General features: G+C 39.4%; 38 protein-coding genes and 1 pseudogene. 21 read left to right on the top strand and 18 right to left on the bottom strand.

Annotated features, from left to right (window positions below):
- From Q4D72_RS02310 to Q4D72_RS02390, 17 genes and pseudogenes are all read left to right on the top strand, one after another.
- Positions 1–620, top strand: a pseudogene (locus Q4D72_RS02310) (SusC/RagA family TonB-linked outer membrane protein); the annotation flags it as partial.
- 541 nt (positions 621–1161) lie between these two features.
- Positions 1162–1542 carry an endonuclease domain-containing protein gene (locus tag Q4D72_RS02315; RefSeq protein ID WP_303075804.1) on the top strand — a complete coding sequence of 127 codons (381 nt, stop codon included), beginning with the start codon at positions 1162–1164 and terminating at the stop codon, positions 1540–1542.
- 300 nt (positions 1543–1842) lie between these two features.
- Positions 1843–2889, top strand: coding sequence for an LLM class flavin-dependent oxidoreductase (locus Q4D72_RS02320; RefSeq protein ID WP_303075805.1), 1047 nt, complete (start codon positions 1843–1845; stop codon positions 2887–2889).
- A gap of 601 nt (positions 2890–3490) precedes the next feature.
- Positions 3491–4999: a RagB/SusD family nutrient uptake outer membrane protein gene (locus tag Q4D72_RS02325; RefSeq protein WP_303075806.1), complete on the top strand. Its 1509-nt coding sequence runs from the start codon at positions 3491–3493 to the stop codon at positions 4997–4999.
- 107 nt (positions 5000–5106) lie between these two features.
- Entirely contained in the window at positions 5107–6222 is a 1116-nt protein-coding gene (locus Q4D72_RS02330) for a putative zinc-binding metallopeptidase (protein ID WP_303075807.1), read from the top strand.
- 8 nt (positions 6223–6230) lie between these two features.
- The gene (locus tag Q4D72_RS02335; protein ID WP_303075808.1) at positions 6231–7277 is read left to right on the top strand and encodes a DUF4302 domain-containing protein; all 1047 of its coding nucleotides are present in this window, start codon (positions 6231–6233) and stop codon (positions 7275–7277) included.
- Between the two features lie 45 nt (positions 7278–7322).
- Positions 7323–7916, top strand: coding sequence for a hypothetical protein (locus Q4D72_RS02340; RefSeq protein ID WP_303075809.1), 594 nt, complete (start codon positions 7323–7325; stop codon positions 7914–7916).
- Between the two features lie 47 nt (positions 7917–7963).
- On the top strand, positions 7964–9142 hold the full coding sequence (locus Q4D72_RS02345; RefSeq protein WP_303075810.1) for a DUF4856 domain-containing protein: 1179 nt from the start codon (positions 7964–7966) through the stop codon (positions 9140–9142).
- 21 nt (positions 9143–9163) lie between these two features.
- A complete protein-coding gene (locus Q4D72_RS02350; protein ID WP_303075811.1) occupies positions 9164–10219 on the top strand; it encodes a fibronectin type III domain-containing protein in 1056 nt (351 codons plus the stop codon).
- Positions 10220–10232: 13 nt separating this feature from the next.
- Entirely contained in the window at positions 10233–11147 is a 915-nt protein-coding gene (locus Q4D72_RS02355; protein ID WP_303075812.1) for a hypothetical protein, read from the top strand.
- Between the two features lie 368 nt (positions 11148–11515).
- Complete coding sequence (locus tag Q4D72_RS02360; protein WP_303075813.1) at positions 11516–12307, top strand: hypothetical protein; 792 nt, start codon at positions 11516–11518, stop codon at positions 12305–12307.
- A 20-nt stretch (positions 12308–12327) separates the two neighbouring features.
- Positions 12328–13119, top strand: coding sequence for a hypothetical protein (locus Q4D72_RS02365; protein WP_303075814.1), 792 nt, complete (start codon positions 12328–12330; stop codon positions 13117–13119).
- Positions 13120–13134: 15 nt separating this feature from the next.
- The gene (locus Q4D72_RS02370; protein ID WP_303075815.1) at positions 13135–14256 is read left to right on the top strand and encodes a thiol-activated cytolysin family protein; all 1122 of its coding nucleotides are present in this window, start codon (positions 13135–13137) and stop codon (positions 14254–14256) included.
- A gap of 23 nt (positions 14257–14279) precedes the next feature.
- A complete protein-coding gene (locus Q4D72_RS02375) occupies positions 14280–15416 on the top strand; it encodes a thiol-activated cytolysin family protein (RefSeq protein WP_303075816.1) in 1137 nt (378 codons plus the stop codon).
- Between the two features lie 237 nt (positions 15417–15653).
- A complete protein-coding gene (locus tag Q4D72_RS02380; protein WP_303075817.1) occupies positions 15654–17219 on the top strand; it encodes a pilus assembly protein N-terminal domain-containing protein in 1566 nt (521 codons plus the stop codon).
- Positions 17220–17426: 207 nt separating this feature from the next.
- The gene (locus Q4D72_RS02385; RefSeq protein WP_303075818.1) at positions 17427–18728 is read left to right on the top strand and encodes a pilus assembly protein N-terminal domain-containing protein; all 1302 of its coding nucleotides are present in this window, start codon (positions 17427–17429) and stop codon (positions 18726–18728) included.
- Between the two features lie 123 nt (positions 18729–18851).
- Positions 18852–19814 (top strand): Gfo/Idh/MocA family protein, encoded by a 963-nt coding sequence (locus Q4D72_RS02390; RefSeq protein WP_303075819.1) that lies wholly within the window; start codon positions 18852–18854, stop codon positions 19812–19814.
- A gap of 131 nt (positions 19815–19945) precedes the next feature.
- Here Q4D72_RS02390 and Q4D72_RS02395 read toward each other — a convergent pair whose 3' ends face one another.
- The 13 genes from Q4D72_RS02395 to nrfH form a co-directional block, all read right to left on the bottom strand.
- Positions 19946–20920, bottom strand: a complete 975-nt coding sequence (locus Q4D72_RS02395) for a deoxyhypusine synthase family protein (RefSeq protein WP_303075820.1) — start codon at positions 20918–20920, stop codon at positions 19946–19948.
- A 132-nt stretch (positions 20921–21052) separates the two neighbouring features.
- Positions 21053–21574, bottom strand: coding sequence for an isopentenyl-diphosphate Delta-isomerase (gene idi / locus Q4D72_RS02400; RefSeq protein ID WP_303075821.1), 522 nt, complete (start codon positions 21572–21574; stop codon positions 21053–21055).
- A 348-nt stretch (positions 21575–21922) separates the two neighbouring features.
- A complete protein-coding gene (locus tag Q4D72_RS02405) occupies positions 21923–22447 on the bottom strand; it encodes a DUF192 domain-containing protein (protein WP_303075822.1) in 525 nt (174 codons plus the stop codon).
- A 4-nt stretch (positions 22448–22451) separates the two neighbouring features.
- Entirely contained in the window at positions 22452–23378 is a 927-nt protein-coding gene (gene lgt / locus Q4D72_RS02410; protein WP_303075823.1) for a prolipoprotein diacylglyceryl transferase, read from the bottom strand.
- A 24-nt stretch (positions 23379–23402) separates the two neighbouring features.
- Positions 23403–24905, bottom strand: coding sequence for a glutamate--tRNA ligase (gene gltX / locus Q4D72_RS02415; protein WP_303075824.1), 1503 nt, complete (start codon positions 24903–24905; stop codon positions 23403–23405).
- 63 nt (positions 24906–24968) lie between these two features.
- Entirely contained in the window at positions 24969–25631 is a 663-nt protein-coding gene (locus tag Q4D72_RS02420) for an aspartate kinase (RefSeq protein WP_303075825.1), read from the bottom strand.
- Between the two features lie 196 nt (positions 25632–25827).
- Positions 25828–27225 carry a class II fumarate hydratase gene (fumC, locus tag Q4D72_RS02425; protein WP_303075826.1) on the bottom strand — a complete coding sequence of 466 codons (1398 nt, stop codon included), beginning with the start codon at positions 27223–27225 and terminating at the stop codon, positions 25828–25830.
- 95 nt (positions 27226–27320) lie between these two features.
- A complete protein-coding gene (locus tag Q4D72_RS02430; RefSeq protein ID WP_303075827.1) occupies positions 27321–28463 on the bottom strand; it encodes an acyl-CoA dehydrogenase family protein in 1143 nt (380 codons plus the stop codon).
- A gap of 87 nt (positions 28464–28550) precedes the next feature.
- On the bottom strand, positions 28551–29444 hold the full coding sequence (locus Q4D72_RS02435; protein ID WP_303075828.1) for a helix-hairpin-helix domain-containing protein: 894 nt from the start codon (positions 29442–29444) through the stop codon (positions 28551–28553).
- Positions 29445–29558: 114 nt separating this feature from the next.
- The gene (gene ccsA / locus Q4D72_RS02440) at positions 29559–30353 is read right to left on the bottom strand and encodes a cytochrome c biogenesis protein CcsA (RefSeq protein ID WP_303075829.1); all 795 of its coding nucleotides are present in this window, start codon (positions 30351–30353) and stop codon (positions 29559–29561) included.
- Between the two features lie 4 nt (positions 30354–30357).
- A complete protein-coding gene (locus Q4D72_RS02445; RefSeq protein WP_303075830.1) occupies positions 30358–31587 on the bottom strand; it encodes a cytochrome c biogenesis protein ResB in 1230 nt (409 codons plus the stop codon).
- Between the two features lie 134 nt (positions 31588–31721).
- On the bottom strand, positions 31722–33188 hold the full coding sequence (nrfA, locus tag Q4D72_RS02450; protein ID WP_303075831.1) for an ammonia-forming cytochrome c nitrite reductase: 1467 nt from the start codon (positions 33186–33188) through the stop codon (positions 31722–31724).
- A gap of 59 nt (positions 33189–33247) precedes the next feature.
- Positions 33248–33853: a cytochrome c nitrite reductase small subunit gene (nrfH, locus tag Q4D72_RS02455; protein ID WP_303075832.1), complete on the bottom strand. Its 606-nt coding sequence runs from the start codon at positions 33851–33853 to the stop codon at positions 33248–33250.
- 349 nt (positions 33854–34202) lie between these two features.
- Here nrfH and Q4D72_RS02460 point away from each other — a divergent pair, with 349 nt between their 5' ends.
- The 4 genes from Q4D72_RS02460 (at position 34203) to hemW (ending at position 37898) form a co-directional block, all read left to right on the top strand.
- Positions 34203–35474: an alginate export family protein gene (locus Q4D72_RS02460; RefSeq protein WP_303075892.1), complete on the top strand. Its 1272-nt coding sequence runs from the start codon at positions 34203–34205 to the stop codon at positions 35472–35474.
- A gap of 184 nt (positions 35475–35658) precedes the next feature.
- On the top strand, positions 35659–36192 hold the full coding sequence (locus tag Q4D72_RS02465) for a hypothetical protein (protein WP_303075833.1): 534 nt from the start codon (positions 35659–35661) through the stop codon (positions 36190–36192).
- A 2-nt stretch (positions 36193–36194) separates the two neighbouring features.
- Entirely contained in the window at positions 36195–36740 is a 546-nt protein-coding gene (gene ruvC / locus Q4D72_RS02470; protein WP_303075834.1) for a crossover junction endodeoxyribonuclease RuvC, read from the top strand.
- Between the two features lie 12 nt (positions 36741–36752).
- A complete protein-coding gene (gene hemW, locus Q4D72_RS02475; protein WP_303075835.1) occupies positions 36753–37898 on the top strand; it encodes a radical SAM family heme chaperone HemW in 1146 nt (381 codons plus the stop codon).
- 148 nt (positions 37899–38046) lie between these two features.
- On the opposite strand, the gene Q4D72_RS02480 is transcribed toward hemW, so the two are convergent.
- The 5 genes from Q4D72_RS02480 to Q4D72_RS02500 form a co-directional block, all read right to left on the bottom strand.
- Positions 38047–38424: a RidA family protein gene (locus Q4D72_RS02480; protein WP_303075836.1), complete on the bottom strand. Its 378-nt coding sequence runs from the start codon at positions 38422–38424 to the stop codon at positions 38047–38049.
- A gap of 48 nt (positions 38425–38472) precedes the next feature.
- A complete protein-coding gene (locus Q4D72_RS02485; protein ID WP_303075837.1) occupies positions 38473–40149 on the bottom strand; it encodes a M23 family metallopeptidase in 1677 nt (558 codons plus the stop codon).
- A 111-nt stretch (positions 40150–40260) separates the two neighbouring features.
- The gene (locus Q4D72_RS02490) at positions 40261–40917 is read right to left on the bottom strand and encodes a hypothetical protein (protein WP_303075838.1); all 657 of its coding nucleotides are present in this window, start codon (positions 40915–40917) and stop codon (positions 40261–40263) included.
- Positions 40918–41191: 274 nt separating this feature from the next.
- Positions 41192–42760, bottom strand: coding sequence for a sulfatase-like hydrolase/transferase (locus Q4D72_RS02495; RefSeq protein WP_303075839.1), 1569 nt, complete (start codon positions 42758–42760; stop codon positions 41192–41194).
- Positions 42761–42924: 164 nt separating this feature from the next.
- Positions 42925–43614 (bottom strand): cell division ATP-binding protein FtsE, encoded by a 690-nt coding sequence (locus Q4D72_RS02500; protein ID WP_303075840.1) that lies wholly within the window; start codon positions 43612–43614, stop codon positions 42925–42927.
- Positions 43615–43832 lie beyond the last annotated feature (218 nt).

A 43832-nucleotide genomic window follows, 5' to 3' on the forward strand; every position in this document is an offset into this window, starting at 1 on the left:
ATCCGCTCAATAACCGCGCATACGGAAACATCGCAGGGGCGGACTTCCTTGATGCACAATACTCCAAATCGTATTTGATTTACCACGGGTCGATTGAACCGAATACCAATGCGGGGCTGTCGAATACCTTTCAGTATAAGAATTGGGAGTTTTCATTTTTCATCACGGCACAAGCAGGCAACAAAATTCGGCTCAACCCGTCATTTGACCCCGCTTTTGCCGACCTGAATGTTTTTTCAACCGAATATTACAACCGATGGTTGCAACCCGGTGATGAGTGGCATACCGAAGTACCCGTTTTGCCCTCGCAAGATTTGATTCGCCTTATTGGTCAGGAGAACATCGAAAGGGCTTACAACACCTATAATTACTCACAAAACCGTGTGGCAGACGGGAGTTTTATCCGTATGAAAAACATATCGTTGGCATATACCCTTTCGCAACAAATTGCCAAGAAATTCGGAATGAAAACCATCAATTTACGGGGGCAACTTACCAATCCGTTTTTGATTTATTCCGATAGTCGTCTTAAAGGACAAGACCCCGAGTATTACCGCTCGGGCGGGGTATCATTGCCAACGCCGAAACAGTTTACATTAACGGTAAATGCTGGTTTTTAACTAAAAAAACACGACGAACAAGCATTTTTACAAACAAAAAAAGTAAAAAAACATTTGTCTCAAGCTTTTGGGCATTTGTCAAAAAAGAGAAAATTTGTATTTCCAAGCTTTGTCAAAGTTTAAAAAATTTGACAAAGCCAAAAAGAATATCGTTTACAAAACTAAAAAACCAAAAAGCATAGATTTTAAGCCTTCGGGCAAATGCCCGAAACAATAAAACACACGTTTTGAGGGTTCGGGCATTTACACAAGTGGACATCCCCCTTGCCCCCTTCAAAGGGGGAATGAGTAAAGGATATTTTCCTAATTAAAAAATGACGAAAGTAAAAATACATTACGAATATCCTCCCGTTCCCTTCAAAGGGGGAATCAGTAAAGGATATTTTCCTATCTTACGGAAAAGATAAATAGAATACAATCAATAATGAAAAAAGACTAAACCTTAAAGTAAACTCTCACCAAATCCCCCTTTGAAGGGGGCAGGGGGATGTAAAAAAACAAAATACACCAAACCTAAAAAAGAAAAATAAATATTAAAAATATGAGAAACAAAATAATCCCATATAACCCCAAACTAAAAGATTTTGCAAGATATTTGCGAAAAAACAGCACACTCAGTGAAGTATTATTATGGAAACAAATAAAAAATAAGGCTCTCGGAGTTGAATTTCATCGGCAGGTACCTATCCTTGAATATATAGTAGACTTTTATTGTCACGAACTAATGTTAGCTATCGAAATAGATGGAAATATTCACGACTTTCAGTATCTGGAAGATGCTAAACGACAAGGAGAAATCGAAAAATATGGCATTACGTTTATTCGCTTTTCAAATCAAGAAGTAAAATACAATATGCTTAGTGTTATTTTGTCACTTGAAGAAAAAATCGAAGAATTAAAAATTGAACAGGAAAATTTATAATAACATCCCCCTTGCCCCCTTCAAAGGGGGAATCAGTAAAGGATATATTTCTATTTTACGGAAAAGATAAATAGAATACAATTAATAATGAAAAAAGACTAAACCTTAAAGTAAGCACTCACCAAATCCCCCTTTGAAGGGGGCAGGGGGATGTAAAAAAACAAAATACAACAACCCAATAAATAAATACAACGGCTGTGTGACCCACACTCCCCCTTTGAAGGGGGCAGGGGGATGTAAAAAACAAAACACAGCAACCCAACAAAAAAACAATTGAAATCATAATTAATTACATATTAAATGAAAAGAAAACTTGAATTAGGAATCACCACTTTTGGTGAAACCACACCGCTTGAAAGCACCGGCAAAGCCATTTCGCACGCCGAACGCATTCAGAATTTAGTAGAAGAAATAGAATTGGCTGACCGCGTGGGGCTGGACATCTACGCCATCGGGGAACACCATCGGGCAGACTTTGCCGTATCCGTACCCGAAATGGTTTTGGCTGCCGGCGCCGTGAATACCAAAAACATACGGCTGTCGAGTGCCGTTACCGTGCTGTCATCGTCCGACCCCATTCGCATTTACCAAAACTTCGCCACACTTGACGCACTCTCAAACGGACGTGCCGAAATTATGGTCGGAAAAGGCTCATTTATTGAATCGTTTCCGTTGTTCGGATATAGTTTGGACGATTATTACGGACTTTTCCACGAAAAACTGGATATGCTTTTGGAGATTCGTTCCAATGAATTACTCACTTGGGAAGGTCGCCTCACGCATTCGGTTGATGGTAAAGGGGTTTACCCGCGTGCCGTGCAAGAAACACTTCCTGTTTGGGTTGCCACCGGCGGAAGCCCCGAAACAGCAGTACGCACTGCCAAAATGGGACTGCCCATAGCCTTTGCCATTATCGGCGGTGAGCCACGCGCCTTTAAACCACTCATTGAACGATACCGCCAAATCGGAAAACAATGGGGGCATACCGACGAGCAACTCAAAGTAGCTTCCCACTCGTGGGGATTTATTGCCGAAGATAACCAAAAAGCCATTGACCAGTACTTCTACCCCACCAAACAGTTAGTCGATGCCATCTCAAAAGACCGCGCACACTGGCAACCGCTCACCAAAGAGCAATATATGGGGTCGGTAAGTGAATACGGAGCTATGTTTGTAGGCGACCCCGAGGTGGTAGCCGGCAAAATCATCAAAACGGTAGAAAACTTACAGTTAGACCGTTTTATGCTTCACATTCCGATTGGTTCACTCCCGCACGCCGATGTGTTAAAAGCCATTGAGCTGTTCGGAAAAGAAGTCGCTCCAAAAGTACGGGCTTATTTTGAATAATATGTAGCGTCTCTACCTCCGCCAAAGTTTTCGAACCTTAATCGGGGTAAAGAAATATAATTTACAACCCTAATCTCCTTTGAAAAAAGTAAAGGAATGTAAAAAACAAACAATATTGGATAAAAAACAACCGTTCCAAGCCTTTGTAAGAACTTAAAAAAGGAGAAAAGAAGCGTTTTCAAGCTTTGTTAAAGTTCTAAAACTTTGACAAAGCTAAAAAGAAGACCATTTACACCCCTAATCCCCTTTTGAAAGGGGCGGGGGAATGTAAAAAACAAACAATTTAAATAAAAAACATACGTTTTGAGCTTTCAATTGTTTAGTTAAAACAAGAAAACACGTGTTTTGGACCTTCGGGCAACTAGCAAAAAGGAGAAAACAAGCGTTTTGAACCTTCGGGCAAATAGCAAAAGGCTCAAAACACGTGTTCCGAAGACTCGGGCAACTAGCAAAAAGGAGAAAACAAGCGTTTTCAAGCTTTGTCAAAGTTTAAAAACTTTGACAAAGCTAAAAAGAACATCATTTACAACTCTAATCCCCCTTTGAAGGGGACAGGGGGATGTAAAAACAACCATAAATCGACATAAATAACCATATTGTAATGAAATCAATCATAAAAATAACCTTATTAAGTGCATTTTTGGCATCGTGTCAGGGATTTTTAGAGAAAGAACCTGACTCGTCGTTAAATGTTGCCATCGATTCGGAAGAAAAAATAGCGGAACTACTCACCGGCGCATATCCGCAAGCCAGTTATTTTCCGTTTTTGGAAGCACGTACCGACAATGTTGCCGAACGCAGTGGCGGGGAACACTCCCGCCTGAACGAAGTGATGTTCTTCTGGGAAGATTATGACCAAGAAGATTTAGACACCCCCCTAAACTACTGGAATGCGTGCTATGCGGGTATCGCACAAGCCAACAAAGCGTTGGAATTGCTTGCCGCCTATCCCAAAACCAACCGCATCAAAGCGCTGTACGGCGAAGCCTTTTTGCTCAGAGCCTATCTCCACTTTATGTTGGTCAATATCTGGGCAGAACCCTACGGCACCGAGCGCTCCCGACAAAGCCCCGGCATTCCGTATCTGACCAAACCCGAAAAACACGCCTTGGTGGATTATGAAAGAAGCACCGTAGCCGAGGTTTACAACAAAATTGAAACCGATTTAAAGCTCGGCATTTCGTTGGTGGACGATAATTATTACAAAAAACCAAAATTCCACTTCAATAAAAAGGCTGCCTATGCGTTTGCTTCACGCTTCTATTTGATGAGGGGCGAATGGGATTTGGTTATCGAGTACGCCAACTATGTATTGGGTGCTGACCCCAAGCAAACGCTTCGCAAATGGAATGCCTACGAGCGGGAGCTTTCGTTTAACCGCCGTTCCCTCTTTGCCAAATACACCGATACCAACGAAGCGGCTAACCTACTGCTCACCACCACCGAATCGCGTTGGGCGCGCAATCTCCCCCGCGAGAAGTATGGCGTTACGCGCAATTCCGTTCGTGAAATTTTTGACCGGCGAGGCGTTGATGGTTGTGGCGACCCGGGAAGAAACTTGGTTTTTGCTCCGTTTTATTTGTTTTTAGATTCGGAAAACGGTATCCGAGACGGAAGGTATATCGCCAAGTTTGACGAACTTTCGCTTTTGGGTTCCACCGGTACGCGTCCGCGCGATTTATATGTAACCAATGTGCTTTTCACCGCTGATGAGGTGCTCCTCAACCGAATGGAAGCCTATGCAATGCTTAGCGAATACGACAAATCACTTGACGACCTTTTTGATTACCTGCGGGGCAAGTTCGGCATCAATCTTTCGTGTCCGCGCGATACCTTCACATCGATAAGCAACAGTTATTACGACATTTACACGCCATTTTACGGGCTTACCATCAAGCAATTGGCTTTGATTAAAATCTTTTCGGACTTGCGCCAGAAGGAATTCTTGCACGAAGGGCTGCGCTGGTTTGACATTCGTCGGTTTTATATTCCGGTTTCACGCGATTCGCGCAGCAGCAATTATTTGCCCCTTCGGAAGGAAGACCCGCGCAAGCTGTTGCAAATCCCTGCCGAAGCCATCAACCGCGGATTGGAAGCAAACCCGAGATAGAAAAACAATGAGCAATTGGTTTTAACTTTGTCAAAATTTTAGAACTTTGACAAAGTCTGGAAAAACCTAAAAAACACGAAAATCACAGTTGATAAAATTAAAATACGATGAAAAAAATCTATTTTTTAATCTTACTAAGTCTGCTTTTGGGCTGTTCAAAAGAAAAACTCGCTGACCGCAGCGTGGTGGACGATAACACCATTACGCAGACCCTTACCGAGTTGGATACATACATCGAACAAGCCTTTGTCAAGCCCTACGGCATTTCGGTTGAATACCGCTGGGACAAAACCAAAGCCCCAAACGGCGAGCATCTTTTTCCGCCCCAAACGGATAAGGTAAAAGACGTTTTGGAAACCATCAAATACCTTTGGCTTGAAACCTATACGCTCCCCAATATGGGCGGAAACGATTTTTTCAAAGGCAAAGCACCCGTGAAAATCTATATGTACGGCGGGGCAAACCTCGATGCCAACGGTGTGGAACGCATCAGCAATGCCGAAGCGCCCGCAATTGAAATGCACCTTTACAACGTAAACGCCTTTCAAAAGAAAGACTTTGCCGATGTTTTCATCTTGATGCGAAGTGTTCACCATCAGTTTGCCAAACGCCTATTGGAACTGTATCCGTATGAGCGCGATGCGTTTTCACGTATCAGCCAACAAAAGTATGTTTACAGCACGCAAAACATCATCAAACGCAGGGACATCGAATCGAATTATATCCGAAAAATATCGGATTGCAGAGGCAGCAACCTTGATGAGTTTATTTACATTATCGCCTCCGATGCTGATTTTGCCAATGTGAAACGCGGGTATTTCAGCACCGGACGAATCATTCCCGCCATACGGGTTGACAAACGTTTTTGCGACATTCGTGGCGACGATACGGTCATTACCGAAGGCTATCGCGCCCATCAAAACGGCTTTTTAACCTTGCACGCTTCGTTGTCTCCGGAAGATGACTTTGCCGAAATCATTAGCGCCACGCTAACCCACACCAAAAGTGAAATTGACCAAGCCCTGACCATCGCCAAAACGCCCGACCGCGACCCGAACCCCGAAGTACAAGAACGAAACAACCAAGAAGCCCAAGCAGCGTTCAATGCCATCAGCCGAAAAAAAGATATGGTGTATGATTATTTCAAAAAAGAAATCGGCATTAACCTTGACCGTATGCAAATAATTAGTATACAACGCATTAAATCCTTAAACAATAAATAAAATTACGTATGAAAAAAGGCTACATCACTGCATTTATTTGCGCAATTATATGCTTTTCGTGTCAATCCGAGGCGAATAACTTTGAGCAATCGCCCTCGCAGCGCAATGCAGCTCATATTTCGGCACTTCGGCACGAACTTACCCAAGCCCCCAACGGCTGGAAGATGATTTATTTCTCAAAAACAGATTCGCTTTTATTTTCTAACAAAGATGAAGTAATTGAAAGTCTGGGTGATTTCAGGAGTTTGTACGGTTATGGCGGACATTACTTTCTGGTGAAATTTAACGAAGACGGAAGGTTGCAAATGCTTTCGGATTACGATGAAAATTCGGTAAAAGAGCCGAAAGAAAGTCTGTTTGAAGTGAAGCAGAACTCCTTCACGCAACTCAGTTTCACAACCTACAACTACTTGCACCGATTGGTAAACGACAAATTTGAAGGCGCTTCGGATTTTTTGTACGTCGGAAAGGATTTTCGGCAGAATTTGCTGTTCAGAACCTCAAAAAGTTTAGAACCCGCCCGTGAGTACATCGTTTTGGAAAAACTACCCTCAACCGAGGCGTGGCAGGGCAATGCCGAAACCAAAAGCCATATTGAAAAGGCCTACGATAACCGTCTTTTTTTCGATGAGATGAAAAATCCGCAAATCCGCATCCGACAAAGCGGAAAAACCTTTTTTGAAAGCGATGTGAAAATCAAAACCGATTCGCGCTTGCCTTCGTACATTCATTTTTTGAACAATATTAAGGTGAAACGCTTTTACCTGTTCCGATTTAATAAAAAACCCGATTTGGTTTATCCCAATATTCCCAAAGAAAGTACCGGACTGGGGTCGGGGTACGTCGGCACCGAAGACGGAATATCGTTCCGAGCCGGACTTCGTTACAACGCCAACATTATTTTCTATGATTTCAAGCGTGAAGGTGATACTTTTGTGTGCGAACTGGTGAAGGTGTATGACCCCATTGGCAAAAGATATATGTACGAAAGCAAACACCTATTCCCAAATGGTGAACCTACTTTCTTTATCGCCGAAATTTTCGACAAAAAGTAAAACACAACTTTAAATCATCAAAATGACTTATTAAAAAACAAGATAATGAAACGAAAATATAGTATAATCGCACTTGCCATAATCGCTTTTTCGTGCAACCAAAAGGACAATGACCCCGCCGAAGAAGATTACGGCGCCCTTTTCCCGTGGAAGGGCATCGAAAAACCCGAAAGCGGCTACGAAGACCTGAACATCAGGCAGTGCGACCCCAATTTAGCGCTAAACAATTATCAATACATAGGCGTGGAACTTGAAAATAAACGCATTTACAAGGTAACGCTCAAATGCAGTTTCACCGAAGCGCCGAGCCTTTTCGGAGGAACTTCATCGTATGAGGTTCGCTTCATCGGGGCGGATAAAAAACTCAAAGTGATAAGCTCTGCCAACAATCCCGAAGCGTTTCATCGGCTTGTGAGTGGCCAGGAGTACACCACCTCGTTTGAGGTTGTTTCAGGCTTCCCAATTTATTTATCGGTAAACGGGCGCGGAAACCGATTTTCAAACGTAAAAGCCAACCTTGAAGCCGTTTCAACCGACGGACTGTTCAGTATCCCAATTTTAAGCACCGAGCAATATCAAAATGACGAAGGCGTGGTGCAATTGCGCAACCCGTATTGTGAGTACGTGATTTTGCCTTAATCAAAATTTTATCGGATTTTCAAAATACTTAAAAAAATAAATTGACAATGAAGAAAATATACATACTAATGCTTGCGAGTTTGGTCATTGCCTGTAACAAAGGCGAAGGTGAAACAGTGGAATCGGCATTTATTGACCCCACCACCCTACCGCAGCTTTTCAAATACAGCTTTTCACGCAACGGAACCAGTAGCGTTGATGTGCTGGAATGCAGCTTGTTGGAAGAACCTATCAATGCACTCTACACCAGTTACTTAAAAAGTGCTTCCATAACCAATCAAGTAGCATACGATTTGGCGCTGTCTTACTATAAAAACGGGCTGTATCACATCAAACCCGAAGCAGAAGTGGCGCGTTCACCGTTGCATAACGGCAATCGTGAGCAAATTTTGCAAGATATTTTGCAGATAATTAACACATCGGCAAAAATAGGAGGCTATGGTTCTTCATCTGGACAGAATTTACGCCGCAGGGAAGCCGCACCGGGACAAACAGGATATTTGGGTTTCAGCATTGGCGACCCCAACCGCTCCTTTGCCGACGAAAAAGGCGTTGTCATAGCCGAAGTTTTTGACGGAATGCTCAAAGGTGCCGTTTATTTGGACAAAATTCTCAATTATCACCTAAACGAGCATTTACTTGACAATGAATCGCTTCGCACCAATCACGAAAACGTGGTGTTGCCATTGGGGCATAATTATACCGAGCTTGAACACCATTGGGATTTGGCTTACGGGTATTATGCCTTCTGGAAAAACCTCGCCCGCCCCGAAATTCCGATACTCAAAAACAGCGAACGCACCATTTTCAATGCCTTTGTTCAAGGGCGAATTGAACTGGGACGTTACCGATATGATGCGATGAAACAACAAATCCGAATCATACGGGAAGAACTCTCAAAAGTAGCGGCAGCAAGAGCTATGAACTACCTGATTGGCAGTAATACGATTGCCAATCTCAAAGAAGGCAACGGAAGCGATGCCTTTGTGTTTATTTCAAAAGGAATCGGATTGGTGTATGCCCTACAATTTACCCGAAAACCCGACGGAACGCACTATATGACCTACGATGAATGCCAAAACCTGCTCAATCAATTTCAGTCGGGCAACGGATTGTGGCTGCAACAACAACTCCTTGCCGACGAAACCACTGCCGGCTCACTGCTGAACATTGCCGGCGCTATCGGAAAAGCATTCGGCATTTCAATAAACGATTTAAAACGATAACACTAAAAAACTTATTTTCAGATGAAATACAGATACATTACCGCATTTTTAATCGCCTTTGTTCACAGCCTTACGGCACAGACCAATCTGGTGGAAAACGGCGATTTTGAACAAGTGGAAAGCAACCGATTTACAGCTTGGAATTTTGACCGATTTTTAAACGTGGAAATTGCAACCGATGACGTAAAATCAGGGCGTTATGCCGCCAAAGTATATGCCACGGGAGCTTCGTTCAGAACCTCAAAAGCGGGTGATTTTGCCACCATTCAGGTGCAGGAAGGCGCTCGTTACACCTTTTCATATTGGAGCAAATCCGAAGGCAGAAACAATTCGTGCGATGCCTTCATCACTTGGTATGACCAAAACAACCGCTTGCTTTCGGTCAGAACCAACCTTGAACGCTCCGAAAAAAACAACACTTGGCAACCAGCAACCTACGAAATTACTGCCCCAACAGGTGCTTTTAAGGCGAGCATCGGTTTTTTTATTCCGGTGGCTTCATCAGGGGCGCTTCTTTTCGATGATATTTCTTTTGTTTTGAAAGATTTAGGAGATGCCGGAAACTTAACTCCGCCTTATGACATTCAATCAGATGCCTTTCAACGGGAAATTGAACTCTCGTGGGGCAAAAGCGCAAATGCCACCGCTTGGGACATTGTAATTAACGATAAAGACCCCATACGCACCGAAAAAAACAGTTTGGTGATTGAAAACCTGCAACCGCAAACCGCCTACGAAGTGAAAGTGCGTGCCGTGAAAGGAAATTTAACCTCACAATACAGCCCCGCCAAACGCATCACAACCACGTCGATGGCATACCAAACAGAGGACATTGAGCGCATTCCGCATTTACGAACCATCAACCGAAACGGCAATTGCCCGCAAACTATTTCTCTTTATTACAACGATTTGATACCCGAAAATACTCAAATCGTGTATTTTATTGACGGAAAAACCGTAAATCCGGACAAAAACACGCTCACTTTCCCCAAAAAAGGTAAACAAACACTCAAAATATATATCAAAGAGACCGAATCAAGGGAATGGGAATTACAATACAAACTAAATATTCAATAAAATTAGAAAAATAATGAAAAAATATATCATAGTAAGCAGTTTTTTGGCTTTTTTTGCTTGTGATAAAGAAAATAAAACCTATCCCGATATCAAAATAGGCAAAGAAACCACATCGCTTTCCGAAGTTTCAATCCATAGGCTGACCGAACGCAAAATTGTTCTTTCGGGCGGAAATGAAAAATTTGCCGTAAATATCGAAAATTCAAAAATTGCTCAAGCCAGTATCCATCAAGACACGCTAAAAATCAAAGGTTTGCTGGAAGGACAAACCTTCGCCACCATCATTTCACACGATAAAAAAGCCCGATTGGATATCAATATTATCCCTCCTGAACTGAGTTTGAGTCAAGATTCGGTTCGGTTGTATCCGAAGGACGAAAGCAAATTTATCAGTATCAATGGCGGTGGCGACCAAGTAACCATCACCGAAGACAACCCCGAAGGTTGTGTTATCGTTAAATGGAACGGAAGCAATAACATACTGGAAATAAAAGCATTATATGAAGGAGAAGCTACGGTTCGGTTTTCTTCACCCCAATGGCAAGGCGAAAAAATACTGAATATCAGCGTACAACCCGAAGGCGTGGTGGAAGAACTGGGCATTTACACCACCCGAAACCGCAGTTACTATCACGAACTGAACCCGAAAATGGTTGTCAAACGCAAAAATGTGGGCTATTTACTCTCGCAAAGTGCCTCACCCCGAGGATATTCCGAGGGGCTGTTCGGTAAAAAAATCGTAGCTCGTATCAGTCCGACCATCAACCCGAAACAAGGCGAATATGTTGATTTAACTTTTGCTTTCTCACCTTTTGAATCCTCGTTTGCGGGCATTGGGCAAGGCACACACACACTGTATGTTGAAAAAATAACGGAAGAAGCAATTTTTCTGCGTGGTAAGGGATTTAAAGTTGTTTTGCCGCGTTAAAAATTGATTTTTGCCTCACCGACTTGTTTTTTTGAAATAGCCAAACTTTCTGTCAGAGAAGTTTGGCTATTTCATTTTTTATAATTCAGTCCATAATTTTTAACTAAACTTTTACGATTCTTCTTATAAAAACCATATTATGTAATACATAAAACAAATAAAATGATAATATAACAAACTTAATTCTATAAAAAGAACAATTAAAAAAAATTGAAACGTTAATATTTCCTATAAAACATTATTTAAGCTATCGAAATGTTTCATTTATCAGTATAATTTTATTTTTTCAAAAAAAGTTTTAAAATAATTTGCATACTTCATTTTTTTTTTTTTTACTTTGCAGTGAAATATCCTAAGCACTATTAGTTATGAAAAAAAATTTAAAACACACTTCGGTAATGGGGCTTGTTGTGATGGTCATTGCAGCAGTAGTTTCGTGTAGTAAAAAAGATGACGCCCCTGATAGATTCAGCGCTGTAATAAGCCAAAATTTTACAGACCCGCTGAAAAATGAACGCAACATACAGGTAGAAGATTATATTCCCTACACTATCGTTATTGATGACAGTCAAAAAGAAGAAAATGTAGAATACCGATTGATTTCAGTACGTGAAGACCAGCCCTATCATCAAACTATTTGGAAAGATTTTGGGTTGCACCTCTCATCTGATGATAAAACGCCTCCTGACGTAACCAAAAAATACATATCGTTTTACAAACAGGGTGAGCATACTTTTTACATACGTCCTTACGTACCCGGAACTTTTAAGCATACATATTATTTGCAAAAATTAGTAAACGGTAAAGAGGCAGGTGAAAAAGTCAAATTAAACACCATATTTAATGCGGTGAAAATTGAAATTGGGAAACAATTCTATCGCTTATCAGGGGAAAGATTTTATTTCAAGATTAATGATGGAGATGAAGATACAGACACCTATTTTGACTTGCCGACAGAGAGTAGCCAATGGTATGAACTACACACTAATACGAACAAAAAATATGAGGGCGAGTTCAAACCGGTATTTCGCAATTATTTTTTGTATGTTAGTGAAAATCCAACCTTAGGAGGAATTATAAAACACCTCAAAATCAGACAACAATTACAAGGTGGCTCTGAATATATCATTGAATATTATAACATTAAAGTCGATTTATAATTTAAAGAATCTGACTGATTATGAAACAACTAACACAACTTTTAAAATTTTACTTGCTGATTGCTATGTTTATTTCGTGTAACAAGCAGGTTGATGAAACGAATTTCTCAATAACAATGCGAGAAAACTTCACAGACGTAACCAAAAACAAATCAAACATACAAGTTAATGATTATGTTCCGTATGAAGTAATCATTTCAGATACAGAAGATAACAACGAAATAGAATATCGGTTAGTCCCCGTTCGCAAAGGAAATAATTTTCATCAAATATTATGGAAGGATTATGGCTTGTATTTGAGCGATACGGATTCCATTACAAAAAACAAGCCTAACTACGTGTCTTTTTCAGGCAAAGGAAAACACAACTTGTACATACGTCCGTTAGTGGCTGGTACTTTTAAACATGTCTACGAACTGCAAAAATGGAAAAACGAACAACAAATAGGCAATTCCATAAAAATAAATGAGAATTTTAATGCCATAAAAATTAGTGCCTACTATGATGACAGTTTTTTCTCTTTTGCCAGAGGTTGGTTTTTAAAAGTTGATGATGGTCAAGAAGAAACAGACAAATATCTTACAGAACAAAGTGCAACATATAAATACACTCTCAATATCATAACAAAAGATAAAATTAGAATGATACGGGAGGGCTTCCCTGATTTTTTCGGAAACATTCGCTTTTTAGCTCCGAATGATTTATTTGACAACGATAAACCAGAGCACATACAAAAAGTGAAAGTTACAAAAAAAGTGAAAGATATGCCTAAATTCGAAATTGTTTATTACGACATAAAAATAGAAAAATAATAAAAAAACAATCCAATGAAAACAAAAATTTTTAACCCCATAGTGGTGTTGCTGTGCCTATGTGCAATGGCAATAGTGGCTTGCAGCAAGCCCACCAATGATGACCTCGGTGAAAAACTTGCCGAACTCAAACCCATAACGTTTCCCGATAACAGTGGTGAAGTGGTTAGCGCAAAAGTGATACGTGATTTAGGAAACGGAAAAAAGGAAATTTTAAAAGAGGTAAAAAAATCACTTCCTATTGACCCGGTGGAACTGATTGACATTTCAGGGTTAGATGTTATCTACCCCGGTAGTATTTTAAGAGGTGATTCATTTTTGGAAGGAAATCTTGACCCTGTGGCAATAGCGAATCCCAAAGAAATGACCATCTCCATTTCATTGCGTGGCAAAGGTTTTTCAGTTACAAAAACCGCATTGCCTTCTGTGGGCAACGTTCGCAAACAAATGAACGATTTGATAACAGACGATAAAATCAATCACGAAGCAACCCCTACTTATCTAAAATATTATTCAAACAGTGTTACAACATCGGCAAGTTTTAACAGAACAATGCGCACGCACGCAAAGGCAAGCACCCTGTTTGGATTAGCTAAAAGTAGTTTTAACCTTGAGGACTCATACTTATCATCAAACAGTTCACAGTATGTATTGATTAAGGTTCGTCAGTTTTTTTACAACGTGGCGGTTGACCCGAAACCTTATGACCAATGGGGTGATATGAACAGTAGTAATTTAGGCAGTTACGAACCTGTGTACATAAGCAGTGTGGATTATGGTCGTGTGGTTCACTTGCTCATCAAAACAAAACAAAGTGCGGAAGAAGTTCACCGAAAAGTGGAAGGTGCCTTGAAAGCCGGCTTTTTGGTACGGGCGAGTGGTGGTTCAACCGCCAATGAAGATTATGCCCGAAGTTTTAATTCACAAGAAATGAGTGTAATGACCCTTGGCGGTCCTTTAAAATGGGGGAAATCTATTCGTGATTTAGACTCATTCTTAGATTTTTTACACGTGCCTTCTACCAAAGAACTGATAGAGTCTGCCGTACCAATAGGCTATAAAGTACGAACACTCAAAGACAATAAAGAAGTGCAAGTCAGAACATTTTACACTGACAAAATATCCGTGCGAGAATAAGTAAACTTTAAACTTTTTAACATATGAAAAATTTAATTCTAAAATCAGCATTGGTAGCAAGTTTAATCTTGGCTGTGACATCTTGTAGTAAAGACGACGGAGGTTCTACCAACCTCACCGATCCGGTAGCCATTCAGTTGGCAGCTCTGAAAAAAGTAGAGTTTCCCCAAGAAGCTTCAAAAATTGTTCCTACAACAGGCTCTTGGAAAACGGTTGGTAATTACGAACTTATAACCGAGCGCAAACAAGTGTTAATGAACCCTATGCAGTTGGTTGATGAAACAAATCGTGATATCATTTATCCGGGTAGCGTGTTGCGAGGCAGTTCGTTTTTAGAAGGAAAATATGACCCTTTGATAATTTCAAACCCAAAAGAAATTACATTTTCCACCTCATTACAAGGAAAAGGACTTGACGTAAAAAAACAAGCCTTCCCTACGGTGAGCGACGTTCGCCAGAAAATCAATGACCTTATCAAAGATAACAATGAAAAAATTGATTACAAAAACGCACCCACTTACCTAAAATATGCTTCCGAGAGTGTAGGTTCTATCAGCAGTTTTAACAAAACATTTCACTTACACGTAGGGGTTGATGTATTGGCAAAATTGGTCGAAGTTCAATTTAACTACGACCCGAGTGAATTTCGCATCAACGGAAAAAGCTATGTGTTACTCAAACTATATCAACCGCTGTACAATATAACCGTTGACCCAAAAGAAGCCAGCCAGTGGGGTGAACTTAAAGATGTAGGCGATACCGAACCTGTGTATGTAAGCAGTGTTGAGTACGGCAGAGCAGCCTATTTACTTGTTGAAACAGAACGCAGTGCCTCAGAAGTGGTTGATTATTTTAATGCCTCGGTTAGTGTAGATGTCGTGAAAGTTGTGGATGTTGATATAGATGGCTCACGCAGAAAAGTTGTTAAAGACTGGTTCACAAAAGGAAAAATTTCTGTTGTTGCCCTTGGGGGACCTATTGGGCACTCAAACAAAATTGATAACTATGATTCCTTTATTTCTTTCTTAAAAGACCCTAACCCTGAAAGTTTAATCAATTCAGCTGCCGCAATCAGTTATAAAGTGCGTACCCTCAAAGACAATAAAGAGGTGGAGGTAAGAGGTCTTGTCTTCGATGAATATTTTAAAGAAAAAAAATAGCATATCAAAAAGCGGTTACAATTATCTAATAATAAATTATGATTAAGCGAATCATTTCTGAAATTCAGAAACGATTCGCTTTTTTAACTTCATAAAATAACTAAAAATCAAATAATTAACACCATTTTAATTATTTTTAAGCCTAATTCCTTTAAAAAAATCAGTTGTTTTTATGTTTATTCAGTCTAAATAACTATATTTGCACTTCATTTTACTAACATATAAATATATTCAACAATGAAAAATTTTAAATTTATGTATGGCGTGTTAGCCTTGTTTTTGATAGCCGTAGGTTGCGGAAAAGACAACGAAACACCCACAGAAGTAATCAATGAGCTTAAAACCGAAGCTACTGAACTGATTATCACCGAAAAAGAAAGCAAATCAGTTAAAATCACTTCCGGAAACGGAGCGTACAAAGTTGCATCGTCTGATGACAAAGTGGCAACCGCTACCGTAAAAGACAATACCGTTTCCGTTGAAGCCAAAAAAGCAGGAACTGCCAAAATTACCCTAAGCGACTCCAAGAATAAATCGCTCACAATCAACGTAATGGTAGATGCCTTAATCGCTTTGGAAGACCTGCAACAGCCCGTAACCCTAAAAATCGGAGCCGAAAAAACCATCTCAATTAAATCAGGAACAGGTACTTATAAAGTTGTGACTGATAACGACAACATTTCAGTTTCGAACGAAAATAATACCCTGAAAATCGTTGCCAAAAAAGCAGGAAATTCAAAAATCACGATTACCGACACCAAAACGAATAAAACCTTGGTGGTTGATGTGGTTGTGGAGCATCTTGATTTGGCAATCGCCGAAACTGCTGTAACAATGGCACTTAACACTTCAACTGAAATCGCTATAACCGCAGGTTCAGGGACTTACGATATTGCTGTTAATAACGACAACGTAACGGCAACAATAAATGAAAACAAAGTAATAATTATCCAAAGTAACAAAGGTGGAAATTCACAAATCACTGTTACTGATAGCATTACAAAAAAGACCGCTATCATTAACGTAACCGTATCACAACCCGATTTAGGGGTTTCTGTCAGTGAACTTGTCATTACCAAAAACACAAGCAAAACAGTTACAATAACCTCAGGTTCAAATCAATACGAAGTTACTTCTTCCAATGAAAGCATTGCAACTGTTACTCGTGAAAATCAAACCATTACCATTAATGGCATCAAAGAAGGAACAACCACCATCACTGTTAAAGACACGCAAAGCAATCAAACAAAACAAATTACGGTGAAAATTGTGGAAAAACTTGAATTACAAAGAACTTCATTGAGAAATCTTTATGTTAAAGATGAAGCGGGTATTCGAATAAATTCAGGAATGCCCACTCCTGAACTTTGCGTATCTGAGAATACGGAAATCGCTGTTTTTGAACGTATTGGAAAGATGGGTGACGATAACTATATATTTTTTAGAGGTAAAAAACAAGGAACGACAATCGTTAGGGTTTCCGATGGTACAACAACAATTAACGTCAATATAACCGTACTACCGGTGGTCAATATGACTATAAATGAAAATGAATTAACTACACTTATTGATGAAATCCAAACCATAACGATAACAGGAAGCGGTAAATACACGTTTGCGGTAGCGAATCCGGAAATTGCACAAATCGGAGATATTGAAAATACTGGTGGCAATAGTCTTTATACATATGTTGATATTAAAGGACTTAAAGCGGGAGAAACAACAATTACCATCACTCAAAATTCAACCAACATTAGCAAAACAATCAAAATTATCGTAGAAGAGGAAGAAGGTGATGAATAAATCGTTGCGTCTATATGATAATAATATAATACTAAAAAACGCTCTATTTGAATAGAGCGTTTTATTTTTTTGTGGATTATTTCAGCAAAAAACTAATTTTCAGCATAATACAATTTTACTTAAAAAAATTATAAAAACAACTACATTTATTCAGTCTAAATAACTATATTTGCACTTCATTTTACTAACATATAAATATATTCAACAATGAAAAATTTTAAATTTATGTATGGCGTGTTAGCCTTGTTTTTGATAGCCGTAGGTTGCGGAAAAGACAACGAAACACCCACAGAAGTAATCAATGAGCTTAAAACCGAAGCTACTGAACTGATTATCACCGAAAAAGAAAGCAAATCAGTTAAAATCACTTCCGGAAACGGAGCGTACAAAGTTGCATCGTCTGATGACAAAGTGGCAACCGCTACCGTAAAAGACAATACCGTTTCCGTTGAAGCCAAAAAAGCAGGAACTGCCAAAATTACCCTAAGCGACTCCAAGAATAAATCGCTCACAATCAACGTAATGGTAGATGCCTTAATCGCTTTGGAAGACCTGCAACAGCCCGTAACCCTAAAAATCGGAGCCGAAAAAACCATCGTAATTAAATCAGGAACAGGCTCTTATAAAGTTGTGGCTGATAATGATAATGTTATGGTTACTCACGAAAATAACACCCTGAAAATCGTTGCGCAAAAAGCAGGAAAGTCAAAAATCACGATTACCGACACCAAAACAAACAAAACCGTAATGGTTGATGTCGTTGTGGAACAACCCGATTTAGGTTCTTCTGTCAGTGAACTTGTCGTTACCAAAAACACAAGCAAAACAGTTACAATAACCTCAGGTTCAGGTCAATACGAAGTTACTTCTTCCAATGAAAGCATTGCAACTGCCTCCCGTGAAAATCAAACCATTACCATTAATGGCATCAAAGAAGGAACAACCACTATTACCGTTAAAGACACGCAAAGCAATCAAACAAAAGAAATTACAGTGAAGGTTGTGGAGCAATTAAGTTTAGGGGGCAATAGCCTCACAATTTTTGAAACCGGAAATGAGGCAATTGAATATGCCGGTTCACCAACAACATTTATCTCAAAAGACCCAAGTATAGCCACAGCAAGCATCGGTGAAGATATGTACGGCACACAGGGGATTGTTATCAAAGGTATTTCACCCGGCAAAACTACTGTTGACATTTCTGACGGTGACACCACAATTACGGTAAATGTTACCGTGAAAAAAGCAGCTGATTTAGCTCTTGTTGGTTCAGATAAAATTAACCTTTCCGTAGGCGGATATGCAAGTGTTTCTTTTTTTGGAAGTAACAACATAAATGTAACAAATTCCGATGCGGGAGTGGCAACAGCTGAATTTGGTCGCCCTTATCCGGATGAAAATCAAATTTGGCATCTTGACATCAATGCAAAAAAAGCCGGAACATCAACCGTTACTATCAAAGATAATCACAACAACAAAACGATAACTATTTCAATAACAGTACAATAAAACATCATAAATAAGAAAGAAAAAAGAGTAGTTCACAGATTTGAGCTACTCTTTTTTAGTAAAATAACTCAGGATACTTTTAATTTTTGTATCTTTGCTCACTATTTAACAAAATTGAAAACAATGAAATTAAAAGCCGGTGTTTTAGGAGCGGGACATTTGGGAAAAATTCACTTGCGATTGTTACAACAATCTGAAAAATATGACCTTGTCGGATTTTATGACCCCAATCAAGAAATTGCTAAAAAAGTAAGTGAAGAGTTTGGTTATCAATATTTTAAAACGATTGATGAACTTATTGATTCTTGTGATATGATTGATGTGGTTACCCCTACCCTAAACCATTTTGAGTGTGCCGAAAAAATCATTACCCGCAAAAAACATTTGTTTATCGAAAAACCCATTGCCAACACCATTGACGAAGCCGAACAAATCATCACTTTGGCAAAAAAATACAACGTCAAAGGGCAAGTAGGTCACGTTGAGCGTTTTAACCCTGCTTTTTTAGCCGTAAAAGAACAAATTACAAACCCAATGTTCATTGAGGCACATCGTTTGGCTGAATTTAACCCACGTGGTACGGATGTTCCCGTTGTACTGGATTTAATGATTCACGATATTGACGTGATTCTCAATGTAGTAAAATCAAATGTAAAACATATTTCTGCCAGTGGAACGCTCGTTATCAGTCAATCACCCGATATTGCAAACGCCCGTATTGAATTTGAAAATGGTTGTGTGGCTAACCTGACCGCGAGCCGAATTTCATTGAAAAATATGCGAAAATCGCGCTTTTTTCAAAAAGATGCCTATATTTCGGTAGATTTTCTTGAAAAAAAGGTAGAAGTCGTTAAAATGAAAGACGCCCCCGAAACGCCGGGCGACTTTGATATGATTCTGCAAAATGCCGAAGGAGAAAGAAAGCAAATCTACTTTGAAAACCCTGAAATTCAAGCTAATAATGCCATTTTAGACGAGTTGGAATCTTTTGCCGATGCCATAAACAACAACACAACACCTATTGTTACCCTTGAACAAGGCACCGAAGCCTTGCGTATCGCCAAACAAATTATCGAAAAACTTTAATATCGTTTGTTGTTTTATTTTGTATAAACAACTAATCATAAAACGGAAAAGAGCCGTTCGGATTTCCGAACGGCTCTTTCACATTCATCTTAAAAAATTATAAATATGAAAAACTAAACCTTCCTGCTTAATTATTGTCCTAAAATATAGGCGAAAATAAGGGGTGCTACGATAGTAGCATCTGACTCTACGATGTATTTCGGTGTGTTAATATCCAATTTTCCCCAAGTGATTTTTTCGTTTGGAACCGCCCCCGAGTACGACCCGTAGCTGGTTGTAGAATCTGAAATTTGACAGAAATACGCCCAAAATGGAACATCTTCCCATTCCAAATCTTGATACATCATCGGCACTACACAAATCGGGAAATCACCGGCAATACCACCACCAATTTGGAAGAAACCTACACCTTTTCCGGCAGAATTAGCTCTGTACCAATCCGTTAAGTAAACCATATATTCAATGCCCGATTTCACGGTTGAAGCCTTCAATTTCCCTTTGATGACATTTGATGCAAAAATATTTCCGGTGGTTGAATCTTCCCAACCCGGACAAACAATAGGCAAATTTCGTTCTGCCGCAGCAACAATCCACGAATTTTTAGGGTCAATTTCGTAATATTGCTTCAACACGCCCGAATTTACGACTTGGTACAAAAATTCGTGCGGAAAATAACGCTCGCCATTCTTCTCTGCTTTATGCCAAATGTCTTCCAAATGCTTTTGTAAACGACGAAATGCCTCCTCTTCTGGAATACAAGTATCAGTTACTCTATTATAATGATTTTCAAGCAACTCCCACTCATCTTGTGGTGTAAGATCTCGGTAATTCGGTACGCGTTTGTAATGTGAATGCGCCACAAGATTCATCACGTCTTCTTCCAAATTGGCACCCGTACACGAAATAATATCCACTTTTCCTTGGCGAATCATCTCTGCCAACGATATACCAAGCTCTGCCGTACTCATCGCTCCCGCCAATGAAACCAGCATTTTTCCACCTTCCAAAAGATGGGTTTCATAACCTTTTGCCGCATCAACCAAAGCCGCTGCATTAAAATGCAAAAAATTCTTCTCTATAAATTGTGAAATAGGTCCTTTACTCATTTTTTTTACTCATTTGCAATTCGGGGCAAAGATACAATTTAAAAATCAAATAACCTATTTTTATTTAATTTCATAATAAATAAAATAGTATGATTTGGTTTTCAATATTTTGTATTGCCATAACTATTCGTTTTATGGTAAGCTTACCAAGTGGTAAAATTTTTCAAAAATAATTTTAAACCATTCGGTGTAATGTTGCGGATTTTGAGCGATGTCTTTTTTGATATTTTCAGGAAATTCCCACTTCCAATCGGCTACTTCATCAGGGTTAATTATCGGATTACCATCATAATAGCCCAGTAGAATATGGTCGAGTTCGTGTTCGGTAAGTCCGTTATCGAATGGGGCTTTGTAAATGAATGAAACCACGTCGGAAAGTGCCACCGAAAAGCCCATTTCTTCCTGCAAACGGCGTTGTCCGGCTTCGATATTCGTCTCATTTTCACGCTGATGACTGCAACAAGTGTTTGTCCACAAACCCGGCGAATGATATTTATGTAGTGCCCGACGTTGCAACATCATCTCCCCTTTTTGGTTCATAACGAACACCGAAAAAGCCCGATGCAAAACCCCTTTTTGGTGAGCTTCCATCTTGGGCATCAACCCAATCGGATTGTCGTTTTCATCAACCAAAATCACTTTTTCTTCTTCCATAAAATTCTTGTTTTCAATATTTTATAAAATACGGAAACTTTTTTATAAATCTTTTAAGCTCATTATTTGTTTTTTATCCTTGTTCTTTTGTCTTGAAACAAAAGAACCAAAAATTCAAGGCTTTGGATACTCCGCTAAAAATCAATTCATTTCGCTGAAAATCTCCAAACTTGCTCCCTCCGGTCGCTTCGAACAATGGATATTTTCTACGCTCCATTCATTGATTTTTTTAACGCTTCGTCTCCAAGGCCGAGGGGGGACGCCAAAAAACACAAAAAATCAATACTAAATCATAAAAGTTCTGTATCTAAGCTATGACCTCAAAATGAAGTAACTGTATTACAGCACCTATTTCTTAACTTCAATAAAATCGCCCTTTTCAATACCCCATTTGTCGGACAAACCGCCGTTAATTTCCAAAACGTACATCGCAGGGGCTTCTGACGGTAACGAAGTTTCATCAAAAGGTTTAGCATTCTTGGCTATGCTAACTACTTTTTTATCCTTATCCAAATAAATGATATCTAACGGAATTTCAGTGTTTTTCATATAAAACGAACGCATTTCTTCGTCCGAGAAAATGAATAACATTCCTTGGTTTTCCTGCATTGACTTGCGATACATCAATCCCAAAGCGGTTTCTTCGGGCGTATCGGCAAATTCTACATCAATGGTTTTTAGCAAATTATCACCTTTAAAGATTGAAACTTCGGCTTCTTTGGTAAATTCAATTTCAGGGGCTTTAATTTCTACCTCTTGATACGTAATCGATTGATTTTCATTTGAAACAAACGACGGAATTACATACGCCAAAGCCGCCAACGCTACAAAACCCAATGCCAAATGCACAAAATATTTTCTAAAAAAATTCATTTCTTTATACGCTTTTCTTTCTAAATAATAAATAAAATCCTGCTACGATAAACGGAAGGCTCAACCACTGCCCTGTGGAAAACATTCCTAAACTGCTTTCAAATCCGCCTTGGCTTTCTTTGATGAATTCCACCGCAAAACGAATGCCCCACAAAGCCACCAAAAACAAACCAAAAATGAAGTACGGCTGCTTCTTTTTATCTGTTTTCCAGTATACAAACCACAAAATCCAGAACAAAACAAAGTACCCGAAAGCCTCATAAAGTTGCGTTGGATGTTGGTACGGAATGCTTGCCAAAACCTCTGAAAATCGCGGATCGTTGGCTATCAAATCATAAGCCTGCTTAGGCGAATGCGTTTCTGTAATCATCATCGCTTCACGAGCCGAAATATGTCCGCCTTGCACAAATTTTACGCCCAACGGAAAACCGGCACCCACAACTTTTCCGTTAATTTCCGAGTTGAAAAAATTACCAAACCGCACGAACATTCCGCCTATGGTAATGGGGATTACCACACGGTCTAAAATCCACGAAAGCGAAATATCTCTGTATTTTTTGACGTACAAAATCATTGCGATGATGATTCCGACTGCCGCTCCGTGACTTGCCAAGCCCGAAAAACCTGTGAACTGAAATTCGGGTTCAAAACGAATCGGCAAAAATATTTCCAAAATATGGTCTTTAAAATAATCCCAATCATAGAAAAAACAATGCCCAAGCCTTGCCCCGACCAAAGTTGCCACTGCCGTGTAAATGAACAAGGTATCTAACTGCTGTAAGGTCTTACCCTCATTGAGATAGATTTTTTTCATCAAGTACCAACCCAGCCCGAAAGCCACAACGAACATCAAACTGTAATATCTAAGTGAAAAACCTGAAAATGAGAGTAATGCCTCATCAGGATTCCACACAAAACTTAACGTCATCATAGATTAATTTTTTAAAGTTTCGGTTTATTTATTTGCGGAAACCAATGCCGATAATCGGCTTGTAGTTTCCTCTTTTCCAATGATTTCCATAATATGAAATACATCAACGCCTTTCATCTCGCCCACCAAAGCCAAACGAAGTGGCGGCATTACCTGTCCGAAGCCGTAATTATTGTCCGAAATGTATTTTTTTACGCTTTCTTCCAAAATGGAAGCCGAAAAATCAGTCGTTTTTTTGATAATTTCGGTTACTTCGGTCAAAATTTCGGAAGTATTTTCTTTCCATTGTTTTTTTAAGGCTTTTTCGTCATATTTTTCAGGTTTTTGGAAGAAATAACTGCCCAAATCCCAAAAATCGGCAACAAAAGTAGCTCTTTCTTTGATTAAAGAAATGATTTTTTCAAGTTTTTCGGAAGAAATCGTTATGTTTTTCTCCGCAAGAATTTTCCGGAAGCCGCCCGCCAATTCCGCATCTGATTTTTTCTGTAAATACTGATGATTAAACCACTGGGCTTTTTCGATATTGAATCGTGCCCCTGATTTATGAACTCGCTCTAAATCAAATAGTTCTATTAATTGTTCCAATGAGAAAATCTCCTCGTCCGTACCCGGATTCCAACCCAAAAGTGCCAAAAAGTTTACCAAGGCTTCCGGAAAATAACCTTCACCTTTGAAACCCTTTAACATTCCGCCCTCTTCTTGCCAATCCATCGGAAATACCGGAAAACCGAGTTTTATTCCGTCGCGTTTGCTTAACTTTCCGTTTCCTACGGGCTTCAAAATCAGCGGTAAATGTGCAAATTGCGGTGCCTGCCAACCAAAAGCACGATACAATAAAATGTGCAACGGCATTGAAGGTAACCACTCCTCACCGCGAATTACGTGCGTGATTTCCATTAGGTGGTCATCGACGATGTTCGCCAAGTGATACGTGGGCATTCCGTCGCTTTTAAACAACACTTTATCGTCCAACGTTTTTGTATCAACGGTTACCTCTCCGCGAATTAAATCACTCATTTTCAATACTTCATCGTGAGGCATTTTAAATCGGATTACAAATTCATCGCCTTGTTTCAAACGTTTTTGCACCTCTTCTGCCGAAAGTGACAATGAATTTTTAAGCTGTTGCCGATTGCTCCAATTGTAAATAAACGTTTTACCTTCCGATTCGTATGATTTTCGCTGATTATCAAGCTCTTCTGCCGTATCAAAAGCGTAATATGCCCAACCGTTTTTAATCAATTCATCGGCATATTTTTTGTAAATTTCTTTGCGTTCACTCTGGCGATACGGAGCGTGTTTTCCTTCTTTCCCTACGCCTTCGTCATACGGAATTCCGCACCAGTTCAGTGCGTCAATGATGTATTTTTCAGCACCTTGTACGTAACGTGTTTGGTCGGTGTCTTCAATACGAAGCAAAAAATCACCGCCGTGTTTTTTGGCAAACAAATAGTTAAACAAAGCGGTGCGCACCCCGCCTATGTGTAAAGCCCCCGTCGGGCTTGGAGCAAATCGAACTCTAACCATTTTTCAATCATCTAAAAATCAGATAGTAACCAAAAAACCTGTTTTAGTTACTTCTGTTTAAATTTATAACAATTTTAAATCTTTAATCACTTTAAAAGCCACATCTACCTGATATTCAGGAACAATAATAGTAAACTCGTTGGCTGTGGAAATCACTTCATTCATCGAAACGCCCTCCCACGCCAAACGTTGAAAAATAAAATAATAAATCCCCGGAACAGAAATATTTTCTTCCGGAAGTTTCACACTAATAGATCCCAAATTAGTGAATTTGTATAAACACCGCTCCTTCTTAAAAATACTTTCAACCAACGCCTCTGTTGAGTTACTCACTATCAAACTCGTTTCATTAACGCCCCGCGAAGTGGTAAAAAAAACATCCTTCGTGTTTTGAATGTTTTTGAGCAGTTCTGCTTGGCTGTTCAAAAGGGTTTCCGAGACCAAAAACGTGTAATCCGTTAAGTTGGAACGCACGATAATCTCTCCAATATTTTTCAAAACTTTAACAATTCGATGGGTGGAACGAAATTCCATATCTGTTGAAAGACGTTTGAGCGCCATCACAATAGCACCATTACGCACCTCACGACTGGTAGTTTCATTCTGAATTTCTTTACGAATGACTCGAGCCAACGATGTTAAGTTTATAATCCCTTGTGAAAGAGCAGTTTGCAAAAAAGGTTTTGATTTAATATAATTTTCAACGGCTGCCGATACTGTTTTCATCGAGTTACCACTTTTAAAGTTAACGTTATTTTTCTGTTACAAAAGTACAATAAAAAATTATTCTACAACGAAAAAAAACTTTTTTGGCATTTTATTAACTTTTAAAGAAAAAAATAACTCGTTACTAATCGACAAAAATGGAGGCTGTCATCACAACAGCCTCATTTTTATTTTAAGAAAAAGTTTTAGTAAAATATTACTTCAAACTTCCCACCATATCTTCGGGTTTTACCCACGCATCGAAATCTTCGGGCGTAACGTATCCCAAACGAACGGCTTCTTCTTTTAGAGTTGTGCCGTTGCGATGTGCCGTTTGTGCAATTTCGGCTGCTTTATAATATCCGATTTTGGTGTTCAATGCCGTTACCAACATCAGCGAATTATCAACCAACTCTTTGATACGCTTGTGGTTAGGCTCGATTCCTTTGGCACAATGCTCGTCAAACGAAACACAAGCATCGCCCAACAATTCCGCTGAACGCAAGAAGTTTGCAGCCATCATCGGTTTGAATACGTTAAGCTCGTAATGCCCTTGCGCACCACCCACCGAAATCGCTACATCGTTACCCATCACTTGGGCTGCAACCATCGTAAGCGCCTCACACTGAGTAGGATTAACTTTCCCAGGCATAATTGAACTTCCCGGTTCGTTTTCTGGAATCAAAATCTCACCAATTCCGGAACGTGGTCCAGATGCCAACATACGAATGTCATTGGCGATTTTGTTCAACGAAACCGCCAATTGTTTCAACGCTCCGTGAGCCTCAACAATGGCATCGTGTGAAGCCAACGCCTCGAACTTGTTCGGAGCCGTAACAAACGGATGCCCAGTGAATTTGGCGATGTACTCGGCAACTTTCACATCGTATCCTTTTGGGGTGTTCAATCCCGTACCAACGGCAGTTCCGCCCAACGCCAATTCCGACAAGTGAGCCAAGGTGTTTTTCAAGGCTTTCAAGCCGTAATCCAACTGAGCGGCATAACCTGAAATTTCTTGCCCCAAAGTAAGCGGCGTAGCGTCCATAAGGTGCGTACGTCCGATTTTTACTACATTTTTAAAGGCTTCTGCTTTGGCTTTCAACGTATTGCGAAGTTGCTCCACACCCGGAATGGTTTTTTCAACCACCATTTTATAACAAGCAATGTGCATTCCCGTTGGAAACGTATCGTTTGACGATTGCGATTTGTTCACATCGTCATTGGCTTTCAAAACCGGTTCTCCTTCGCCGATTTTTCCACCTGCAAGTACCTGAGCTCGGTTGGCAATTACCTCATTTACATTCATATTCGATTGCGTTCCAGAGCCTGTTTGCCAAATTACCAGCGGAAATTGGTCGTCCAATTTTCCTGCCAGAATTTCATCGCAAACCTGTGCAATGGCATCGCGTTTTTCGGTAGAAAGTACCCCCAAATCGCAGTTGGCATAAGCGGCGGCTTTTTTCAGGTAAGCGAAACCTCTAACGATTTCGATAGGCATCGAAGCAGGAGCTCCGATTTTGAAATTGTTGCGTGAACGTTCGGTTTGGGCTCCCCAGTATTTGTCGGCAGGGACTTTCACTTCGCCCATAGTGTCTTTTTCAATTCTGTAACTCATTTTGTTATATTTAATTTATTAAACAATCAGTTTTCCGGCTTTAAAAACCCCACAAAAATACTAAATTTTAGTTACATAAAATAATTTTACGACGATTATTTTTTATCAATATGCCTGCTGATAACCAATTTTTGAATTTCGGTCGTTCCTTCGCCTATGGTACAGAGTTTTGAATCGCGAAAGAATTTTTCCACCGGAAAATCTTTGGTGTATCCGTATCCACCGTGAATTTGAATGGCTTCGGTTGCGACTCTCACGCACATTTCAGAAGCATACATCTTCGCCATTGCGCCGGCTTGGGTTACTTTTTCCTTATTGTTTTTCAAATAAGCCGCTTTATGCAGCAACAATTCCGAAGCCTCAATTTCAGTTGCCATATCCGCCAACTTAAATGCAACAGACTGAAAATCAATCAATCGCTTTTCAAATTGCGTACGTTCTTTGGCATACTTCACAGCCGCTTCATACGCTCCTTTGGCAATGCCCAACGCCAACGCCCCGATGGATATGCGTCCGCCGTCCAGTACTTTCATCGCTTGAATGAAGCCTTCGCCAACTTCGCCCAATAAATTTTCTGCCGGAATGTGACAATCCTGAAAAATAATCTCAGCGGTTTCACTGGCACGCATTCCTAATTTATTTTCTTTCTTTCCGCTGGTAAATCCCTGTGTACCACGCTCAACAACGAAAGCCGAAATGCCGTGTTTGTCGCCTTTGGCTCCGGTGCGGGCAATTACCACAGCAATGTCTCCCGATTTTCCGTGTGTAATAAAATTTTTAGCTCCGTTCAAAACCCAAAAATCACCTTCTTTAACTGCTGTCGTTGCCATTGCTCCTGAATCAGAGCCCGTGTTATGCTCGGTAATCGCCCAAGCGCCAATCCACTCACCCGAAACCAATTTCGGAAGCCATTTTTGTTTCTGTTCTTCACTTCCGAATTCATATATATGATTGGTACAAAGTGAATTATGCGCAGCAACAGAAAGCCCTATTGAAGGATCAACTTTTGAAATCTCTTCAATAATGGCGATATAATCGTGGTAATTTAAACCCGAACCTCCGTAAATTTCAGGTACCAAAACCCCCATAAAGCCCATTTCACCTGCTTTTTTAAACACTTCTATCGGAAATTCTTGACTTTCGTCCCATTTCATTATGTTGGGACGAATGTATTTTTCAGAAAATTCCCGTGCCGACTCGGCTACCATTTTTTGCGTGTCAGAATAGCTAAAATTCATCTTATCAGTACTTTTTTAATTTATAATTCTTATAAAAATTAGGAAAGGCGACAATTTTACGAAAAAAAAATGAATTTACAAAAAATATTATTCAGATGCGGCGTACAAATAAATTTGAAGCATTGTTACTCTTTTCTTATCAAATCCACTGATTGTCAGTAAATCATCAAGTTTTTTAATCCCTTCTAATTCAGAACGAAGTGCCACAACTTTTTTTGCATCATCAAAGGTAAGGTACGGAGTTTTAGCAAGTTCGTATAAATTCAGCTTGTTTATGTCTTGTTTTTGAATATTAGGCAACGTTTTTACCTCGAACTGCTCCACTACCCTATCAAAAACTTCTTTTTGCAAGCCGTAAACTTCCGAAACCTGCGAGATATACGTAAATCCTTGTAATTTATTGCGGAATTTTAAAATCCGTTGTGAAAGTACCTCCCCAATGCCGTATATTTCCATAAAATCTTCTTTCGTTGCCTGATTTACGTCTTTTTTAACCGTTACTTTTTCGTTTTTCGGGCTGCTTTCGGATTTTGTTTTTTCTGTTTTAAAATACTTATTTTCAGCCGATTTATTATTTTTAACCCATTTCGGAAATTTAAAATAAGGAGCTATTTCTGCAAGCAAACTGTCCGAAATTTGTGTAACGGTTTGAAACTCTTCCGCTGAGTTTACAAATTTATTTTCACTGCGAAACGCCAACAATCGGTCAATTTCATCAGGTTTCATACCTAACATAAATCCCTTATAATCAGTTATAAAATTCGGATTAAACGGATAAACCGTATCTTTTTTGGGTTTCAAAGCTATTTGCCGCAACGAATCCAACTCCTTATTAACTGCCATAAGTTGCTTATTATCAACATCAATTGTCGCTCCTGTAAAATCAACGGTAAAATAAATGACCTGCAACACAATGATAATCAGAAGCAACACAACAATCCCGATACGTTGATTTCGGTTGAAGATAAAAAATCGATTCATAGCTTTGAAAAACAATAGTTTGACACAAAAATACCATATTTTTTTAAGAAAAACCTTTTTGCAAGTAGAATTTTACACAAAAAAGGAGAATCGTTTTGTGATTCTCCTTAATTTTTAACCCGAATACGTATGCACGCTCATTTGTGCCGTCGGGAGGTAATTCACTCCAAACCAACACACTAAAAGCAATAAAAATGCAATTACGACAATCAAAAAATTGGTAAAAGGCTGTTTTTCTTTGTGTTTGTATTTATGATGAATGTACACCAAATAGGCAAGCCACGTGATGAACGCCCAAGTTTCTTTGGGGTCCCACGTCCAGTAATGCCCCCAGGCTTCTTTTGCCCACAATGCCCCGAAAAGCAATCCGAAAGTCAGAAAAACATAACCGATTCTGATAAGCTGGTCGGTAACCAAAGTCGCCTTTTGCGTGTCTTTTTTCTTTTTGTAGCGATACATTCCGTAAATAGCTGTCAGTGAAGCCATTCCAAGCATCGCATAGGCAAAAATATACACAATCACGTGCGGAATAAACCAAACGCTCTGCAACGCCGGCATCAGAGTTTTGTTCATTGTATCCGGACGGAAAAACGTTACCAACAGAAACACAATGCCCATCAGCGCCGAATAATTCAGCATCCATTTTTGGCGATACAGCAAATAAATCGAAAAACCGATAAGTCCCATAAAAAAGGCGTACCAAATACGCGTTTCCGCTAAGGTTCGCAACGGCGGACGGTCGAGTTCTATCCACAACTTGGCGATAAAAACCCCGATAACGAGCGTTGCCAACAGATGAAAAAGTAAACTTATCTGTTTGGTAATCTTACTTTTAGAATAAATCATTACGCCCGAAGCTATCCACAGCAACAGGCTTGAAACGGTAATGTAATCAAAATATTTCCACATAACTTTACTTTCTGTTTACAAATAAAAAGGCAATTCCGCCTGCCATCAATATAAAAATTCCTGTATAAACCACCGGTAACCAAGGGTCTAAAATCAATTCCACGACACTGAGGTCTGACCAACGCCCCATTCGCTCGTCATAACTCACCTGATATATTTTCCAGCCATCAATCTTAACGGGGTGATTTACTTCGATGGTTTCAGTGCGAACTTGTTCGGTATCTTTCTGATAAATAATCACTTCCGATTGAAATTTACGAGCTTCGGGAGGAGCCATCAACAGCGTATGTTCCTCATCGAGATGAATGGCTCTGGGCGGAAGTTGGAAATTTCCGGCAGAAATCCAATCTTGTATTTTTTTTCCGGTTTTGGTATTTTCCACCGTGATGAAAGCTGCATTGGTCGCTCCCCACATTCCGTGGCTTACGTAGGTGCTATCCGACTCAGGAACAGCGTTTTCAAAGTATTGATGTTGCGTAATTTTCCAATCAAGGATTTTACCTTCCGAGCCGTCTTTTTCAAGCATAAATCCTTCGGGTTTTGCTTTTGGAAGCGAATTTCCTAAGGAATCAATGATAAACAATTTATTCGGATAAATATCTATGTCAAAGGATTTTAGCTCCATTGCAATAGGAAGTTGAATGACGTTTCCGTAGTCGTCTGTGGCACGCCATTCGATTTTGTCTTTGCGTAAATCCATTTTCAACCGAATCAAATCGCCCTGCCCCAACACGCCGGCAAACATCACCAGCCAAAGCCCGAAATGATTCAGTAAAAAAGTAATGTTTTTGCTTTGATAAACCATTGAACGTTTGAGGATTGCCAGCCACAAATTGGTTAAAGCCATCAGAAAAACGAGTGCAAAATACCACGTTTTGGTGATGTCGTCCAAACCAAAATGAAGTAAGGTTTGCGAAGTTCCGTGATGCCCCTTATTAATACTGATGCTCCCCAACCCGATGGTAAGCACCCCCAACGTAATGACCGTAACGATGGCAAAAGGCGTACTCGAATGCAGGTTAATAAAGTTTTTCTTCTTGAAAATGAAGAATATAGCCGTATTTAGAATAACGAAAGCCAGTCCGCCGAAAATATTTTGCGGAAAACTAAACCAACTCTTGGGGATACTCCCAAAAACGTATTGCAAAATTCCGCCTACCAAAAGCGACAGCAAGGCAATCATCACCGAATACCGATACTGATTGCTTTTGTGAAATTCCTTGTCTAAATTCATAAATTATTTTTCAGTTTAAATCCATTTGTTAAATTGCATACGCAAAATCCCGCCCAAAAATATAAAAAAAACCGTTGCGGAGTTATTTTTTTGCTAAAAACCCAGCAACGGTCGGTAAATTTGTTATGAAAAAACTATTTCTGTGAAATCAAATTACCTTTTTCTTTGGCTTCTTTTATCCATTTCGGAACGATGGTTTTCATAAATTGTTTTTTGTTGGCTTCTTCTTTTTCCATATCCAAACCGATAACTGCCTGAGCTTTTGCTTTAGTGCTGATGTCCGGCATTTCAAATTTGGTTTCGATTTTCAGTTTGTCAGTCAGGCTGTTCATATCTGATTCAGCTTGCATTGCGAAGAACATTCCGTCTCCCAATACTTTTTGCGACTCAATTGGTGCGTGGAAAGCCGCTCCGTGTGAAGCTGTTATGAAATCCCAACGCCATTGTGATTTACGGATAAGCTCCAAAATAGGCTTCATTTGCTCTTCCGTAGCACCGTTATCCCACAAGAATTTAGCTTGGAAATGCACTTTTGCTAACTGTTTTTCTAAACGATTACGAAGCGTAAATACATAATCCTGACGCTCATACACGTTTTTTCTAAGCTCATCTTCAGGTTGTCTGTGGCACACTTGGCAACTCGCATTGATGTTTCTAAGCGGGCTACTAATATGGTGGTCGGTGTATTTTACCCCGCCTTCCGTTTTATAAGGCATATGGCAGTCTGAACAAGAAACTCCGCGTTGTGCGTGAATTCCTAATTGGAAAATCTCATAATCAGGGTGTTGCGCTTTCAAAATCGGTGTGCGACTTACTTTATGAACGAAATCCACCCAACCAATGCTGTCATAAAATTTCTCAACATCTTCCACTTTTTTACCTTTATCCCACGGGAAAGTCAAGTGGTTGCTTTCTTTTTTGAAATAATATTCCACGTGACATTGCGCACAAACAAGCGAACGCATTTCTTGATGAGTGGCTTTTGAAATGTCTTTGCCTTGACGATTAAACGCCTCAACCAAAGCGGGTTGCGTAATGGTCAAATTCATCGTTTTAGGGTCGTGGCAGTTAGCACAACCAATAGGATTTACCACTTCGCTTCCCCACTCGTCCCATTGAGCTTTGTAATATTTTTCTAAACCTACTTTGTTCATAAGTCTCGGAACGTCAGGGCTTTTACAAGTCCAACACGTACCAGGTTGTGGTGAGTGTGTCGAATCTGTTGGGGCACCTGTACGCAAAGTGTGCGTAACATCATTAATGGAATACATATGCCCGCGCGGAGCTGTGTAATCCTTTGAAAATGCGTATCCTGCCCATAAAACCACCATTTCGGGGCGTTCTGCCAACAGGTCGTCATTATCACTGCTCATATATTTGGCTCGGAAAGTGGTATCGGCAGTTTGCAACCACGACTGGTACTCACGCTGATAATACTCTCCCCAAATCTCGTTTCGAGCCTCAAATTCTTTAATATCCGTATTTGCTCTCGAAATAATCTGTGCTTCGGCTTTTCTTCCCATAATGGAATTTGCAAGCATTCCTAACAGAAATGTCACTGCCGCCAAAATTCCTACGATTAACCAATTTTTCTTTTTCATCGCTAAGTGTATTAATTGTCAGTCTCTTATATTTTGTTAATTTTAAACTTAATTGAAGGTTACTTCCCTTTTTGATTCACGTCAATCATATTTTTCAACCAATCGGGAATGGGCTCTGAAACCAACGGAACTCTCGCATTTGGGGCTGAATTCAGGCCTCTTACGTTTCCGTGCGGAACGTCGGTATGGCATTCCCAACAGAGTTTCCCCTGATCGGCGTGCGCCATTTGAGCCGTTACATTGCCCGTACCCACCACGCTGTTAAGCTGGTCGTGACAACGGATACAGTTCTCTTGAACCACCATTTGCCCCGGTTTGTGCATCGTTATTACCTGCGGTTCCATCCGGAAAGTAAACATCGTGGCGTGTCGGAGTCCGTCACTCGCCTTGAAATAATACTTTCTGAAAAAATTATCGTGCGGAACGTGACAGTCGTTGCACACCGTATTTCGCCCGTGTGAGGAGTGAAACCAAGTGGAATACTCCGGTGCCATAATATGGCAATTCACGCAGGCTTTCGGATCATCAGAAAGGTAAGAATACGCCTTCGAGATATAAAAAATATATCCGCTAAGCCCAAGCAATATCCCCACCAAAGAAGGAATCAAGTACTTAAAATACTTGTTCTTTTTCACCTGTTTTGTTTCTTTATTTGTTGTTGCCATCGTTAAAAAAAGATATTTGTATCTTATTGTCGCAAATGTAAAAACTTTTTACTATATTTGCAATGTCAAACAACAGATTTTGAGTATTTTATTTTCATTCTAAATAAGAAATCATAGATGAATGTATATACTATAATGGTGTAAAATAAATACGATTTTCGCAATGAATTTAGGTTATTAAAATACTTTTTTATCTTAATTTGAACAAATCGAATATTTTTCACATAAAAACAGCCGATTTATCAAAATAAATACAAAATTATTGACTATTTTAAAATATTTTTAATTTAAAACTAACTATTTGATTATGAAGAGAAATTTTCTTTCAGTGGTAGCGTTCGGATTTTTAATGACGCTTTTTTCCGGCTTGGCAAATGCCCAAGAAACGGAAAATGATTTTTCGATTTCGGCTCAAATTCGTCCGAGATTTGAGTACAGAAACGGGGCATATCGTCCTTTGCAACAAGGCGAAGAGCCTGCCATTTTGGTAAACAATCGGGTGCGACTCAATTTTGACTACAAAAACAACAACAATTTGCGGTTGTACGTCTCGCTTCAAAATGTGAATGTTTGGGGGCAAGCTCCTCAAATACAAGTTGCTGATAAAACCGGCGGAGCTTCTATTTTTGAGGCTTATGCATCGTTTCCGCTGGCTAAAACGTTGGAAGCCAAGATTGGGCGACAAATGATTGTGCTTGACGATGACCGCATTTTCGGCTCGCTTGACTGGCATCCCGCGGGTCGTAGCCACGATGCGGTAAACCTGAATTGGAAGGCTTCCGATAAGTTTTTGTTACGTAGCTTTTTGGCTTTTAATCAGAATTATGCAGAGCGAGATATCAACAGTCCGGCGGAACAATTCTTTACCAAAGATGCTCAGCCTTACCAACATATGGAAACTTTCCACGGTTTGTACAACATTTCTGAAACCAATCGTATTTCGTTTTTATTCAGCAATTTAGGCTTCCGAGATGATGCTGTTGCCGATGCCAAAACGCAAAATATGCAAACATTTGGTTTTCATTACGTTGGAGCTTCCAATGATTGGAAATACGGACTTACTTCTTACTTCCAAACGGGGAAAAACACCGGCGGAGCTACCAAAAGTGCTTATATGTTTGCCTTCAATGCGGGTTACAAATTTTCCGATGCGTTTAGCTTAACGGCTGGTTTAGACTACCTTAGCGGAAAAGCTGCCGATGACACATCGGACAAAGACAAGGCATTCAATCCGTTTTCAGGCACCAATCACAAGTTTTACGGATTTATGGACTATTATTACGTTCCTGCCGTAAACCCCGTGGGATTGGTAAATCCGTATCTTACGGTAAACTTCCGTACGGGCGAAAAAAGCAGTCTGTCAGCCACTTGGCATCATTTCAGAAGTGCCGCCACGACCTACGACAGTAACGGCAACAAAAAGTCCGGCTTAGGTAACGAAATCGATTTGGTGTACAGCCTCAAAGTGCAGCCTTACATCGGTTTGCAAATGGGCTATTCAACGTATTTCACCACCGATGCTCTCAAAACTTTGAAAAATACGCCCAACGCACGAGCTCATCAAGATTGGTTTTGGTGTAGTTTGAATATCAACCCAAAAATTTTTTCGGCTAAGTTTTAATAAAATATTAATTTACAATAAATTGCGTCTAAAAATTTATAAATTTTCAGACGCAATTTTTATTTGAATAAGTTTTAATTCTTCTTAAAATAACCATCAATATTGCCAAAAAATAGCACTTTTATTTTTTTGTATCACATTTTTATAGTACTTTTGAGACCTAAATTTAAAACAAGATAATTATATGAAATATTGCTTTTGGATTTTTGGTTTGGCTTTTGCACTCATTTCCTGCGGAGGAAATAATAACGAATTATCAAAGGAAGAAAAAGAAAAGATAAAGCAAGCAAAATTAGATTCTATTGCCGAAGCGAGATTTAACGAAATCAACCAAGATGATGTGGATACTTTCCCAATCTTTACCGGAATTTGTGCAGATTCGCTCCCGAAAGAAGAGCAGAAAAAATGTTTTGAAACTTCATTCGTAAAATTGTTACACGGAAAACTTCAAAAGGAAAAATTTGAAGCCACCGCTCCGATTAACGATAAAATTCTGGTAAACATCAAAGTTGATAACTCCGGAAAAATAACACTCGTAAATATCGAAACACCCAATGAAACAGTTGAAATGCCCGCAACTGCCAAACAATCGTTTCAAGAAATTATAACCACACATTTGAATAATATTTCCAACGAAAACCCCATAGTGCCCGCTACCAAGCAAGGATTGGAAGTTGGCACGCAATTTACCTTGCCGATTGTAATTAATGTAAAATAGTTTTGGAAAAAATCATTCTAGGAATTGACCCCGGAACCACCATTATGGGTTTCGGACTGATACGGGTTGAAAAACAACAAATGAGTTTACTGCAAATCAATGAATTACAACTAAAAAAATACACCGATCACTACTTAAAACTCCGCGTTATTTTTGAGCGAACCCTTGAACTCATTGATACCTATCACCCCGATGAGTTAGCCATTGAAGCGCCCTTTTTCGGTAAAAACGTACAATCAATGCTAAAACTGGGCAGAGCGCAGGGCGTAGCGATGGCTGCCGGTCTTTCCCGACAAATCCCCATTACCGAATACGAACCCAAAAAAGTGAAAATGGCAATCACCGGTAACGGAAACGCTTCCAAAGAACAGGTCGCAAAAATGCTTCAACAATTACTGAGCATCAAAGAATTACCAAAACATTTTGATGCCACTGACGGTTTGGCAGTTGCTGTATGCCACTTTTTCAATAGTGGGCGAGTTTCTTCACAAAAATCATACAATAGTTGGGAATCTTTTGTCAAACAGAACGAAAATCGTGTTCGCTAATGCTTTTGTGTGATGCACAGTCTTTACATTCACATTCCTTTTTGTAGGCAAGCCTGCCATTATTGTGATTTTCACTTCTCTACAACCTTAAAACGGAAAAGTGAAATGACAGATGCCATCTGCAAAGAACTCATTCTGCGCAAACAAGAAGCATCAGGCAGTGAATTACAAACCATTTACTTCGGAGGAGGAACGCCCAGCATCCTTTCATCTGATGAACTGCAACGCATTTTGCAAACCATACACGAAAATTACGCCGTCAGTGTTGATGCAGAGATTACTTTGGAAACCAATCCTGATGATTTTTTTAGAGAAAGTACCTCCCCAGTCGGATTACTCACAAATTTGAAGCAATTAGGCATAAATCGGTTGAGTATTGGCATACAATCGTTCTACGATGCCGATTTACAACTTATGAATCGCGCTCATAATGCCTGCCAAGCCGAAAATTTACTCCGACAAGCCTCTGAGTTTTTTGATAACATTTCCATTGACCTAATTTACGGTATTCCGAAGATGGATAACGAACGTTGGAAACAAAACATTCAAAAAGCGCTATCATTTAACGTTCCGCATATATCGGCGTACGCACTAACCGTTGAGCCTAACACTGCCCTACACAAATTTATCGCTTCGGGGAAACTGCCCAACGTTAATGACAAGCAAGCGCACGAGCATTTCACTACGATGATTGCCCTTTTGGAACAAGAAAACTTTATTCACTACGAATTTTCCAACTTCGGGAAGCAAGATTATTTCAGCCGAAACAACACTGCTTATTGGTTCGGTAAAAAATATATGGGAATCGGACCTTCTGCCCATAGTTTTGACGGCGTTAAACGAAGCTGGAACATCGCCAACAACATAAAGTACATCAAACAAATACAAAATAACATCATTCCCGCACAACACGAAGTGCTTTCCGTAAACGACCGATACAACGAACTTATCATCACACGCATTCGTACAATGGTTGGTATCGATATTAAAGAAGTGTATTCCGTTTTTGGGAAAAAATATGCCGATTACCTGCAATCACAAGCCAATAAACACCTCAATCAAGGCGTTTTAATATTAAAAGACAATCATCTTGTAACAACCCTTAAAGGAAAGTTCCTTTCCGATGGCATTGCCGCCGATTTGTTTATGGTTGATTGAAATATAGAATCAATTAATCCTAAATTACAGAATATTAACCTCTCTTTTAGAAAAGATATTTTGAAAATAAAGAGTGTTTTCCTGAAAATAAAATAAAAAATCCGATAAATGAATATCATTTATCGGATTTTTTCAATCGTTTTTAAGTTTACAATACCGCTACACACGAAATTTCAACTTCAACAAACTTCGGTAAGTTCGCTACTTGCACCGTTTCACGAGCCGGAGCCGTTTCTTCATTAAAATATTTACCATATACGGCATTTACTTCGGCAAATTGATTCATATCTGCCAAAAATATGGTCGTTTTTACTACATTTTCAAAAGAAGCGCCCGCAGCTTCAAGCACTGCTTTTAGGTTTTCCATCACTTGAACGGTTGCCGCTTCAATTCCTTTAACAACTTCATTGGTTTTAGGGTTCACCGGAATCTGTCCGGATACATACAAGGTATTCCCGGCTAAAATTGCCTGATTGTAAGGTCCAATGGGAGCCGGAGCGTTTTCTGTAAAAATAATACGTTTCATATATCTACTCGTTTTTAATTATTTACGTTATCGTTTATGCTTAAATTGTTATTTCCTTTTAAAAGATACTTCCAGTTTTTGAACATTTCCAACCCCGTCTTTGGCTGTCATTTCCAATTTATAAGTTGCCGTCTTGGGAGAGGTTAAATCCGAAAAGTCAAACGTTAAGGTGCGTGTCTTCGGTTCGTATTCAAACAAAATCCACTCACCATTGAGTGAAGCCGAATAGCTTTCCACACCGCTTAAATCATCTTTTATCTCCACTTTTAGGGTTTTTGCCGTTATTGTCGCATCATTTTTAAAGTTTATGGCACGCAACACCGGCGGATTCTCATCTTTCATCAGCGTAAACCTACCCAAATTGCGCGTTCTGGTGGTAAAAATACCATTTTTATAGATAGTTCGCTCGGCTGACGGCTTATTTTTGTCGTCCAATCGGGCAATGAAGACCTGTTGCGCTTCTTTTTCGGTGAATTTTTTATTCTCAAATGATAAATTAAAGAATTTATGCACCGCCAAGGTAGGTTTATGAAGCGTTAAGGTATCATTTTGGCTGTTTATCTGCAACAGAAAATCGTCATAGAACGTTTTTTCAGGAAAAAACACATTTCCGCCTTCAAAAGTGAAATATTGGTCACGACCTGCCACTAGAGGCACTCCGTTTTCAATGGGTCGGGCTTCCGTTACGGTTTCTTTTTTGCCTTCTATCGGAATTTGAATTCGGGTTTGGTTTCCTTTAATATCCTCAGCCACAATTGTTGCCAGATAAGACATTCCTGCTTGAATTTCAAGCATTCCGTTGTTTTGATTAAGGGTATAAATGGTTGAAATTCGGTTTCCTTTGGTTTTATAAAGCAATTGTACGCGCTTTTTTTTCTCGATATAAGTTGGATAATCAATAAATGTGTTGATATAACGGGCTTCGGTAAAGCTCAGTTTATCAAAAACATACTGAAATTGCGGATTTCCGTTAAGGGCAAGCGTAACTTTGTACAGCCCGTTCACGTGATGCGTATCGTTTTGCTTATCAATGGATTCGATACCGAAACCTATAAGCCCCTCGGCAGTAATTTTATCCGTTAGATAACTTCCGTCAGCCTGTTTGGTCATTTTTAGCTCTTGCGGAAGCTGTGATGCGTTAATTTGGGCTTCATTCCCTAACGGATATCCCATTATTTGGAACACATCGGGGGCAATTTGGTCTTTGATTTCATATCCGTGCAACAGCGGATTGACGGCTTTGGCGCTTGCATCACGAATTTCAAAATGAAGATGCGGTCCTGCACTGCTTCCGGTGTTTCCGCCCAATGCGATAACCTCTCCTTTTTTCACGACAAGCTCCGAAGCTTTTGGATAAAGCTCAATTTCAAAGGTTTTTCGGGCATATTGCCTCTTTTTAACATACGCCTCAATCACCGGAGCAAATTTTTGCAAGTGCGCATACACACTTGTGTACCCGTTGGGGTGCGTTACGTACAGCGCTTTGCCATATCCGTAAGCCCCGACCTTAATTCGGGACACGTAACCTTCTTTTATGGCATAAATATTCAGACCTTCTTTGCTTTGGGTTTTAAAATCAACGCCCGCGTGGAAATGATTGGGGCGTAATTCACCAAAATTACCCGATAATAATAAAGGTATGTCAAGCGGACTTCTAAAATCAGTCTGCGCCCACGAAAGTGCGCACAGCAACAGCGACCCCAAAGCCGTTAGTATTAATTTCATATTCTTTTTCCTGTAATTTTGCAGAAATCGTATTCTTTTCTATTTGGTTATCAAAAAACTTTGTCAAAGTTTCAGGCACTTTGACAAAGTTGGTTCTATTTTTGTGTTTGTTTATCCTCTAACTAATTTTGCGAGGCTTTCCAAGAGTTGGGGCTTGTTTTCCAAAGCAATTTTTGCCACGTTGTACATCTTGCGCGCCCATTTTTCAAGCTCGGTAACAGCCTGATTTTTATCTTTGGTTGCCTGCTGGCTTTCGCCTTTGGCATTTTGATAAACGGCATAAGCTTTTTCGGCTTGCAAAACGGCTTCCAACTGTGATTTAACGTGTTGCCCGTCTATTTTTAACGATAAAAGTGCATCGCGCAAGGTTTCATCTTGGTCAAGCGTGCCATAAAAATGTTTCATATCCTCCACCAAAGCGGCGATACTCTTTGATTCTAACGCTTTTAAGCGAAGTGTACGCAAGTTAGGCTCATCATCTTGAAAAGCAATCTTTCCTTTCTTGCGGTCTTTCATAAAAACGGACGTAACAGCCTTGTATTTCTTATCGAAATCGGCATACGTATCCGTTTCATTCTTGGAACTCATCTGATTACTTCTGTGTAGGGCAACAACCTTGTCATATAAGGCTTTACCTGCCTCAACTTCGGTATCTCCATACCCGTACTCTGCCATTTCACGGGCAATTTCAGCATTGTTTTTCAAATTTTCAAACAAAATTCCAAAATTTTGCATCATAATGGCAAATGTGTAAAACTGTTTTTTCATTTTCAATCGGTTTTATTTATTAAACAACTAATTTTTCGGAATTATTGCACTTGTTTACATTTAAAAACAAAGTAACAACCATTTTTTTATTGGACAAATATAAGTATTTGATTTATAAATTCCAAAACATTTAACATTTAATTAATAAAAACAACCTTTTTTTGGATTTTTTTGCATTGACAAAACACGTTTTACCTTTATCAATGCTCTTTTCACCTTTGTCAAAGTTCTAAACTTTGACAAAGATGCTAAATTATGGTATATTTTTCGTCATTTAGGGTTTCACTACGGCGTCATCGGCTAAACTTTCGTATGAAACATCTTCAAAATGATTAAAAACCTTTAACGAATCAGGATTTTTTGAACAAAAATCATACGTTTGGTCAAGTGTTTTCTCCTTTATCCCCAACCAATGCGCATATCCGTCCAGAAAATGAAATGCCGACTTATTTACTTTTATATGCCGATGCAGTGTATCTTTACTTGTCACCAAAACGAACGGAACTCTGTAAACCGCTTTGTTAGGTTGGGTATCGCCGTGCGTAAGTGTTGCAAAAAAACGGCTTTCCCTATCCTGCGTCATTAATCCGTGGTCGGAAAAATAAATCATTGTAAACGACTTTGAGTATTTTTGTGTGATTTGATATATTTTTTGCAAGAAAATATCAGTCTGTTCAAGCGTTTGCACATAAGCCGATAGATTTTTGTTTACATAATCATAATGAATCGGATTTTCCAGGCGCGATGCAAACTGTGTGTGTGAGCCCAATAAATGCAAAACAATCAAACGCCTCTTATTGGAATTGGGTTGCAATTGTTTTTCAAAGGTTGGCAACAAAACGGAATCCGGATAATTCATCGAGGCATACTCTGACTTCTTTGTAAATATCTTTTTATCACATAAGTTAGCGATTTTCGTAACCGGGGAGTCGTGACCACCGGCATATCCTTGATTTGACAGCCAAATGGTTTCAAATCCGGCTAATTTAGCCAATGAAATAATATTATTGGCATACAAAAACGCTTCATTTTGCTGCTGAACAAACATTCTGAGCAACGATGACGAAGTATTGGGAGCCGCTGCCGTATATCCTTCAATAACCGTACCATTCACTGCCTTTAAAAACGATGAATTTTCAAGCGGAAACCCATAAAGCGACATATAATCACGCCGAACACTTTCGCCAATGACCAATATATAATCGTTAAAAGGCGGTTGCACATCAGTTATTTGCCAAGAAGGATTACCCACAATTCCTTTTTCAAGGTCTTCCTTTAATTTGTGATAATCTTCAATATCTTTGACTATTTTTCCGTAAAAACCAATAACGGCGGTTCGTGAATATGCCCAGAGAAAGGGTTCTCCTTCACGAAATTTCTCTATCGGGCGCAAAACAGTAAGCACACACGACACGATTGCCAATAAAACAGTAATAACAATATATTTTTTAGTGTAAACAACTGATTTTTTCTTTCCTAAATAGAGGATATACCCTCCAAAAAGAAGATAAACTAACGAGATGGCATAGGCATACAACGGCAAGGACTGCACAAATTCTTTGGATTCCTGAAAATCGGTTTCAAAAAAAGCTCCTATCATCGTGGCAGGCGGATGCCCAAACCAGATTATCTGCGGCAAAAACAACACACAGGTTATCAGCACAAAAACAAACCCTATTACAAACAATACATAATGAATTCGTCTAAGGACAAGGAAGATTAGAAACGTTGCTATAATTCCATAAAAAGCCGGACCCATACTAAGCGCAAACGGAACCGAAACAGAAAAAAGAAACAGCAAAATTTCAAACAAATACGTAGAAACTATTGTTTTCAACTTCATTTTCATACAAGTTTATCACATTTTTCAAGTTGTTTTTGTTTTAATACTAATTAAAAACACCTTTTTTGTTTTCACCAAGGTTTTTATATGAAACAAAATCCTTCTTTTTATCTTTATCAAAGTATTTTTTACCTTTGTCAAAGTTTGGAACTTTGACAAAGGCGCTAAGGTGCAGTTCGTTTTTGCACTACCTCAAACACTTTTTTCTCATCACACTTCAAGGTTTTGGACGGAAACTTCAAAATAAGGGCATAATCGTGCGTCGCCATCAAAATTGTGCGCCCCGAAGCGTTAATTTCTTTCAGAACTTGCATAATTTCAACGCTTGTTTCAGGGTCTAAATTCCCCGTAGGCTCATCTGCAAGGATAAGTTCAGGGTCATTGAGCAAAGCACGCGCAATTGCGATACGCTGTTGCTCTCCTCCAGATAGTTCGTGCGGATATTTATCTGCTTTTCCTTCCATTTTAACCTTCGCAAGCACTTGGTCGATTCGTTTTTTGATTTTTTCTTTGTCTTCCCAGCCGGTTGACTTCAAAACGAATGATAGATTTTTGAAAACGGTTCGGTCGGTAAGTAATTTAAAATCTTGGAACACAACGCCGAGTTTTCTGCGAAGCAAGGGTATTTCATTTTCTTTGAGATTCTTTAAATCAAAGCCAACTACGTGCCCCTCCCCTCCTTTTAAAGGCAAATCACCATAGAGAAGCTTGATTAAGCTGCTTTTTCCGGTTCCTGTCTTCCCGATTAGGTAAACCAACTCTCCTTTTTCAATAGTCAAATCAATTTCAGTCAACACCAAACTTGATTTCTGATATATTGATACATTTTTTAAATCTAATACTATATTTTCCATATTATTTTTATTCGTTTTTAGCTATTTTTCATTAATTTTTGCTTTACACGCTTTTAAATTCACACAACCAAAAGCCATTTTCTATTCTAAAAGAATCAACTATCATTATATGCCTACCAAAACAACTCATTTGCAAATCACCAACATTTTTCTTATATTAGATAACACACAAATATTATCGGATAACATATATTTTTTACTGGATAACATATACTTTT

This window comes from Capnocytophaga sp., assembly GCF_030532915.1.
Lineage (GTDB): Bacteria > Bacteroidota > Bacteroidia > Flavobacteriales > Flavobacteriaceae > Capnocytophaga.

Excerpts from the sequence above, each read along its gene's own strand:
- Q4D72_RS02395 (WP_303075820.1), bottom strand. The coding sequence starts at position 20,920 with ATGAGTAAAGGACCTATTTCACAATTTATAGAGAAGAATTTTTTGCAT.
- Q4D72_RS02350 (WP_303075811.1), top strand. The coding sequence starts at position 9,164 with ATGAAATACAGATACATTACCGCATTTTTAATCGCCTTTGTTCACAGC.
- Q4D72_RS02355 (WP_303075812.1), top strand. The coding sequence starts at position 10,233 with ATGAAAAAATATATCATAGTAAGCAGTTTTTTGGCTTTTTTTGCTTGT.
- nrfA (WP_303075831.1), bottom strand. The coding sequence starts at position 33,188 with ATGAAAAAGAAAAATTGGTTAATCGTAGGAATTTTGGCGGCAGTGACA.
- Q4D72_RS02340 (WP_303075809.1), top strand. The coding sequence starts at position 7,323 with ATGAAACGAAAATATAGTATAATCGCACTTGCCATAATCGCTTTTTCG.
- Q4D72_RS02460 (WP_303075892.1), top strand. The coding sequence starts at position 34,203 with ATGACGCTTTTTTCCGGCTTGGCAAATGCCCAAGAAACGGAAAATGAT.
- Q4D72_RS02320 (WP_303075805.1), top strand. The coding sequence starts at position 1,843 with ATGAAAAGAAAACTTGAATTAGGAATCACCACTTTTGGTGAAACCACA.
- Q4D72_RS02390 (WP_303075819.1), top strand. The coding sequence starts at position 18,852 with ATGAAATTAAAAGCCGGTGTTTTAGGAGCGGGACATTTGGGAAAAATT.
- Q4D72_RS02485 (WP_303075837.1), bottom strand. The coding sequence starts at position 40,149 with ATGAAATTAATACTAACGGCTTTGGGGTCGCTGTTGCTGTGCGCACTT.
- Q4D72_RS02430 (WP_303075827.1), bottom strand. The coding sequence starts at position 28,463 with ATGAATTTTAGCTATTCTGACACGCAAAAAATGGTAGCCGAGTCGGCA.
- Q4D72_RS02365 (WP_303075814.1), top strand. The coding sequence starts at position 12,328 with ATGAAACAACTAACACAACTTTTAAAATTTTACTTGCTGATTGCTATG.
- hemW (WP_303075835.1), top strand. The coding sequence starts at position 36,753 with ATGCACAGTCTTTACATTCACATTCCTTTTTGTAGGCAAGCCTGCCAT.
- nrfH (WP_303075832.1), bottom strand. The coding sequence starts at position 33,853 with ATGGCAACAACAAATAAAGAAACAAAACAGGTGAAAAAGAACAAGTAT.
- Q4D72_RS02360 (WP_303075813.1), top strand. The coding sequence starts at position 11,516 with ATGAAAAAAAATTTAAAACACACTTCGGTAATGGGGCTTGTTGTGATG.
- Q4D72_RS02420 (WP_303075825.1), bottom strand. The coding sequence starts at position 25,631 with ATGAAAACAGTATCGGCAGCCGTTGAAAATTATATTAAATCAAAACCT.
- Q4D72_RS02495 (WP_303075839.1), bottom strand. The coding sequence starts at position 42,760 with ATGAAGTTGAAAACAATAGTTTCTACGTATTTGTTTGAAATTTTGCTG.
- Q4D72_RS02385 (WP_303075818.1), top strand. The coding sequence starts at position 17,427 with ATGAAAAATTTTAAATTTATGTATGGCGTGTTAGCCTTGTTTTTGATA.
- Q4D72_RS02405 (WP_303075822.1), bottom strand. The coding sequence starts at position 22,447 with ATGAATTTTTTTAGAAAATATTTTGTGCATTTGGCATTGGGTTTTGTA.
- ccsA (WP_303075829.1), bottom strand. The coding sequence starts at position 30,353 with ATGTGGAAATATTTTGATTACATTACCGTTTCAAGCCTGTTGCTGTGG.
- Q4D72_RS02500 (WP_303075840.1), bottom strand. The coding sequence starts at position 43,614 with ATGGAAAATATAGTATTAGATTTAAAAAATGTATCAATATATCAGAAA.
- lgt (WP_303075823.1), bottom strand. The coding sequence starts at position 23,378 with ATGATGACGTTAAGTTTTGTGTGGAATCCTGATGAGGCATTACTCTCA.
- Q4D72_RS02335 (WP_303075808.1), top strand. The coding sequence starts at position 6,231 with ATGAAAAAAGGCTACATCACTGCATTTATTTGCGCAATTATATGCTTT.
- Q4D72_RS02330 (WP_303075807.1), top strand. The coding sequence starts at position 5,107 with ATGAAAAAAATCTATTTTTTAATCTTACTAAGTCTGCTTTTGGGCTGT.
- Q4D72_RS02445 (WP_303075830.1), bottom strand. The coding sequence starts at position 31,587 with ATGAATTTAGACAAGGAATTTCACAAAAGCAATCAGTATCGGTATTCG.
- idi (WP_303075821.1), bottom strand. The coding sequence starts at position 21,574 with ATGGAAGAAGAAAAAGTGATTTTGGTTGATGAAAACGACAATCCGATT.
- Q4D72_RS02315 (WP_303075804.1), top strand. The coding sequence starts at position 1,162 with ATGAGAAACAAAATAATCCCATATAACCCCAAACTAAAAGATTTTGCA.
- Q4D72_RS02465 (WP_303075833.1), top strand. The coding sequence starts at position 35,659 with ATGAAATATTGCTTTTGGATTTTTGGTTTGGCTTTTGCACTCATTTCC.
- Q4D72_RS02325 (WP_303075806.1), top strand. The coding sequence starts at position 3,491 with ATGAAATCAATCATAAAAATAACCTTATTAAGTGCATTTTTGGCATCG.
- Q4D72_RS02490 (WP_303075838.1), bottom strand. The coding sequence starts at position 40,917 with ATGAAAAAACAGTTTTACACATTTGCCATTATGATGCAAAATTTTGGA.
- Q4D72_RS02345 (WP_303075810.1), top strand. The coding sequence starts at position 7,964 with ATGAAGAAAATATACATACTAATGCTTGCGAGTTTGGTCATTGCCTGT.
- Q4D72_RS02370 (WP_303075815.1), top strand. The coding sequence starts at position 13,135 with ATGAAAACAAAAATTTTTAACCCCATAGTGGTGTTGCTGTGCCTATGT.
- Q4D72_RS02380 (WP_303075817.1), top strand. The coding sequence starts at position 15,654 with ATGAAAAATTTTAAATTTATGTATGGCGTGTTAGCCTTGTTTTTGATA.
- Q4D72_RS02480 (WP_303075836.1), bottom strand. The coding sequence starts at position 38,424 with ATGAAACGTATTATTTTTACAGAAAACGCTCCGGCTCCCATTGGACCT.
- Q4D72_RS02435 (WP_303075828.1), bottom strand. The coding sequence starts at position 29,444 with ATGAATCGATTTTTTATCTTCAACCGAAATCAACGTATCGGGATTGTT.
- gltX (WP_303075824.1), bottom strand. The coding sequence starts at position 24,905 with ATGGTTAGAGTTCGATTTGCTCCAAGCCCGACGGGGGCTTTACACATA.
- Q4D72_RS02375 (WP_303075816.1), top strand. The coding sequence starts at position 14,280 with ATGAAAAATTTAATTCTAAAATCAGCATTGGTAGCAAGTTTAATCTTG.
- fumC (WP_303075826.1), bottom strand. The coding sequence starts at position 27,225 with ATGAGTTACAGAATTGAAAAAGACACTATGGGCGAAGTGAAAGTCCCT.